The organism is Anatilimnocola floriformis, assembly GCF_024256385.1.
GTDB classification, from domain to species: Bacteria; Planctomycetota; Planctomycetia; order Pirellulales; family Pirellulaceae; genus Anatilimnocola; species Anatilimnocola floriformis.
Window position 1 is genome coordinate 2,075,329 of sequence record NZ_JAMLFW010000001.1, and the last position, 57,671, is coordinate 2,132,999.

Consider the following 57,671-nt stretch of genomic DNA (forward strand, 5'->3'; position numbering starts at 1 on the left):
CAGCGCCGCATAAAAACGGTAGTCCCCGGTCTCGACTTGTGATCTCGCGGTCCACAGAATCTGACGCGCTCTCGATGCGGCAGCGACGGCCGCCGCATAGTCGCTGGCGATGTATCGGGCCTGCAGTTTTCGCGTCCAGTAGAAGAACTCGGAGAGCACGAGCGCGGGATTGCTCGCGTAATGAGCTTCGGCCTCTGCTTCGGTGTAGTTGTCGTGGTCAAAGCAGCCGAAGGTCGGCGTCAATCCGCGAAGTGTCCGGATCAGACCCAGATGGGCTCCGCAGTTGGCAACCACCAGGCCAAAACCTTGTTTCGTGGCGAAAGCCAGCCCCATTTCCGCTTCGCCTTGCACAACCTTGAGGGCATCTCCTACGGTCAGATGATTGGTGATCAACACGTGCCAACTGTAGGCGGAGTAGGTCAGGTCTCCTGTCTGACAGGCCACGTCGTACGCGCGGCGAACCAGTTCACGGGCCTCGGCTGCGTGCTTGGCCCAGGGGAGCAACGTACTGAAGGTGATGAACGTTCTGGCTTGATAGAGCGGGAACGTTCCTCGTTCAACCAGGTCGTAGCCAAGTTGGCCGAAGCGAAATCCATCTTTGTAGTTGTTAAAACGTGGTCCCGCGAACATGGCAAACCACACATAGCCAAAGCACGATCCATCGCAGTTGCCATGCTCCAGGCTCAGGTTCACCATTCGGCAGACGGCCAGCGAGGCGAGATTTTCGTCGTAGAACATCGCGGGATGCACGATTTCGGTGAAGACATCCAGCATGTCGAAGATATCTGGATCAGTGAGGAGCGGTAGGTCTGCCAGTTCCTCGATCCGCCGGTTACCAATCAGCGACCAGATGCGATCGTATTCGCGCAGGACGTCGGCGCGGGTCGGATGGTGCGACCAATCCGTCCCGCTCCGCCGGAGGTAATCGAGGAACACTTCGATAGCCAGTTCGCTGCGATCCAAAGCCGTGTACAAGGTAAGTCGCAATCGCGTTACCACTGCGAAATCGTGGCGAGGCTGCGCGCGCAGTGCCAACATCGTCAGCCGTTCTTCGGCCTGGACCATTTCTGCGGTTAGCAACTCACACTCAGCTGTCAGGCATTCGATGGAGAAGATGAGATCGTAGTTTCTGTTCCAGTCTTCCTCCGTCAACAACGAGCGAGCTGCTTCCAGGTACTTCAAGGCCGAGGCGTAGGCTGTTGAGAGTTTCGCTCGTTTCGCCGCCACCAAATTCAAATTCGCGACCTGCTCGCGCTCTTGGGCAGAAGTAACCAGCTGCAGGCCGCGGTTCAGTTGATTGACAATCTCGAAGATGACTTCGTCCCGATGTGCTGGCGGCGTGTGTTGAGCCAGAAGTCTGCCGATTCGCAGATGCGCCTGCGCTCGCAGCTCCACCGGAATCATCGAGTAAGCGGCTTCTTGCACTCGATCGTGAAGGAAGCTGTAGAACGTCTCCGATGGAAAAACCAGGCCAGCCCGGACCGCTTCCCAGAGGTGCTCATGTAGTGCCCCGTTGCCACTCGGATGAACCATTTGCAATATCCGGAACTCAGAGCGATTGCCCAAGCACGCAAACTGCTGCAGTGCGTTTTGCGTCGCTACGGGCAAGCGGCTGAGCTTTCCGATCATGAGCTCCACGACATTGTCGGTATAACCTTTGTTGTGGATTTGCTTCAGATCCCAAGTCCAATGCGCCGCTGCGTAGTCGAATGTGAGCAAACCCTCCTCGGCGAGCGTCGTGATGAATTGAATGGCGAAGAAGGGATTGCCGGAGGTTTTGTCGTGAATCAGTCGGGCGAGTGGAGCTGCGTGTGCGGAGTCGCAGCGAAGCGAATCGGCCAGGAGTTGTCCTAATTCTTCGCGGCCGAGCGGAGCCAGGACGATATCGTGCATGATCGCGCCGGCCTCGCGCATGGCTGCGAGTTTTCGCATCAACGGATGCGTTGAATGGACTTCGTTGTCGCGATAGGCGGCGATCAAGAGCAGATGACGGAGATCGTTTTGCGACAGAAGCTCTTCCAGCAAATCGAGCGTGGCAGCGTCGAGCCATTGCAAATCATCGAGGAAGAGGGCCAGCGGATGTTCTGCGCGGGCGAAGACTTGGATGAACCGCCGCAGCACCAGATGAATGCGCGCCTGCGCATCGCGCGGAGGTAGTTCGGGAACGGCCGGTTGTTCGCCGATGATATGGACGAGTTCCGGGATCAGCTCTACGACCAAGGCGCCATTTGTCGCCACAGCGTCGCAAAGTGCCGCGCGAAACTTGCTCAGCTCCTGTTCGCTTTTGCTCAGCAGCGGACGGATCAAACTCTGGAACGCTTGCGCCAAAGTTGCGTAAGGGATGTCGCGCTTGTACTGATCGAACTTGCCGGACGCGAACAACCCGCGGGGCGGGGTTAGCGGTTTGTGCAGCTCGTTGACCACCGCCGATTTGCCGACACCGGAATATCCCGAGACGAGCACGAGTTCCAACCGACCGCCGGCCACGATGCGATCGAAAGCACTGAGCAGCGTGCCGACCTCGTGCTCTCGGCCGTAGAGTTTTTCCGGAATCAGGAGGCGGTCGAGGTTGTCACGTTCGCCAAGTGCGAAGTCGCTGATGTGTCCCTGCGTCTGCCATTCCGACAGGCAGCGGCGTAGATCGCTCTCGGCTCCGGCTGCCGATTGATAACGATTTTCGGCCGTCTTCGCGAGCAGCTTCATGATGATGGCGGAGACTGCAGCGGGGACGCTTTCCAGCCGTTCGCGCGGCGTGGGTGGATGTCTCGCCGTGTGACAATGGACCCATTCCATCGGATCACACGCAGTGAACGGCAGGCTGCCGGTGAGCATCTCGTAAAGTGTGACGCCCAAAGAGTAGAGATCGCTCCGGGAATCCACGGTGCGATTCATTCGCCCGGTTTGCTCCGGCGCCATGTATGCCAGCGTTCCAGCGATGATTTCCGGCGGATCGGGAGCCTGCCGATGGCGAGGAAACCGCGAAGCCAAACCAAAGCCGGTGAGCCAGGCTCCGCCCGATTCCGTGCTCACGATGAAGCTCGCGGGTTTCACATCCTTGTGTACGAGGCCGCGCGCGTGCAGGCTGCCTAGCGCATTGGCAAGACTAATCGCCAATCGCAGAAAATGCGGAACCGGCAACGGCGCGACCATCAACTCATCAAGGAATTGGCCTCCCGGATTATTCATCACCAGCGCAGTTCGGCCACCGAGTATCACCAAGTCCGCTGGCTGCGTGGCCCAAGCGACATCCAATTCGCCGCGCAATGCAAAAGCGTGCTCAAGCCGGGCGAGGCTGCTCGCCGCCGGTTGTTCACGCGCGGGTGTCACTACCAACCAAGATTGCAGGCTGCCTGGATCTTGGGCTCGCGCAATTACAAACTCACCATCCTCCCGAAGATGCGTAAGCTCGCAGAGTGCCAGATCTTGCATGACTCTTTATCCGGTCGGCAGCGGGGCGTGTGCGATCAACGCGGTTCGTAGTGGAAGAGATGCCCAGCGACGTTTGTTCAACCCGAGAGCGCTTGCTTGATCGCCCCTAACAGAGAATCTTCGCTGAATGGCTTCGAGAGGCAGGCGATCGCGGTGTCGGCCATCACGCGAGCAACGTCATCTGCCCCATGCGCCGTGATAAAGATGATCGGGATTGTCTGCCGGCGATTGATCAACTCTTGTTGCAATTCTAGTCCGCTCATCTGGGGCATGCACACGTCGAGGATCAGGCAGTCGGTTTTGGCGGGCGAATCCGAATCCAGAAAACTTTCGGCCGAAGAAAACACCGCCGCTTCATAACCGAGCGATTTCAGCAGACCAAACAACGATTCGCGCAGTGATTCGTCATCGTCCACCACGGAAATAAGGGAAGCGGGCATGGATTGTTGTCGGACCGAAGAGTGGTTTTCGCCAGAGAGGAAGGATGCGTGTCAAACCCGCAAGTTGCGAGTTGAGCTGCCAAGAGGTGTCGCTGTGCGCAGACGTTCGGCCATTCTCACCAGATCGGCGAGAGACTCGGCCTGCATTTTTTCCATCACTTTGCCGCGATGAGCTTTCACGGTGATTTCGCTGATTCCCAACTCGGCGCCAACTTGTTTGTTCAGCCGGCCGCTGACAACCAGCTCCATCACTTCGTGCTCGCGCGGAGTAAGCGAGGCAAAGCGCTCGCGAAGTTGCTGCATTTCGCTTTGCTGCGCGAGTATCGTTTGACTGCGGGCGATGGCCTGGCGGATCGCACTCAGCAAGTCGACGTCATTGAACGGTTTGGCTAGAAATTCGATAGCGCCGGCTTTCATGGCGCGCACGGTCTTCGGCACATCGCCATAGCCAGAAATGAAAATAATCGGCATGTCACCGCGATCGTCGGCAATGCGTTCTTGAAGTTCGAGGCCATTCAGACCGGGCAGCGTTAGGTCGAGCACCAGGCAACTGGGAGTCGAGGCGCGCGGATGCGCGAGAAACTCATTGGCAGATGGAAAGCCTTCCGGCCGCCAGCCTTCGCAGCGGATCAGAGATTCCAATGATTCGCGCACGGAGACATCGTCGTCGACGACAAATACGATGGGCGTTGCATTCGACATCAGACACCACGGTTTCGCGCTGGTGCGCAGTGATGAACACGAAGGGTATTTCTGTTCGCTAACCCCGTCTCCGCGGTCCAGATCGGTAAAATATACCCACCCGCATTGAAAATCTGCATCCTACTTTGGTATTGGGTTGGATTCCGCAACCGATCTTCGCTCGCCGATACTTTCATCCGATCATTCCCAGAGAAAAGAAAGGTTAAGATCGAGTAATGCAAAGGCCGCCGACCAGCGCTTGGAAACCGACGAAAGCCCAGATTCAAGCTGCGGCCAACAAGCGCGTGCCGGATCTGATTGCCGAAAATCTGATCGTGCTATTTGCAGGCATTAACCCCGGACTTTATACCGCCGCGGTCGGTCGACATTTCGGCCGACCGGGCAATCGCTTTTGGCCCGCTCTCTACGGCGGCGGTTTTACGCCGCGACTCTTTTCGCCGTTTGAGAGCTCTCTGTTGCTCGATCTCAAGTTCGGCATTACCAATGTTGTGTCTCGCGCCACGGCTCGCGCTGATGAACTGACGAACGAAGAACTTCGCGCCGGCGGCAAGCGACTGGCAGCGAAAGTCAAACGTTGGCGTCCCACGGTCATCGCTTTTGTCGGCATTGGTCCTTATCGGATTGTCTCTGGTAACACGCACGCCGGCGTCGGATTGCAAGCAGACACCTTCGGCGGCAGCCACGCTTGGGTTCTCCCGAACCCCAGTGGCCTGAATGCTCATTATCAGCCCGCTGCCTTGGCGAAACTCTTCGGCGAACTCCATACCTATGCGATGGCAGAGCATGGCAATTGATTTTGTTGACCCCAGAACGTTGCCGATGATATAAACAGCAGCTGATTGGAGTTCGGGCGGCGATCCACTCTTCACTGAGGGAGTTGGCGATGCTGACGGTGCGAGGAAAAACTCACCAATTCTGCGACGGTCTGTCGCGCCGCACGGTGCTCAAGATCGGCGGCCTGGCCATGGGTGGCTTGAGTCTGTCGCAACTGCTGCAAGCCGAAGGGGCGAGCAACAAGCCGCAGCGGCAAAAGGCGGTGATCATGATTTTCCTGGCGGGCGGGCCTCCGCATCAGGACATGGTCGATCTGAAGATGGATGCCCCCGCTGAGATTCGGGGCGAGTTCAAACCGATCGCCACGAAGGTTCCCGGCATTCAAATTTGCGAACACTTGCCCGGCCTCGCCGCGACGATGGATCGCTGGACGATCATTCGCTCGCTGGTTGGCTCCGAAGGTCGGCACGCGGCCTTTCAATGCAACACCGGTTGGCCGGTGCAGCAGCAACCGCCCGGCGGTTGGCCCTCGTTTGGTTCGATCGTGGCGAAGTTGAAAGGACCAAGCAATCCAGGCACTCCGCCGTTTGTGAATCTTTCGACCAAAACAAAAAACGGCGCTTGGGGCGATTCGGGGCAGGCCGGTTTCGTCGGCCAGGCGTATGGCCCGTTCACGCCCAATAAAGATGGCGGTGGTTTGTCGATCGGCACGGTTTCGACCGAGCAACTCGCCGACCGCCGCGCGCTGGGGCAACAGCTCGATCGCTTCAAACGAACCGCCGACGCTACCGGCGCGATTGCCGGCCTCGATGCTTATCAGCAGCAGGCCTTCAGCATTCTCACTTCCGGCCAACTCGCCGATGCGCTCGATCTGTCGAAGGAAGATCCGAAGGTGCTCGATCGCTACGGCCGCGGCTCGCCCGAGAACGCCGGCTATGGCGATGCGGGACCGCTGATGAACGAATATCTGCTGAGCGCGCGGCGGCTCGTCGAAGCGGGCGTGCGCGTGGTGACCCTCGCGTATGGCCGATGGGATTGGCACGGTCGACCGCACGGCACGACGTTCGACAATTCCCGCGATCACTTTCCGCAACTCGATCAAGGGCTGACCGCGCTCGTCGATGATTTGACCGAGCGCGGCATGATCGACGATGTGTCGATCGTCGTGTGGGGCGAATTCGGCCGCACACCGCGGATCAACAAGAACGGCGGCCGTGACCACTGGCCCAACGTCGGTTGCGCAATGCTCGCCGGCGGCGGCATGAAAACCGGCCAGGTCATCGGCGCGACCGATCGCCTCGGCGATCACGCGAGCGAACGGCCTGTTCATTTTCAGGACATCTTTGCCACGATGTATCACCGCCTGGGGATCGATATCAATCGCGCGACGGTCAACGATTTGAGCGGTAGGCCGCGGTATCTGGTCGATCACACGCAGTATCAACCGCTGCGCGAAGTGATTTGAACGTTGCTTTTCGTTTCGCGAAGTCGTCGATTCGCTCCGCGATCGATGAATGGCCCCAGCGTCGCTGTGATTCGTTGCCTCGCGCTCCCACCAAGCCAACGATTTGCGCCCGCCGCAAGTCACCACGGTTCATCGACCGCGGAGCGTTCGACGCCTAGGAAAGCCGACCATGAAACTCGAACTTCTCCACACGCTGAAGCATCCCAACTCCGTCTACGCGGTGGCGTATTCGCCCGATGGCAAGCAGTTGGCGACGGCGAGTCTCGATAACTCGCTCAAGCTGTGGGACGTCGCCACCGGCAAGGAACTCGCGCGACTCACCGGCAATGGCGACGGCGTGTGTGGCTGTGCATTCTCTGCCGATGGCAAGAAGTTGTATTCGGCGAGCCTCGATCGCAGCGTGAAAGTGTGGGACGTCGCTGCGGCCGCCGCGGAAGCTACCTACACCGGCCATGGTGGTTATATCGAGAGCTTCGGCATCTCGGCCGATCGCACCACGATCGCGACCGGCAGTCACGATAAATCGATTCGCGTGCTCACGGCGGAGAATGGCGCGCTCGTCGCGACGCTCAGCGGACACGCCGATGCGGTGTTCTCGGTCGCGCTGTCGAGCGATGGCAAGCAGTGCATTTCCGGCAGCAACGACGGCACGCTGCGGCTGTGGGATGTGGCCAAAGCTTCGAGCCGCACGTTGACCGGCAACGATGGCGTGCCGCAGGCGGTTTGTTTTTCGCCCGACAACAAAACGGTGATCTCTGGCGGCAACAGCGGACTCATCGAGTTCTGGAATTTTGCTTCCGGCGAACGTTTTCAAACTCTTGAGGGTCATGCGAGCCCCGTGAAGAGTCTGGCCATCGCGCGCGACGGCCAACTCCTCGTCAGCGGCGGTCACGACGCCACTGTGCGGCTGTGGGAACTGCCGAGCGGCAAACTTCTCGCAACGACCGAAGCCCACAAGAACAACGTCTACGGCGTGGCGATTTCACCCAACGGCAAACAAGTGGCTTCGGCGAGCTTCGATCGCACGATCAAGATTTGGGCGATCGTCTAACGTTGAAATCGTTCTTCAAACGTAGGCCGGACCATTGGTCCGGCCAAGCCGCGGGTACCAAGCCCGTTCGTCTGCAAGAGCAACCCCAGACGGACCAATGGTCCGTCCCACGGTCAACGATGTCGCAAATGCGATCGTTGCTTCTGCGAAATTTGCAGGATCAACAATACGGTGACTAACAAGAACAGCAAAGCCATGATCACGAGGGCCGCGCGCCGATCGGGTGTGCAACTGCGGCACCAAGCAATTCCATTTAATTTCGATGGCCCAGTGTGCTCATCGCAACAGAACCGGCCGCAGTGAGGACAAGCCCGCGTGGCGATCCGATTGCATTCAAAACAGCGGTTCCCTTCGGTTTGTCGTGCGGCCGAGCGAGATTTGCGCGCTGGCCGATTGGCGTTTGGCTTGGGCTCCTCGGGGCCAATGTAAATCGGCGCATCCGTCAATTCGGTTACTGCCGCATCGGTCGAATTGACCGGACAGCCACAATGGGGACAGGCCGTCGCCCTCGTCGAAACTTCACGCTGGCAATCGGGGCAGGAAATGAGTGGCAAGGGTTTACCTCAAGACAGTCGTCGAAAGCGGTCGAACGGCGCTCCGCAGAACCATAGTGTGCGCGGAAATTCCAACGATTTTCGAGCGACCTAATTTTGGATACACAACAACCGAGATGCGGCATCTCTTGCAGGAAGACATTGCACCGCTTTCTGGAAATCCTGATTTGAACAGACTACTCTTTGTTGGTGTCGCCAGTTTCAGATCCCCGCTCCAAATACTCGGTCTCAAGGGCCCATCGAATATTCGTCATTACCACATGATAGATATTAAATATGAATGACTTCAATTGAAGCAGCAAAAATAGAAAGAAGCCGACATACGATGACATGAGCAACGCGCCGAGTATCGTGCCAGGAAGAACCGGCAACGATACCCAGTTTGGCCATAACCAAGCGTCAAATAGCGGACCACACTGCTCGCGAAACGGAGTGCCTTTTTGCAGCAACACTAGAACCAGAAGTGAAACTACGGAAAACACTAAATACTCAACGAATACCCGCATGAACACGAGAAAGTTGTACTTTAAATAAGATAGGCCGCACTCGTGATGCAATTCTGCCATCCGACAAAAGAGCAGTCGATCAGATACCGACGCAAAGAAAGAGAACCCGGCCAATAGAAACCCAAGGAGTGAGATGCTGCTGGAAATGCCAATCACAGAGATCGCCGATAGACTGTCAAGCAAGTCGGTGCATTTCACTGTCCATAAGCTTGCCACAAATGCCGATAGACCGCCCACGCAAGAAATCCAGAAGTTAAAGCGAGAAAATGGGATTTTCAACGAGTTGCGGTAAAGTGCGAAAAGCGTTTTCTCTTTCAGCAAATCCTTCAATATGGCAGCCTGCTCTGTGCTGAACTGCCTACTCATCGTTCTGTCCTTTCATATGTTCGTTATGAATCTCCGCGAGTTGCTGTTTCTTGTTGTCCGCAGCTTTGCCGACGGTGATAACTTCAGAGCCGAGCAATTCGAAATATTTGTCGATGGCCTGTTCGATGTTCTTTGACATCGCTTTCGTTTCCTTGGGAAGAAGGGCTTTGACTGAGAACTCGCTGTTTGTTCCAACAAGCTCGTCACCCTGGGCGTCAACCCCTCGCATTTCAACGAATGCATTGCCCTGTTTTGCCGCCTCCACATGCTCAAGGCAACCCTGTTTGTTTAGTCCGGCATTGTTTCTGTGTACGACGACCGTAGTTGTACTGCCAACTTCTTCTTTGCGTTTCCGCAGATTCTTGAAGAAGTCTTCGTTGTCAAGCTCGTTGTTTGTTGGGGCGAGTTGCACTTTTAAATTTTTCAAAATCTCAAATCGATCAACGAACGTTTTCAGCGACTCTCGTGAAACCAAAGGTATGACGCTAACTTCAGGAATGGGTATCTGAGCTTTAATAGCTCGCATTGAGATTGGCTTAAGTCCAGCTTCTGCCTGCGAATAGAGTGAATTGTGATAGTTCATGACCGAGTTACGTAAGAGGAATTTGAACGTACTCGCAAATTGATTCATCGAAGGTGCATTCGGAACTTCTCTGACGTAAAGCAGGCGATGAGTGGATAGCAGCAAGATTGCGATCGAACTGGGCGCAGATTCCATGGAATCTTCGCTCTGTACAATCCCCTTGTTGGAATCAAAGATTTGATGCCTACGCAAGACGGTATTTTTTACGAAGCGGCAGGTAAGTGCCAACGTGTCAATATCACCAGGTTTTAGATAGCTAAACTTTTGACGGGTGAAGAAGTATGACGTATCCCGATAGCTTCGCGTTGTGTCCGCAAAGAACGCTGGGACTACAACTGGCGTAAGAAGGTCATTTAGGACCAACTTTTCTCCGAATTTGCAAAGCAGATTCCCGATTTCTAATTCCAACTGCCGCGGCATTTGTGGACTCTCGTTCGCAAATTGAATGCGAAAACAGCGTTCGCCGGATGCTCCGTAGTGGCCAAAACGACGAGTGGGCGAGGACACTCGGGCGCAGCCTTTGGGGGGAAGCTTACCACCCGACTAAGTTGATATCCAGCAGACCGCAATGTATTGAAGACGCCGCCAATCGAGCAGCGGGAAACTGCCCATGCGTCGATTTCATAAATGTGCGTTCGACATTTTCGCTGCGGCAAAACGCCAGTTGCGAACCTGCCACCGAGCCGCCACAATTGCAGTTCTTTCCCACCACCAACCTATTTGATTTGCTGACCAGGAGTTTGCTTTATGCCGCGTCCGGTTACCCTCTTCACCGGCCAGTGGGCCGATTTGCCGCTCGAAACGATGGCCCGTAAGACGAAGGATTTCGGCTACGACGGCATCGAGCTCGCCTGCTGGGGCGACCACTTCGAAGTCGACAAAGCCCTCAGCGACGACGGCTACTGCAAGCGGAAGCGCGAGCTGCTCGACAACGTCGGTCTGCAATGCCACGCCATCAGTGCCCACCTCGTCGGCCAGGCCGTATGCGACATTATCGACGAGCGCCACAAGCTGATCCTGCCGCCCTATGTGTGGGGCGACGGCAAGCCGGACGGCGTGAACAAGCGGGCCATCGAAGAATTGAAAAACACCGCCCGCGCCGCGAAGAAATTCGGCGTGGAAGTGGTCAACGGTTTCACCGGCAGCAGCATCTGGCACCTGCTGTATTCGTTCCCGCCGGTGTCGGCCAAGATGATCGATGACGGCTTCAAACTGTTCGCCGAACGGTTCAATCCGATTCTCGATGTCTTTGCCGAATGCGGCGTGAAGTTTGCGCTCGAAGTCCATCCGACCGAAATCGCGTTTGACATTTACACTGCCGAGCGGGCTCTCGAAGCGCTCGATCATCGTCCGGAGTTCGGCTTCAACTTTGACCCCAGCCACTTGCATTGGCAGGGCGTTGATTCGGTCGAGTTCATTCGGGCGTTCCCCGACCGCATCTATCACATGCACGTGAAGGATGCGATCGTCACGCTCAACGGCCGCAGCGGCATTCTCGCGAGCCACATCAACTTCGGCGATCATCGTCGCGGTTGGGACTTCCGCAGCCCGGGCCGCGGCACGGTGAACTTCGAAGAGATCATTCGCGAACTGAACCGCGTCGGTTACCAAGGCCCGCTGAGCGTGGAATGGGAAGACAGCGGCATGGAACGCGAATTCGGCGCTAAGGAAGCGGCTGCCTTTGTTCGCCAAAAGGACTTCGCCCCGAGCGGCCGTGCGTTCGATGCGGCGTTTGAAAAAGCCTAGTCAGCTCAGACTGAGATCACAAATTCAGAGAAGGACGGGCCATTTGGTCCGTCCTTTTTTCGTCAAAGAGCCACGCACGCAGTAAGTGGAACTCGACCTCCTAGAGCCCCGTCTTCTCGAGCGCCACCAACAGCCGATACCGCTCCACGATCTCTGGCGCAGCAACGAGCGGCAAGTTCTTTTCCAGCACGATTCCTTCCAGCACATTTAGCAAACGGCGGAACTTCACGCTGCGAATTTCCCGCTGGTCTCCTTCTTTGTCAGCCGTGGTCGCTTGCTGCCGTCGTTCGTCGAAGAGCTTCCAGCTGGGAAGTTGCTGCAGCTCGGCGAGCAGCGATTCTTGATTCTCTGCCTTGAGGAGCGACGACTCGGCCCACTTCTTCTCGTCGCCCAATTCTGGATACTTCTCGCTGACTTCCTTCAGCAGGTCGCGCCGTCCCGACGATTGGCGGCCGCGACCACGACTGGCCGCGCGACGGCGACTTTCGTCGTAGCCTCGCGTCACGGCAGAGACGTCGTCTTGTAACGATACGTCGAGCGTCTTCGCCAGTTGCGTGGCCATGTGCTTCGACATTTGTCCGCCGTGCATCAACAACGATTCGACCGAGCCAGTCATGGTGAATAGCTTCGGCGGCTCGGGGCCATCGCGCGTTTCATCGGTTGCTTCTTCGGGAGTCAATCGGCTGTAAGTCCGCAAGAGAACTTCGGAGCTGCGGAGCGGAATGTCGATCGTCTCGCCCGCAACTACCATGTGAGCATACGCCTCGGCAAACGAGATCGATCCATTGCCATCAATGTCGCAACCTTTGATGGCCACGCCGTTGCGAGTCTTGCCGGCCATCGCGCCCCAGAAGTAGCTGCTGAACTCTTCGTCGTGCTCGACGTCGGGCCGGCAACCAGCGGCGGGCAAGTTGTGTTGCTGGGCAAAGAAGCCGACGCGCAGCTGCGGCGACAGGCCCTTTTTTTCATCCAAGCCGTTGAAAATCGTGTGGGCAAAACCGCCGCAGTAGCACTGGGCCATCACCATCACCACTGGCACGTCGGTGGGTAACTGATCGAGCCAACCGGTAAATTCGCGAGCGGTGAACTTGCGGTTGTTCCAGCAATCGATGGTCGTATTGAAGCGGTCGTCCTTCGGTCCTTCGCTGCCGTGCGCGGTGACATAGACCAGCATGCGGTCGCCGGTGCGCATCGTTTTCGAGAGCACATCGAGTTGATTGCGCACGAGTTTGGGATCGAGCGCTCCGACCAGCGGTTGCACGCGGTGATTGCGATAGGTGACTTTCTCTTCGCTGTTGCGACGATGCAGCACGGCCAACAAGTCGGTGGCCGGCGCGATACTCTTCGTGGGCTTATCGGCGAGCACTTGCAGATCGGCGCCGGGATCGTTGCCATCGGCGAACAGAATGTCGTGCCGCCGCGGGCCGCGATGTTTGTCGGTGAGCAGCTGTTGATAGAAGACGACGTTCGCTTCGAGCGAGGCCTGATTCCCTGCTTTGCTGTAGCCGCCGCCGATGGTCAGGAAGTAATCGGTCGCCGACGCAGTTTGGAAAGTGCCGGCCAGGAAAATCGCGATCACAGCGGCGAGGGGACTACTGCGAATTGAGCAGGCCTGGATTGCCATGGTTTGCCGTTGGGAAGGTTATTGCGGGATGAACTCGGATTCTACGTCGCATTTAACCAACGAAGCAACACTTCGTTTCTCTCGGCAGGTGGGCTAATTCCCTTTCTTTTTGGCGTTTTTCTTGGCCGCGGCTTGAGCCACGGGCCAGGGCGCGACGTTCGAGCGCTCGGCCCACTTTGTATAGAGCTCGCTCATCTCGCGCACTTTTTCGGGATGCTTCGCGGCCAGGTTCTTGGCTTCGATGCGATCCTGCGCAATGTCATATAGCTCCCATTCCTGGTTGTGCTTGGCAACGAGCTTCCAATCGCCGACGCGCACCGCGCGGTTCCCTTCGTGTTCCCAATAAATGGCGTCGCGCTTGAGCGGTTCATTCTGAAACGCGGGCCGTAAGCTCAGGCCGACGAGCGGCGTGGCTTCGGCGGGATACTTCGCTTCGGCGAGGTCGACGCAGGTGGCCATTAAGTCGATCAAATGCCCCGGCTGTTTGCGGAGCTCGCCCTTGGCGGTGATTCCCTTCGGCCAGTGAGCGATGAGCGGCGTGCTGATGCCTCCCTCGTGAACCCAGTGCTTGTATTCGCGGAACGGCGTGTTCGAAACGTTCGCCCAGCCCTGACCATAAGCGACGTAGGTGTCGTACGGGCCGGGGATCACGTTCGGTCCCTGGCGAACAGGATAGCCATCGCGCGTTTGCGGCGGCGTATTGGTGTTCGGCAGCGCCGTGGGGGCAATCGGTGGCAGCGAAGGTTTGTCCTTGCGCGGGCCATCTTCGCGGTTCATCGTCACGTTGCGGCCGTTGGCTTCGGCGCAACCGCCGTTGTCTTGCAGGAAGAAAATCAGCGTGTTGTCGAAGCGGTTGGTTCGCTTCAGCTCGGCGATGATCTTGCCAATGCCTTGATCCATGCGGTCGACCATCGCGGCGTAGACTTCCATGCAAGCGATTTCGCGCTCGCGGTTTTTCACGGCATCCCAATCGCCGGCCTGCGGCGCCAGACCTTGAGCCTTGTCGATCAGACCGAGCTCGGCAGACTTTGCGAGGCGCGCTTTGCGAATCGCTTCGTAACCGGCGTCGTACTTGCCTTTGTATTTTGCAATGTCTTCTGGCAGCGCGTGCATCGGCCAGTGGGCAGCCGTGTAAGTGACGTACAAAAAGAACGGCTCTTGCTGGTGGTCGCGCTCGTGCTCGCCGATGAACTTCACCGCGTGATCGCTGATCGCATCGGTGAAGTAATACTGCTTCGGCTGATACTCCGCATCGGCATAGGGCGAGATGAGCGTGTTGTCGCGGCAGAGCGTGAACGGATCATAAAAGCTGCCGGCGCCCGAAATCATGCCGTAATACCGCTCGAAACCACGCTGCAGCGGCCAGTTGTGCTTGTCCCCTTCCGGTTGCGTGTTGCGCGTGACGTGCCACTTGCCCGAGGCATAGCTGCGATAGCCGGCGGGCTTCAGCACCTGCGCGATCGTGCGGCAATCGGCGTTGAGGTTTCCCGTGTAGCCCGGCTTGCCGTGGTCATCCATCATGTGGCCGACGCCGGCCTGATGCGGATACAGACCGGTGAGGAGCGAGGCTCGCGTCGGGCAGCACCGGGCCATGTTATAGAACTGCGTGAACCGCAAACCACCGGCTGCGAGTCCATCGAGATTCGGCGTTTGAATCTCGCCGCCGTAGCAGCCGATGTCGGAGAAGCCCATATCGTCGCTCATGATGATGACGACGTTGGGACGCTCGGCGGCGGTGAGATTTGAAGCCAGAAAAAACGCGGCGGCAAACAGGAGGCAAATGCGATGCATAAAAAACTCCGCGCGGGAAAGTCGCGTTGAGAGAGGTGTTGTCGGACAGAGCTACTGAGCCCCAATGCCGAGCTCGCGCAACTTGCCGCTCTCGAGCAGGCACTGAGCCCGTTCGACTTCGGCGTAGTAGTCGCGGCGAACCAGCAACCGGGCGGCCGCTTCGTCAAAGACGCCAATTACTTCGCGATGTAGCTGCAGCGCCGACGCCGTGACCTGCGCGGTGATCGGCCCTTCGACGGTATCGCGTACCGCGATCGCTTTGTGGGGACCAAAGGCCAGAAACAAACAGCGGCGGCTTTCCAAAATCGTGCCGACGCCCATCGTCACGGCGAGGCGAGGAACCTTTTCTTCGCCGCCGAAGAAGCGAGCGTTGTCGCGGATGGTTTCACTCGCCAACGTCTTGAGTCGCGTGCGGCTGCCGAGCGACGACCCAGGTTCGTTGAACGCAATATGGCCATCGGTGCCGACGCCGAGAATCTGCAGATCAATGCCGCCGGCTTCTTTGATCAGCTGTTCGTACTGCCGGCAATGCGCTTCGAAATCGAGCGCCCGGCCATCGGGCACGTGCGTGTTCGCCGGCGCGACGTTGATGTGGTCGAACAGATTCACCTGCATGAAGTGGCGATAGCTCTGCGGATGAGCCGGCCCGAGGCCGACGTACTCGTCGAGGTTGAACGTGCGGACCTGCGAGAAGTCGAGCCCTTCTTCCTGATGCAGGCGGATCAGCTCGCGATAGAGCATCTGCGGGGTGCTGCCGGTGGCCAAGCCGAGGGTGCAATCGGGCTTACGCTTAACGAGATCGGCGACGAAGTGGGCGGCCCGGCGGCTGGCTGCTTGAGAATTGGTTTCGATGATGACGCGCATGGCGGGGTCCTTATACTCGAAGTATGAACCATGCTATGCGGAGCAGCGCAAGCTGACGAGGGGAGTCGGCCGACCGAGCGCGCTCCATCGTTCACGGAGTGAACGACGACAATGTCGTCGATTTCTCCGAAATCGATGGGCTGAGGTGGATCATCACGGTTGCAGGAACGAGCTCCGCGAAGTTCCGGATTTGGCGAGCAGACTCGACGGCGGTTTTTGCTTCCGCGTCCCGCTCGCCGACCGAGCACTCTAACCTCCACTCGCCTAACTCGCCGAAAGTCGCGGAGCTCTTTCGGCGGCGCGCGGTTGGTTGACCTCGATACGTCGAGCACGGAGTGATCGACGACAATGGCTACGCATCAACTTCGTAGGCCTGCTTCAGCCAACGGCGAACTTGCAGGTCGATATCGCTCAGTTTCGTGATCGAAACGCGATGAGTGATGCGGTTCTTTTTCGCCGTGCCGCCGGTGTCGACGAGTCGCGCGGTGAAAGGTTCTTCTTGCAGCGCAAAGCCGAGATCGATGCGCGTGTTCGAGGCCGGCCTGATCTCGGCAAAGACATGGTGGCGGTACAAAGGCACGATGGTTTTGCACGGACAGATCCGCACACTGTCGCCGAGCGATTGAGCGAGCTCAATCAGGCGATCGTGCAACGGCTTCAAGCCTTGCCGCGGCCCGGCATACATCTCGGCGACATATTGCGGCGCGGTGGCGAGATATTCTTCGGGCGTTTCCGCGGCCACGCCTTCGCCTTTTCCAAACGCTCGTTCGGCCAACCAGCCTGAGGTGTTCGTGCCGAAGTTGAATTTCTTCTTCAGCCATTCCTGGCAGTCCTGCTTATCGTCTGGTCCGGCGGTGCGAATGTGCTTCAGCCACTCTTCGACATCGCGGCCCGTTTTTCCCTTGAGCTCCGAGATCCACTTTTGCACCATCGCGATGCCGGGATGCACGCTGTAGAGACTCGGCTTTGGAGCCGCCACGATCGCCGGGTTGGCAAGCAGCTTGGCTGGCTTTTTGGCGCGACGCCGCTTCACGGCAACAGCGACGGAGGACTTTTTTCGCGCAGCGGTAGTCACATTCGCAGACTTGGCAGAAGGCATGGCGAGCTCGAAGTGGGTAGGCAGCTGAGAGAGAGGCTGGGGTTAGTATTACATCTGCCGGGGGGCGGGTCGAATACTTTTCAGCCATTTTGCTGCGAAAAACCGGCTTACGATGCCTCGCCGAGTTTGTCGCGCAGTCGCAGCACGCCACGATGCACCAGGCCGGCGACGCTCGGCGGCGTGCGGTTGAGATGCGTCGCAATCTGGGCCAACGTCCAGCCGTGATAGTAGTGCAGCTCGACTGCCTCGCGCTGTTCGTCGGGGAGCGATTCGAGCGCATCGGCCATCCGCAACAGCAGGTCATTTCGCTGAGCCCGATCGCTGGGGCTCGATTGTTCTGCCGCGAGCCAGGCTTCGAGCCGGGCCGACGAATCGTCAAGAACCTGTGCGAGCGGCAACTCTCTTCCGGCGTCTCGTTTCTGCCGGCCGAAGTCGCGCACGACGTGGGCCAGATGATTCGCCAGAATTTGCCGCAGCCAACCTGCCATCTCGCGCGAGGTTGCTCCCCGAAAACCAGCAAGTCCTTGATAGGCCTGAATCAGCGTCTGCTGCACGACGTCCGAAGTATCGACCTTCGGCGCTAGTCGCGGCGGCAACTGCATTCGCGCGAGCAGCCGCAAGTACGAGCGGAACTGCTCGGGGTCGAGAGGGGCATTGGCAGATGACATGCTCGAATTGTATTCAATTCTGCTCGTCGCCGTTGCCGCTCGTCGGCCACGGCTTGGGTTCGGCAGGATCCATCACGGCGAGCAGATTGCCTTCGATGGTCTGGCAGAAGCGTTCCAGCGGGAGGTCGTTTTCGTCGAAGCCGAACGGGTCTTCGATTTCGACGCCGATTTCCTCGATGCCAAAAAAAACAAAGGCCACGAGCAGCGTGCCGCCGACGGTCCACCAATGCAGCGGCTCGACGAGCACGAACGGCAGCGTGAAGCAATAAAGAATGAGTGCTCGCCGCAAATGCACCATGTAGGCAAACGGAATCGGCGTCTTATGGATTCGCTCGCAGGCGCCGATGTAGTCGATTAGCAGATTTACGTTTTGATCGAAGAGCATCAGCATCTGATCGCTGATGACTTGCCGGTTGCGGGCGGTGACTGCGGCGCGCGAAATTCGCTGCGCGACGGCCAGCGGCATGTGCTGCGCGGCGAGCACGGCGCCAACGTCTGCTTGAGGCAGGTCCTTACTGCTCGGCGCGAGGGCTTTTGCTCCGCGCAGAGCCGACATGGCTGCATACGGGAACGACGCAGTCCAGAGGATTAATTCGCGTTGCAGTTCCGGAGCTGCCGTGAGCAGGGTGGTGGCCTGGCGGGCGAGGTTGCGACATTCATTGACCATGCCGCCCCACAGCTTGCGGCCTTCCCAGAATTTGTCGTACGACGAATTGGTGCGAAACACCAGGAGCAAACCGAGCGCGGTTCCGATGAGAGTGTGGACGGTCGAAGGGACGGACAACGAGAACCCATGGATCCACGGGGGCAACAACTCGTGAGCCGCCGTCACGAGCACCGACCAACCGACGCAAAGGGCGACCCGGCCCATAATTTCCGGCAGCATCGAGCCGCGAATATCGAGCAGGTGCGATCGCCAATCGTGCGGGTTGTAACTAATCATGCCGCCGAATTTACGGGCTGCGACGACGTTCGCCAATGGGAATTCGGGGGTGGAGTGACATGCCACCGTGTGCCACTGGCCAGAGCCAGTGCTGGATTGGCGAGGGAACGTCGGCAGCTCGGCTCACCGGTGCCACTGGCCGTTTTGGCAAGAGGTTATCTGGCGAACTAACGGTCGTTTCACGCCAGCGGCGCTGTCGCGGTGAGAGCGAAGGGAGGGCGAGGCTCTGTCACGCGACATAAAGTTATGCCGTTAATCGCGACACATAGTTTTGCCGTTAATCGCGACATAAAGTTTTGCCGGGTTGTGGGATTCGGTAGCATGAGTTCGTCTCGGGCGTCTGGTGAATTCGTTGCTGCGGAGATTCGATCATGCCTCGTGCTTTGGCTTTGGCGGTTCGGCGGGCGATTTGGCGACGATCTAAGAATGGGCAGTCGGTGGCGCTCATCGCCCAGGAGTTGGAGTTGTGCGAGCGGACGGTGAGGAGCTTTTTGCAGCGGTTGCGGGCGCGGGGCGAGGCTGCGTTGGCGGCCAATTATCAGGCGTGCGGCAGAGAGCGTTCGCAGGATGCGGAAGTGGTGCGGCGGCGAACATTGCGATTGCGTGAGCAGCATCGGCGCTGGGGCGCTGAGCGTTTGCGAATTGAATTAACGCGGTGGTTTGTTGCGGCTCAACTTCCCAGCACGCGCACATTGCAGCGCTGGTTGCGGACCACGCGGCCTGCGCCGAGTGGTCGTCGCCAGGGCACGCGCGTGACGCGAGCAGAGCAGCCGCACCACGTTTGGCAGATTGATGCTGCGGAGCAGAAGCGACTGGCCAGCGGCGCGCCGGTGTCGTGGTTGCGCGTGGCCGATGAGTGCAGCGGCGCGGTGCTAATGTCGTTTGTTTTTTCCCCTCGGTCACTTCACGCAGGTTCCCGTGGTTCGCGTGCAGGCCTGTTTGCGGCAGGTTTTTAGCGAATATGGAAGGCCGCACGTGATGCGTGTCGACAACGGCGCACCGTGGGGTTCGTGGAGCGATCTCCCCACCGCGCTCGCGCTATGGCTCATCGGCTTGGGTATTGAGATGCACTGGAACACGCCGCGCCGACCGCAGGAGAACGGCGTGATCGAACGAAGTCAGAGCCTGGTGAATACTTGGGCGGAACCGCGGCAGTGCCGAACTGTGCGTCAGTTTCAATCGCGACTGCGGCATGAAGATCGCTTGCAACGCGAAGTTTATCCCGCAATTCACAAGCAGCCGCGAGTCGTGGCGTTCCCCGAGCTGAAGCATTCGGGGCGCACCTACACGGCAGGTTGGGAACGACGTCACTGGAACTGGGACCGCGTGCTTGAGCATCTCAGCACCTATTGCGTGCCCCGTCGTGTCGATCAGTCGGGCAAGATCGGGCCGTATCACCGCAAGCTGTTTATCGGCGCCCGACACGCCGGCCGCGACGTGTACCTGAGCTTCGACCCCGATCGCTTGGAATGGCTGGTGACCGATGAACCAGGCAACCAACTGCGAGCGATATACGCCTCCGACTGGACTCCACACGCCGTGCGCACTCTCCAAGTGCCAGGGCCGGCGCAGCGTCGCAAATGAAAACACTGGCGTAGACAAGTGAACATGAAAGCTAGCTAGATCGGCAAAACTTTATGTCGCTATTAACGCGGCAAAACTTTGTGTCGCGTGACAGGCTCCTGCCGAGCCGCCGAGGTGGAATTGCGAAGGCCGCCAGCGACTGCTTTCGACCGGCGCGGCTCGGCGGGAGCCTCGCCCTCCCAAAGGCAGCGACAGCGTGAGCGGTTACCCGTTGGCTCGCTGACCCACCTCCCGTCGCCGATCGGCACTGGCCAACGAGCCAGTGGCACGCGAAAAATATCGTCAAGAAACTAGTGGACAACCAGCCACTACTCTCCTCTAGTGGGACGTCGCGTCGTGGATTTTCAGTTTCCCAAACGAGGAGCAGAGTCATGGCCGAGGATCAAAAAATCGAGGGGCAGAAACCTGACGGCAAGAAGCCAAAAAAGGAGAAGGACATCCTCAAGCCGATGCATGTCAGCGAGCGCGATAAGAGGATTTTTCACGAGGTGCGTGTCGACGGCCGATCGCAGACGGAGGTCGGCAGTAAGTACGGCCTCACGCAGCCGCGGGTGAGCAAAATTATCACGCGCGTCGAGCTTTGGTTGTCGCAGCCCGTCGCGAAGGATTTTGCCGAACTGCCGCGGGCCGATCGCCTGCGAGCCGCCGCGCGCCTTCACAAGATGCGACTCGAAAAAATGTACGACGAAGCTCTCTCGGCGTGGGAGGCGTCGCGCAAACCGCGGACCATTCGCAAGACGAAAATGGTCAAGGGCGAGTCGGTTCCCGACCCTGAAGTGCAATCGCAAAACGGCGACGCTCGGCTGTGGAAGTGCGTGATCATCGCGATGAAAGAGCTGTCGGCGTTCGAGGGTTTCAATGGCCGCGGCGAGGTCGATGCCTCGACGGCAGGCCGCGTGTGGGAACCGGTGCTGAAAGACGAAGCCGTGAATCGCGAAGTGAAACGCCGCACGATGCTCGGCATGTTCGACTCGCCCGGCGATGAAGGAATTCCGGGAGCGTGGGGGAATGAGATGGCAGCGCGCAATGCGCAGCTTGCCGCCGATGGAGCCAATCAATCGACGGCGAGCGATGATCGCGCGGAGGAATATCAATCGGCATTCGACCACGGCTCGGCGGGAGCCTCGCCCTCCCTGAGCGACGACTGTGTAGAAGTTTGCGACCCACCCGTTAGTGGCTGTTATAAAAGGTTATACGAAAACGGTAGTGAATCGACGAAAAGTGTTGAACAACAGTGTGTTACGACGAAAGAAAAAAGTGATAACCTGTTATATATAACAGGGTCAGTCGCCGGGAGGGCGACGCTCCCGCGGAGCCGCGCCGGTGAACCAGCCGCCGCCGGCGGAACCAATCCATCGAGCGGGAACGGCAAGCGAGCGGAAGGAAATCGAGCGGAAGGAAATCGAGCGGCCTCCGACCACGGCTCGGCAGGAGCCTCGCCCTCCCGCGGAACGCCCTCCCGAGAAACGCCCTCCCGAGAAACGCCCTCCCGAGAAACGCCCGCCCGAGAAACGCCCGCCCGAGGAACGCCCGCCCAGGGAACGCCATTCCGGCAATTCCCCTCGCCGGAATTCATGGCGAGAAATACCGGCATGCCGATCGTCACCGTTCGGCAAATGACCCCGCCCTCGAAACGAGAATTCGGCATGCCGTATCCATAGATCGAGTGGAGCCACCCAGGGGCTAGCATCTCGGTTATGCTGGTTTTCAGGCATCGTTTTGAGGTTGGAATTCGCCTTTTACGGAATGCCAGCAGCCTGATATAGTCCGCGCCGTCGTAGCTTTGCTGGTTTCGCTGCCCGTCTTGAGGGACGAAGCATGTCTGCTGCTTGGATGTTGATCTGTCTCACGTTCGCCGTCGATCCGGCGCCCGCTGCGCAAAACGCCGCGGCCGATGAGGCTCCCGATGCGGTCGTGGTTTGCCCGCGGACGTTTGTCGGGGCGCTCGAACCGTTGCTGGCCCATCGCCATGCGCAGGGGCATCGGTTCACCTACGTGCCGAATAACTGGAGCCCTGAAGAGATCAAGGCTGGCATCAAGAAGGCCGCCGCTCGCGGCAGCCTCAAGTATGTGTTGCTGGTCGGCGATGCCGAACCATCGGCGGCGACGAACGTGCTCACGCGGCAGCGCTGCATTCCGGCTCACTACGTCGATGCCAAGGTGAATGTGAAATTCGGCAGCGAGCCGCAGATTGCCACCGACAATTGGTATGCCGATTTGGATGACGACAATCTCCCCGATCTGGCTATCGGTCGCATTCCGGCCGACACGCCGAAGCAGGTGGCCGATGTTGTCGCGAAGATTATCGCTTACGAAAACTCGCTCGATTACGGCGAATGGCGACAGCGGATCAATTTCGTCGCCGGCGTCGGCGGTTTCGGCGGCGTGATCGATCCGATGATCGAAGGGACCACGCGCAAGTTTCTCACCGACGGCATTCCGGCGGGTTATACGACCAACATGACCTACGGCAGCTGGCGAAGTCCGTTCTGCCCCGACCCGCGCAAGTTCAGCGACGTCTCGCTGCAGCAGCACAACGACGGCTGCTTGTTCTGGGTTTATATCGGGCACGGCGCGCACAACTCGCTCGACAAAATCGTCGTGCCGGGCGCTCGCTTTCACATTCTCGATGTGAATGACGCTCACAAGCTGAAGTGCCAGAATCGGTCGCCAATTGCGGTGATGCTGGCCTGTTACACCGCGGCTTACGATGCCGAAGAAGACTGCCTTGCCGAGACCATGCTCGCCGCGCCGGGCGGTCCGGTGGCTGTGTATGGCGGTTCGCGCGTGACCATGCCGTACGCGATGGCGGTGATGGGATCGGCCCTGATGGAGCAATATTTCAAGCAACGCCCGGAGACACTAGGCGATGCGATCTTGAATGCGAAGCGCGAGATGGTCAAGCCGCTCGACGAAACCAATCCGCTAAAGAACACGAACCGCCTGTTGCTCGATGCCCTCGCCGGCATGATGAGCCCCACGCGGCAGCACCTGGCCGATGAACGTCTGGAGCACATGCACCTGTTCAATCTCATCGGCGATCCGATGACGAAGCTCGCCCATCCGGAAGTGGTGAAGCTAACCGCTCCTCGCGATGCGAATCCGGGACAAACGATCGAAGTCAGCGGCGAATCGACCCTCGGCGGCAAGGCCGTGCTCGAACTCTGCTGCCGCCGCGATTGCTTCAAGTCGGAGCTGCCGGCCCGCGATCATTTCGATCCTTCGAACGCTGGCCTGGCCGCGCTGCAACCTGTTTACGAAGCGGCCAATGACCGCAGCTGGGCCAAGTATCAGCTGCAACTGCCGGTCGGCGCCTTCACGACCAAGATCGTCGTGCCCCAAGAATGCCTCGGCGCTTGCCACGTGCGCATGTACGTGCAAGGCGAAAAAGCCCACGCACTCGGCAGTGCGAATCTGTACGTCAAACCGGTGAAGCTGGTCGAACACACGGAAGCGAACTAGTTGTAAGGAGCCTGCTGCGATGACCACGCCTCATCAACCGTCGTCGACGCCGTCCAAAAAGACGCTCGCGCCGAGTTCGGTCGCGCGCGAGTTGCCCCGCGATGAAAACGCGCGGCCGCTCGAGCACTTCATTCCGATTCGCAAAGCCGACCTCGTTCGCATCTTGAGCAACGATCCCGGCTTGGAGTTGCACGAGCGCGAGTCGTTTGCCCATTTCTGCAAACTGCTCGAAGCGACGCTGCATCACGACTTTCATTCGCACCTGGATGAACTGAAAGATGCCTACGCACCCTTCGATCCCGATGCCGAACCCAAGCCGCGGGAAAAACTGACGCTCGAGCAGCGCGAGAGTCATGCGCAGAAATTATTTCAGCGTTTTGACGAGCTGATGACGAAGGCAAACTTTCGCCGACTGTCGGATGAAGAGTTGCAGTACTCGCTGAACACCAGCAACGAATCGGGCGTGACGATCACGGCGAACCTCGACATCTTCGACCGCCTCGATATCTATGTGCGCGGCGATGTGATTGGCAAGAAGACCGTGCGTAATTGGTCACGCCTCGGCAAACCAAAAGAAGTCGAAATCTGCACGTATCAGCGGCTAGCCGTGATGTTTCGCCTGAAACCGGGCGCCGACAGCAAACAGCCGATCGATCCCTCGGCGGTTGTGCTCAAGCTCTTCAAGAACATTCCCAAGTCCGATATCGAAATGCTGCTTCCCGGCACCACGGTGCGCATGACGCTGTTCGACAAGGGCAAGATCATCATTCCGACTCTCTCGGGCGTGGTGATCACGCTGGTGAAGATTCTGCAGGGAGCGGTCGCGCTGGCCTTTGCCAGTTTGCATGGCGCGGTGGCGTTTCTGGCGCTGATCAGCGGCGTGTTTGGCTATGGCTTGCGGTCGTTCTATGGTTATTTGAATACGCGCGATCGTTATCACTTGAACCTGACGCGGAGCTTGTATTTTCAAAATCTCGATGGCAACGCCGGGGTGATTCATCGCCTGCTGGATGAAGCCGAAGAACAGGAATTTCGCGAAGTGGTGCTGGCCTGGTGGTTGCTGCGGCAGAGTGGTTTCGCGGCACTGACCAGCGAACAACTCGATCGCGCCACCGAAGCCTGGCTCGAAAAACAGCTGGGATTGAAGGTTGATTTTGAAGTCAGCGATGCCCTGGCTAAGCTGCAACGGATGAATCTTTGCCGAGAGTTGCCGGGCGGGAAGTTTCGCGCCGTGGATCTCGAAGCGGCGCTGGTCAGCTTGGATCGCGCTTGGGATTCGCAGTTTGAGTTCAATCAACAAGCACAGTCGACATTGCCGATTCGGCGGGCCGCGTAGTTGCCATGGCTGGAGTTGCTGCTGTCGTCCTGCGGGGCGAAAAGTTTCTCGTCATCCGGCGTTCGCAGACGGTGCGTTCGCCGGGCAAGTACTGCTTTCCTGGCGGCAGCATCGAGGCTGGAGAGACCGAAGCACAGGCCGTGGTGCGGGAGTTTTCGGAAGAGCTCGGCGCGCCGATCCGGCCCATCGTGCGGCTGTGGTCGAGCGTGACGATCACTCACGTTGCGCTCGGTTGGTGGCAGGTGGCGCTCGCGGAAGATCAGCCACTCACGGCGAATCCGCTGGAAGTCGAATCGATTCATTGGTTGACGCGCGAAGAAGCGCTCGCACTGCCGGAGCTGTTGCCGAGCAATCGCGACTTTTACGATGCCTGGCAGCGTGGCGTTTTCACGTTCCGAAGTGAATCAGGCGGTTGACGGGAGCAGATCGTCAATCGTCTTCACGAGCAGCGCGTGTTCGACTGGTTTGACGAGGTGGGCATCGAAACCGGCTTCACGCGTTTGGCGGCGGTCGGATTCCTGGCCCCAGCCGGTGAGGGCGACGATCTTGATGCGCTGGCCCCACGGCTGCGTGCGAATCGCGCGACAGGCCTGGTAGCCATCCATGATCGGCATGCCGATGTCGAGCAGGATGATCTCGGGTTGAAACTGCTCGGCCTTGGTGACGGCTTCCTGGCCATCGTGCGCGGTCTGCAGTTCGTTGCCCGTGATCTTCAGCAGCATGGCGAGCGTGATGGCTGAGTCGCGGTTGTCGTCGACAACCAGAATCTTTCGCCGACCTTTCTTCGTGGTTAGTTCAGTATCGACCGGCGGCCGCGGCTGTGGACCGGCGGCGAGCGCCGGAAGTCGCACGGTGAACTCGGTTCCCTGGTTTGTTCCTTCGCTGTGAGCGGTGACGGTTCCTTCGTGCATTTCGACGAGGCGTTTGACGAGCGTCAAGCCGATGCCGAGGCCTCCTTGCGCGCGATCCAAGGTGCGATCGAGTTGCGAGAACATTTCAAAAGCCCGCGGCATGAGTTCCGGCGGAATACCGATGCCATTGTCACGGACGCGGATTAGCACGTCGCCGTCGCCCCGTCGCACGCTGATGGCGATTCGGCCGCCGGGCTCGGTGTATTTGCAGGCGTTGGTCAGCAGATTGCCGAGCACCTGCACCAGCCGAGCGGAATCGGCATGCACGTGGATCGGCTGCGCGGGGAGATCGATCTTGAGTTCATGGCGCGCCGAGTCGATTTGCGGCTGGCAGGCTTCGACAGCGTTGTTCACAATGTCGGCGACGGAGACGCTCTCGCGGCGGAGCGCGAGACGATTGCGACTGATGCGGCTGACATCGAGCAAGTCATCGACAAGGCGAACCATTTGCGACATCTGCCGCTCCATGGTTCCCCGCGATTGGGCGATGACTTCCGGATTATTGTCGGCCCGCTTCATCACTTCCAGCGAGTTGCGAATCGGCGCGAGTGGGTTGCGTAGCTCATGCGCGAGCGTGGCCAGGAACTCGTCCTTTTTGCGATCTGTTTCTTTGAGCGCTTGTTCGCTCTGCTGAAGTGCGGCTACCGTCACACGCAGTTGCTCGTCTTGTTGCGCGAGATCCGTCGTGCGCTGCGCGACTCGCCGTTCGAGTTCCGCATTGGCTTGTTGCAAGGCTTGTTCGGCTTGCTGGCGAGCCTTGATCTCGCGCTCGAGCTCTTCGGGACTGCGCATCGCGAGAACATTGGGCACGACACCGAACAGCGAAAAGACCGTCGCCCATGACACTACGGCGGTGAAGAGTTTGATCATTCCGGCCAGACGATACGCGGGCCAGTAGAAGATGATGGCTTCCATCAGATGCGTCGTGCCGCAAGCGAGGATGAACGCGCCGAACAGCAGAAAGATGGTGCGAAACGGCAGGTCTTGGCGGCGGAAAAGAAAGTAAGCCAGCACGAGTGGGATCGCGACGTAAGCGCCCCATACACCGAGATCGGAAACAATGTGCAGCCAGCCCAGCCAGGGCGTTTCACTCCAACCGCTGCCACATTGCCAACGCGCGGGAAAGCCGGCAGGGCTGAACAACCGTGCGAGAAACTCCACGGGATCGCTCCGTCATCACGAACTCAGTTCCTCTTCGCACCAGCCAGGGCATTCCTTTGACTGGCAAAAACACTTGGTGCGAAGAAGGGGGCATTCTAGCGGATGAGCGAGGTGGTCAACAGCGGCATGCGGGTTATGCGTTGCCGCTCAAATCGGCCTTCAGGTTGATTGCTTTGCCGCGCAAACCGGGAATGAGCATCGGCGTTTCGTCGCGATAGCGGGCGTACGACTGGCCGTGATAAGCGAGCAGGTCGCGCTCTTCCCAGCGAATGGCAAGGAGGATGTAAACGAACATTCCGCCCGCAAACAACAGGTGCGAAACGGTCATCGTCGGCGCGGCCCAAAAAACCGTGAGCCAACCAACATATAGCGGATGGCGAATCCAGCGATATGGTCCCGGCGTGCGAAACGGCAGGCCCGTGTATTCACGTCCTTGGTAAAAGAGCCAGACTTGTCGCAGGCCGAAGAGATCGAAATGGTTGATCAACAGCGTCGAGCCCACCACGATCAGCCAACCGCTCAAGTAGAGAGCGTAAGTGGCCGTTCGCAGCCATGGCGATTGCACATGCCAGATCACGCCGCCGATGGGTTCCCACAGCGCGACGATCAGGCCGAGAGCAACGCACGACAGCACGAGGTAGGTGCTTCGTTCAACCGGTTCGGGAACGTATTTGGTCCACCAGCGTTTGAACCACGGCCTCGCCATCACGCTGTGTTGGACCGCAAATAGCGTCAGCAAACCACAGTCGATCAGAATCGCCAGCAGCATACCGGAGACCGACGTACTGCGCGATGCCGAGTCGATGGTCCGCTTCAGCCAGAAGTTGCCGAGAAAGCAAAGGGCAAAAACGGAGGTAAACAAAAATAAGGCGTAAGCGAACAAGCCATACGCCAGAGCAGCCAGGCGATTTAACACGGGACGACCTCGGTAGGCGGGTTGGAAGGAGCAGCAGAGTTACCAGGCGCGACTTCTTGCCAAAAGTGACAGGGAATTTCGCCGGGGACTAACAGCACTATCCGCAAGCCATGACCGCCGCGGCCAAAAATTACGAGATTCCTTCGGGCCCACGTACCGTGTCGCTAAGTCGAATCACTTCTTCCACCGGCAGCACAAAGACCTTGCCATCACCGATGTTGCCATCGGGGCCGGTGCGGGCGACCTGGGTGATGGTTTCCAGCGTCGGCTCGAGAAAATCCTCGTTCACGGCGATTTCGAGAGCGACCTTCCGCAGCAGATTCGTTTTGTATTCCGCGCCGCGATAGGTGGCCGCCTGCCCTTTTTGCCGGCCAAAGCCCTGAGCATCGCAAACGGTCATCCGCTCGACGCCAATTTTGGCGAGGGCTTCTTGCACGGCCCGCAATTTGGTCGGTTGAATCAAGGCGAGAATCAAACGCATGCCAGGTTCCTGCTTCGGCAAAGCTCCGAAGAATCTATGGAGAGGATTTCGTAAAGTATACTCATCGCCACCGTCTCTGCGGCGGTGGTTCATCCGCTTTTGCCTTACTCCTTTGATCGATTCAAAATGCTCCCTCGCATCATCGCCGATACGCCGCTCAATCCCGTCATCGAAGAACTGCTCGCCGGCAAGGTCGAGATTCTGCCGTGGGTCGTGGCCCTGGACGGCTCGCGCGAGCCGATCGACGGCCTTTACACCTACGGCCATCCGCAGGTCGACGGCGAAATGCTCGACCGGCTGCCGGGGTTAAAAGTCATCAGCAACTACGGCGTGGGTGTCGATCACATCCGCCTGGCCGATGCCGCCGCGCGGGGCATTCCGGTCGGCAACACGCCGGGCATTCTCGACGGCGCGACGGCCGATATGGGATTCACGCTACTGCTGGCTGCAGGTCGGCGACTCGTCGAGGGCGATCGCTACGCTCGCGGCGGAGAATTCACGCGTTACGATCCGGGTTACATGCTGGGTCGCGAAATCCATGGCAGTACCCTCGGCATCATCGGCATGGGACGCATCGGCCGACAAGTGGCGAAGCGAGCCCGCGCCTTCGATATGAATGTCGTCTATCACAACCGCCGGCGCGATGAACAAGCCGAAGCGCTCTACAGCGCACGATACTTGTCCTTCATCGACCTGCTGACAACGGCTGATTACGTGATGCTTTGCTGCCCGCTCAGCGAAGAAACTCGCGGTCTCATCGGCCGCGAACAACTAGCCCTGATGAAACGGACAGCGATTCTCATCAACATCGCCCGCGGCCCGGTCGTGAATACGGCGGCCCTGACCGAAGCACTCGCAAGCCAGCAGATTTACGCGGCGGGCCTCGACGTGACCGATCCTGAGCCACTGCCGCGAGACCATCCGCTTCTCAAGTTGAACAACGTTACCATCGCGCCGCACCTGGGGAGCGCCACCGAGCAAACTCGGCGTCAAATGGCGGAAATCTCCGTCGAAAACCTGCTGCTGGGATTGGCCGGGGAACCGCTGAAGCACCAGGTTCTTTCGTAACAGTTATGCCAGACCCCCGCTTTGACAGAATTCCTTTCGCCACCGATACTTCAGTGAACAGCAACTCGCCGCTTCGTGATCCAGTTCGGACATGGTCAACACCCTCTTCCTGCCCGAACTGCGCGAAATGCTCGCCGAGCGCAATGCGCACGACCTGCACGAGTTCTGCATCGCCCTCAACCCGGCCCGCCTGGCCGAATACATGGAGGGCCTCACGCCGGCCGAGGCCTGGCAGGTGGTGCAATATGCCGAGCTGAAGCTGCGGGAAGATATCTTTCTGTACTTTCAGCACGAACGGCAGATCGAGATCATCGAATCGCAGGACAGGGCCGAAGTGGCCGAGCTGCTCGCTGATCTGCCCGCTGACGATCGCGTCGACTTGCTGTACGACGTGAAGGAAGACGTCGTCGAAGAGATTCTGCCGCTGCTGCCGGCCGATGAACGCCGCGAGTTTCTCCGGCTGCGGGCTTATCCTGAAGCCTCCGCCGGCGCGATGATGACCACCGAAATGGCCATGATCGAGGAGGAGCTCTCGGTTCGCGATGCTCTCGTCGCGCTCAGCCGCGAAGCCGAGCACGTCGAGACGATTTACTACATCTACGTCGTCGACAAGGATCTGCACCTCCGCGGCGTGGTCTCTGCGCGGCAACTTGTTTCATCGCTGGGCAAGCCTGATCTGAAAGTCTCCGATCTCATGGAGACTGACATGATCATGGTCAATGCGACCGAAAACAGCGAAGAGGTGACGCGGCTCGTCGAACGCTACGACTTGCAAGCCATTCCCGTCGTCGACAATCAACGGCGGTTGGTCGGCATTATTACGCACGACGACGTGCTCGATGCCGTGCGTCAAGAAGCGACCGACGACGCGCAGCAGATGGCCGGTATCGCGCCTCTCGAAGATAGCTACCTGCAAACCGGGCTGTTCGAACTCGCTTGGAAGCGCGGCATTTGGCTGAGCATTCTCTTCATCGCTGCTGCAGTAACCGCCACGACGCTCGATACGTACGAAGACAAGCTCAAGCAGTGGGCCTGGCTGATGATGTTCGTGCCGATGATCATGTCGAGCGGCGGCAACAGCGGCAATCAATCGGCGACGCTGATCATCACGGCCATGACGGCCGGCGGACTCGGCGTGAAAGACTGGCGACGCGTTGCGCTACGGGAGTTGTGCGTCGGGCTGATCCTTGGCAGTGTGCTCGCGGTGTTTGGGGTGCTGCTGTCGACCGTTCTCACGCTGCGCGATCCCGATGCTCATAAGCAGACGTGGTGGCCGCTGGTGATTCCGCTCACGTTAGTATTAGTCGTGACGAGCGGTGCCGTTTCTGGTTCGATGCTGCCGCTGATCTTCAAGCGTCTCGGCCTCGATCCCGCGCTGATGAGCAATCCATTTGTCGCCGGCCTGAGCGACATTCTGGGAATCGTCATCTACATGACCGTCTCGATGCTGTTGCTGCGGTAAATCGATCCGCGTGAACGAAGTTGAATTACGACGACGATGACATCGACGAATATGCGGACGAAGAAGCCAATGAAGAGGATGATGTTCGCTGTGCTCGCTGCCGGAAGTGGATTCCAGCGTTCTCAACACGCTGCCCAGAGTGCGGCATGAACTTCCACGGCGAAGCGCAGGACTTCGACGAAGAAGAGCACGAATATCAGACCCGCGGTCTTCCGCTGTGGGTCATTCTCACCGCGATCGTGCTGCTGGCGCTATCCGTGATCAGCGCCTTTAATTTGCACTTTTGGTAAGCCTATTCTTCCACCGCCACGCGCGGTTTCAACAACACATCCACCGTGTGTTCTTGGTTATTCCGGCTGTACTTCACGCTGACCTTGTCGCCCGGCTTGTGGGGGTAGACCGAGATCGTCAGGTCGCTGAAGTCGCGCACCTTATGGCCGTCGACCTCGAGGATTTCATCGCCGTCACGCAGACCTGCGTCGTGCGCGCCCGACTTGAAGAACACCGATGTCAGAATGCATGCCCCTTCCATGCCGGCGTTAATCCCTAGCATCGCCGAGCTGCGGCAGATGACAGACAACTCAGGCCGTTGTTGCCGCAGCTTGCGGAGGGCCGCGCCGGAGAATGGCGTGTCGCGCAGGTTGAGCGTGGTCAGTCGCGGCAGCGCGCCGATGTGCGGCAAGGCTTCATCGGTCAGCTTCGCTCCGTGAATCGACAGGTTGTAGATTTCCGGGATGTCCTTGAGAACGGCCAGGTCTTTGTCGCCACCGCGGAAGCTCTTATCGAGAACCAATTCCGCGTAAGCTTCGCCTTCGACCTCTTCGCCGTCGAACGCGATCGGAAACGGCGCGAAGGCCGGTTCGATCAGCGCGATGTCGTCGGCAACTTCAAAAACCTCGGCGACCGCGGGAGCTTCTGCCAGTTCAACTTCTTCCAGCGCTGGGGGACCAGCGATTTCAATGCCCGGCAGCGGTCGCACTTCTTCGAGCGCTGGCAGGGGAACAGCATCAGGGGCGTCAGGAGCATCCGGCGGCGGCGGTATGAATTCCGGCAAAGGCAGTGGAGCCGCGGCGGGAGCAATCAACCGGCCGAGCAAACCGAGCAGCCCGCGCTTCGGCGCGGGCTCTTCTTCCGGAATCGCTTCCAGGGCAACGGCCGGCAGGATTTCGATTTCTTCTTCCACGGCGACAACCGGTCCCGCGATGAAGGCCTCGACCTCGTGAACCGGTTCGCCTTCCCAGTTGCCGGTCAGGCCACCACCGAGCGCGCGAACTTGAGCGACCGCGCGGGTGTGTTTGAATTTCTTTTGCTGAGTCTGAATGTCAGCGACCAATTTGCGGACCGCGGGCCGTTTGCTGCCGAGCTTCTGCAAAGCCGCAGCCACTTGCTGCAGCGTGGCTTCGTCGTTGGCATCGGCGATGCGTTGCAGAATCGAACCGGCCCGCGTCGAAACTTCGGTGCTCGGATCGGTCACCGCTACAGCCAGACGCTCGATGGCGATCGGCCCGGCTTCGCTCAGCAGCTTTGAAGCATGCTCGCGAACGGAGTAAGAATCGGAGTCGAGCTCTTGCACCCAGCGGGAGATATCCTCCGCTGGCGGGCTATTTACTGCCAGCTTTTGCTCAGCGCACACGAAGCTGCCGAGGAGGCAAGCCCCACCTGCAACCACCAGCCGCGTCGGCCACCGCAACATCGAATGATGCCGCATAAGATGTTCCCTACTTAAAAGCCCTGCCGCCCGCCCGGCCTCAATTCTATTACGTGTGTGGACAAAATGTCGAGCGCGATTCGAAAAACCTGACCGGACAAACGCCACAATCAGCAGTCACTGCCTGCACAACCGGACCGCAAATCCGGCTGCGGGTTCACCGCTATCGACCTCAAAACTCACCGCCACGCGCCCCCATCTGGCTAGCAGCCCGACTCCAAAATTTGTTCGCTGGCGAAAGTACAACAGTTGTTGCAGATTTTTGAAACCACCAAAGCGTAAGCCGCTCTAGCACTTACAAAGAAACAGCCCAAAAACTCCACAACAGTTTTACAACATCTGCGTTGTCATCTGTTGCGCAACTGTGAACTGACGAAACTCATGCCCGGGCAATCACTTGCCGCAAACCAGCCCAGCGCAACCCCGTAATCGAAGCTACTTCGCTCACAATGCCGCACAACAATCGGTCGCACCGCACCACAACGACTTCACCGTCTGCCAGCGATACGCCGCAAACCGACGGGCGCTTATCCGCTGCCGAAAATCAGCCCAAGCCACCATCTTGTCAAGGATCAAGATCGCCCCCGTCGCCAGTGGTAAGTGTACCCATGTCCACACTCTAGGTCGAGCACAATTCCACGCGGATTTTGCCCAGCCGTGCGGTAGGATGGCAGCCATGGAATCACAACAGCCGAACTCTGCTCGCGTTACCGTAGCCGCGCTGGTGATCGTGCTCTTCGTCATGCCACTACTGTATGTGCTTTCCTTTGGCCCTGTAGTGGGGCTCACGCTACGCGGATACCTTCCAGAACAACCGGTCCGCGCGATTTACTATCCCATCAGGATTCTGCACGACAAAGCAGGACCGCCGATCGCCGATCTGTTGGAGAAGTATGTGGAAATCTTCGAACCGTAAAATCGAACGCGCAGGACGGCGAGCCGCGCCGGTTACATGCAGACCTCGCCGGCCTTTGCAGGTCTACCTCAACGGCTTGGCTGGAGCCTCGCCCTCCCGAATGATTGAGGTAATCCAGGTAATTGGCGCTATTTGTTGCCGAGCAATTCTTGCCAAGCAACGCAGCAACGTTGCCCGGGAGTTAATCAACGTACGTAGCCGCGGCGATGCGAGGCGAAGTTCCCTTCGAGCCGCATTTTCGGCCTGAAACAAGCGTTTCCGGCGGTTAGTTCGCCCGTAGTGCGCGAGTGCTCGACAGCTTCTGGCATAGTGTTTGCGAAACTGAGATCGCAACGGACGCTGAGAACGTTGCTTCGGCTGGCTCTGATCGCCAGCATTTGTGCCAGGCGGCGAAGCAATCACCCAACGGATTTGGTCGCGGGGTTCCAGCGGAGAATCGATCGGCATACGTGGCCTACCTACAGCGCCGTCGATTCACTTGAGTGGACCTTCCTTCTCTAAGGTTCACTCCACTGCACAGTCGCAGTGAAAACTCGCTGTACTGAACTGCCAAGTGGCAGTATCAGGATCGCAGCAACATCTTGTTTGCCTCTCCCAACGAAAGGGATTCGCATGGGATCGTTTGGATTTTTGATCGACATGGATGGCGTGATCTACAAAGGGAAGCAGGTGGTCGAGGGAGCGAACCGCTTCATTCAAAGGCTGCTCGACGACCAGGTGCCGTTCGCCTTCCTCACGAACAACAGCCAGCGCACGCGCCGCGATGGCGTGATCAAACTAGCCCGCATGGGCATTCACGTCGATGAGAGTCACATCTTCACTTGCGCGATGGCGACCGCGCGGTTTCTCGCGGCGCAAAAGCCGGGTGGCACGGCGTTCGTGATTGGCGAAGGTGGTTTGCTGCAAGCGCTGCACAAGAATGGTTACGCGATTGTCGACGACGATCCCGATTATGTCGTGGTCGGCGAAGGTCGCACGTTCAACATGGAAATTGTCGAAGCCGCCGTGCGAATGATCCTCCGCGGCTCGAAGTTGATCGCGACCAATATCGATCCAAATTGCCCGACTGCGCACGGCTTGCGGCCGGGTTGCGGCGCGATTGTGGCGATGCTGGAAACGGCAACCGGCCTGAAGGCCTTCAGCGTCGGCAAGCCGAGCCCGGTGATGATGCGCGCAGCACGCAAAGAACTCGGGCTGTCGACGGCTGGCACGATCATGATCGGCGACACGATGGAAACTGATATTCTCGGCGGCGTGTCGATGGGCTATCGCACCGTGCTGGTGCTGAGCGGTTCGACGCGGCGTGAAGATCTCATTCGCTACGCCTATCGGCCTGACATTGTGCTGAACTCGATCGCCGATCTATCGGACGAGCAAAACTACCAGCGCGTGATCGAAGGTTTGTGCGAACCCGCGCCGGTGGCAGAAGCCGCAGCGTAATGCGGCATTAGCTGTAATACGTTCGGTCTGTCCCCATGAAGGGCAGACCGAGATCTCCTGCGGCGTCGTTAGCCGAGAGATAAAAGTCGTCATCGCCGGTGTAGCCTTGCAGCGAATCGACCGCGCCGTCGTTACCAACGACCACGGACGTCGCTACGCCGGCAGGATGGGCCGGTGTCCACGCGGCGAGCAAGGCCATCAGCGCGAGATCGCTGGCATCACCGACCAGCGTGCTGCCGCTGATCGTGACATCGCCGGCAATCAGCAGATCACTCCCCTCGTCGCCGTTGAGCGCGTCGCTGCCGACGCCGCCGATGAGCAGATCATCGCCCGTGCGGCCCACCAGCGTATCGCTGCCGCTGCCGCCGACGAGGACGTCGTCCCCTTCATCGCCGTAGAGTTGATCATTGCCGCCGCTACCGAAAACGCGGTCGTTGCCGGCGCCGGCTGAAACAACATCGTCACCCTGGCCGGCGTGCACGTAGTCGTTGCCCGCGCCGGGAAAGAGTTGATCGTTGCCGCCGCCACCATACATCACGTCATTGCCGCCGAGGCTGCTCAGCACGTCGTTGCCGCCGGTGTTCAAATCCTGTTCGCCGAGCGTATCGCCCCACACCACATTGTCGCCGCCACTGGCGTTGATCTGATCGCTCCCCGCGCCGCCGATGATCAGATCGTTCTGCAATCCACCCGACGCGTAGTCATCCCCTTCACCCAGGTCGAGCGTCACAGGAACCTGCAGGTTCGTCGCAATCACATAGTCGTTCCCTTCGCCGGCATTCACGATCAGTTGAACGCTGATGGGATAAAACGCGGATCCGCGATCGGTTCGCACTTGCACGATGCCTGCCGAAACGGGCGAGATGATGATGATGTCTGGATCGGGCGTACCGATCACCAACAGATCGCCATTGCTGGGCGTGACGACCGGTTGCGTCCCTTGAATAGTGATGCGCACCAGACCATCGTCGCTGTTCAAGCCGTCGGAAACCGTAAAGCTGAAAAGATCGAGCCCCGTCGCACCGGGGAGCGGCGTGTAAGTAAATGCGCCGGTCATTGGATCGAAGGCCGTGATCGTTCCCAGATTTGGATTGCTACCGATCGAAAACGTCAACGCTGGTCCATCGGGATCGGTCGCCGAGAGAGTGCGACTGACCGGCGTGTTGATCAGCGTGGGAATGGTGCTGTCGTTTGCCACTGGCGGCTGATTGGGAAGAATCGTGATCGTGAAGGTCCGCGGCGAGCTCGTATCGCTGCCGCCATTGGCCGTGCCGCCGTTGTCCTGCGCGACGAGCGTGATCGTGGCGATGCCTTGCGCGCCGGTTGTTGGCGTGAAGGTCAACGTTCCGGCGCTGCTGACGGCTGGCGCGACGGAGAACAAGCCCGGGTTCGTGTTCGCCGTCACATTGAAGGCCACGGTCTGGCCCACTTCGTTCGCGGGGCCTGCGCTGATGGCGGTTGCCCAGTTCGGAATGGTTTGCGCCGGCGAACCATTCGGCCGAGAGATATTCGGGCCGGCAACGAACGACGGCGCATCATTGACCGGATTGACGGTAATCGTGAACGTCTGCGGATTGCTCGTATCAAGGCCGCCGTTGTCGGTCCCGCCATTATCGCGAACGCGGAGCTCGAAAGTTGACGAACCGTTGGCGTTGGGGGCGAGCGTGTAGGTCAAAGTCCCCGTCGGCGAAACGGCGGGCGCGACGGCAAACAAGGCCGCGTTCGAAACATTGGCCACCAGGTAGGCGCTGACCGCTTGCGTGTTTTCGTTGTTCGGCCCGGCAGAAAAACTGGTAATGAAACCGGTCACCGATTGCGCCGGCGCATCTTCATTAACGACTGGTGGAGCAGCCGCGGTGAACGTTGGCTGATCGTTGACCGCAGTGACCGTGACGGTAAACGTCCGCGTCGTGATGCCGTCGTCGGCGTTGTTGGGAATCAAATCGAGGCCGGAATCGCGCACGGTTACCGTGATCGTCGACACGCCGTTGCCATTCACCGGCGAGGTGAAAGTGAGTGTGCCCGTATTGTTCGGCGAGGTGTAATTGACCGCGATCGGTACCAGCGAGGTATTCGAACTGCTCGCGCTCACGCTGATGGCTTGGGCTGCCGCGTCGCCGCCGTCGGTGATGCCGGTCAAGTTGATGGTTTGCAGCGGCGCACCTTCGAGGATCGTCAGATTACTGACGGCATTGATCGTCGGCAGCGCGTTGAGCACCGGAGTTACGGTGATCGTGAAGGTCAGCGGCGCACTTGTATCGACACCCGAGTTTGCCGTGCCGCCACTATCGCGACCGACGACGGTGATGGTCGCCGTGCCCGGCGTGCCCGAGACGGTGTAAGTCAGCGTGCCGTCGGCAGCAATGGCCGGGGCAACCGAGAACAGCCCGGCGTTGTCGTTGCCAGTGATTTGATACGTAACGGTTTGTCCCACTTCATTGGCAGGGCCGACCGAAACGACGCTGGCGAAATTAGGAATGGATTGCGCCGGCGCGGTGATCGCTATTGTCTGATTGCCGGCCAGGGCGATGGTGGGCGCGTCGTTCACGCTGTTGACCGTGATGGTGAACGACTGCGGCGCGGTGGTATCGACGCCGCCATTGGCAGTGCCGCCGTTATCGGACAACGTCACGGTGATCGTCGCGTTGCCGAAGGCGTTCGCGGCCGGCGTGTAAGTGAGCGTGCCGTTGGCGGAGATCGCCGGACCAGCCGAGAACAGCCCGGGATTATCATTGCTGACATTAAACGTCAACGCTTGGCTGGTTTCGTTGTTCGCGCCCGTCGTGATCCCCGTCGCGAACGCAGCGATCGACTGCGCTGCAGCATCTTCGTTTACCGTTTGATTTGGCCCGATGACGAACGTGGGTACATCGTTCACGGCGGTCACGTTTACCGTGAACGTAATCGTGCGAATGCCATCGTCGGCGTTGTTCGCGATCAAGTCGAGACCGGTATCGCGCACATTGACCGTAATCGTCGACGAGCCGTTGCCATTCACGGGAGAAGTAAACGTCAGCGTGCCAGTCGAGTTCGGCGACGTGTAATTCACTGCGATCGGCACGAGTGAGTTGTTCGAACTGCTCGCGGTGACAGTGAGCGCTTGCGACGGCACATCGCCGCCGTCGGTGATGCCGCTGAGGTTGATTGTCTGCAGCGGCGCGCCTTCGAGAATCGTCAGATTACTGACCGCATTGATTGTCGGCTGCAGATTGACCGGCGCTGCCGTCACGGTGATGACGAACGACTGCGGCGCGCTCGTGTCGACGCCGCCGTTCGCCGTGCCGCCGTTGTCCTTGGCGACCAGCGTGATCGTGGCAGTCCCGTTGACGCCCGGTGCGGGCGTGTACGTCAGCGTGCCATTGCTCGAGACGGCAGGCTGTCCACCGGCGGTGAAGAGGGCTGAATTGGTGTTCGTCGTCACTTGAAACGTAACCGTCTGCGCAGTTTCGTTCGGACCAGCCGAAATGGCTGTTGCCCAGCCCGTGACAGTCTGCGCTGGTGCGTTCTCCGAAACGAGTTGATTGGCGCCTATGACAAAGCTCGGCGCATCATTGATGTCGCCGATCGTGAACGAGGCCGTACCGGTGCCCGACTGTGGCGAGGGCATGCCGGCGTTCTGGCCATCGTCTTGAATCGTGTAGCTGAACGACGCATTGCCACTGAAGTTGGCGGTCGGAGTGAAGACCACATTCGAGCCGACGATAGCGACCGTGCCGCCGACAGGGTTCGACGCACCGGTGAGCGTGAGCGTTTGCGAACTCTCGTTCGCGGCCCCCTTCGAGTCATTGGCCAGCAGCGTGGCGATGGGAATGGTGATCGGGCCGCCACCCTGCACGCCGAGTTCACCGAGCAAGTCGGCGACCGCGACTGGTGGGTCGTTGATTTCGTTGAGATTGATATTGAACGTATCAATATCCTGGGCCGAGCCATCGCTTGTCGTGACAGTTGCCAGGATCGGCCCTTCGGCAGACAGGTTGCGATCAGCGCCAGGAGTAAACACCAACGTTTGCAGGGCTTTGTTGATTTCCAGTTGCGGACCGGTGATCGTCAGCGTCGCGCCGCCGTTGGAAGTGCCGACAACCGCTGTCCCGCCGTTGCTGCTGGCACTGAACAGGCCGAGCGCAGCCGCAGTGACCGAGATGGTGAACGTGAGATTGTTCGTCCCTGCATCGGCGTCGCTCACGCTGATGGCATTCAAGCCGGTGAACGGCAGCGGCGTATCTTCGGTGCCGAGCGCCGCGACCGGTACGGTGTTCACGGGCGGCTGATTCGGAGGGAGCGTCGGCGCAAGGGCCACGCCGCGAAAGGCGGTATGCGTGGCTGCCGTGGCCAGAATGGTGGGAGCTCCGCTGATCGTGGTGTTGTAGCCGCTGGCATCGACGATTGAGACCAGTTCACCGCCACCTGTCGCGGTGTTGCCTCCTTTGCGTGTGGCAAAGAGCGTGACCGTGCTGCCGTTCACCGTGCCGATCAAGCCGCGATAGTCATCCGCGTCGACGCCCAGCGAGCCATTGGCGACCCAGGTGCCCCCCACCTTGCTGAATTTGCGCAGGCCGTTGGCATCGTCGTTGGCGACATACAGCACATCCGCGCCGGGCTCGGTTGCCGAAATGTCGGCAAAGAAAAAGGCGTTCGGCGTCAGCATGGCATCGGGCGCGCCTTGCCCTGGCAGGCCCGACAACAGAGTCGGCAATCCAGCGATCGGTGTGGTGGGGAGGCCAGTGCCCACGGCAGAAACTCCATACCTGCCGTTGCCCCCTTCGGTTGTCATGTACAGCTGGTTGTCGTAGATCACCGTGGCGCGACGGATCGTCGGACTCGAACTGATCGCCACGGTGCTGGTCGATCCCAGCGTCGTGTATTGATTCCCCATGCCGAAGCCGCCGTACCAAATATCCACGCCGTTGGTGCTGGCGACTGAGCGGATGACACTGGTTGCCGCGAGCGAGCTGATAGCCGTGGTGGTGTTGACATTGCCCGCACCATCGACTCGGCCAATCACGCGCGGCGTGGCACTGTTGGTCAGCACCGCGCTGCCATTCAAATCGGCGCCATAACCACCCAACATCAAGTAGCGACCGTCTTGCGAGCGCGTGAGTTGTCCTTCGTCAGGAATCAAACCGCTGGCGACGAGTTGATTGTTGCCGCCGCTCGCGGTTGTCGGCAGGGCCACCGATTGCACCAACGTGCCGGTGGGGCTGTATTCATCGAGAAATACCGGCGAGCCGTTGTTGGTCAAATTCGCCCCAGTCGAGCCGACGCGATAGATGACCAGATTTCCTTCCGTAAACGCGGCCATCAGGCTGCGATCTTCCAACTGTTCAAGGCTCGCGCAAAACGAGCGACGCCGCGACTCACGCTGCCTCTGTGAACTTTTCAACCGAGACGTGCGCGTACGAGTAGCGGCGGCGAACATGGTGTAAACTCCGAAGCGGTCGGGCGAGGTGCAGGGAGGCGGCGGGGAGAGCGATAGGATCGTAACCTTATACTCCAGGATCATATCAACCGCCAGTCTCTCACTGGACATTTGCGGGGCAATGCCGATGAGCAGTTCAATTCCACGCCGTCGCCAGCGAGCCTTCACACTCGTCGAACTGCTGGTGGTCATCACCATCGTTGGTGTTCTCGCTTCGCTGTTGCTGCCGGCCGTACAAGCCGCGCGCGAAGCCGCACGCCGACTGCAATGCCAGAATCACATCAAGCAGCTGATGTTGGGCGTCCAGAACTACGAAGACTCGCTGAAGATGTTTCCGGCCTCGGGCATCGTCGATACGACTTACACGAATTCGTTCGAGCAGTTCAACGGCAAGATGTTCAGCTGGATCACGCTGACCCTGCCGTACTTCGAACAGTCGGCGCTGCACAACCAGTTCAACTTCAGCGATTACATGGTGAACCAGGAAAAGGATCCGCAGCGGGCTCAGCCAGCCGTGCTGCTTTGCCCCAGCGATATGGCCAAGGGGCGGCTGTATACCGATCAGCAACAAGTGCGCGGCAAAGTGTTCGGCAAGGGAAACTATGCAGCCTATGCATCTCCTTTTCACCTCGAACTTTCGCACCGTTACCGCGCGGCGTTAACTTCGCATCGTCCTCATACGCACAGCCACCTGGCCCCGGAAGGCGCTTCGAACACGCTCGTCTTATCCGAGGTTCGCACGCGGGCGCAGACCGACGATCAGCGCGGCGTGTGGGCGCTGCCCTGGTCGGGCGCGAGCTTACTGGCCTTTGACATGCATGACGAAATCGTGGACGTCGAACTCAGCAACTCCGGCTTCAATCCTTGGTCGGCGAGCCTCGGCAATACGCAGCCGCCGAATAGTCAGCACACGACCAATGTCGATATTCTGCTGAATTGCAACGACGTCGCCGATTCGCAACTGCGGCGGATGCCCTGCGCGACATATAACGATTCACCTTTTCACTACTGGTCGGCGGCGCCTCGCAGCAATCATCCAGGCTGTGTCAACGTCGCCTACGCTGATGGCCACGTTGGGATTCTCCTCGACAATGTCGACGAGTACTTGATGGCCCGGCTGATTAGTATCGAAGATGGCGAAGCGGTCTCGCCCCCTTAACGTCGCCACTCTAGGGCCGGCGCATCTTCACCGGAAAGAACAGCGGTTGATCGTCGTATTTGCCGCGGCCGAACTCCAGCAACCAAGCCTGCGTCTCGGGCGAGCGGAGAAAGCTCGCTAACTGCCGAGCCGCTACGTGACGCGGATCCTTGGCATCGGCGACGTTGGCGACCACCACCACATACGGCCGGCGCAACCGCGGATCGCCTTGCACCATGATTTGCATTTCGTGCTTCTCGATTTTCGCGTTGAGATATGGAATACGACCGACGAGCGTGTAGGCGCTCGCGTCTTGCGCCTTCTTCAACATTTCACGATGCTTGTCGGACGGCAGCGAGATGACATTCGCCGGATCGATTTCGATTTCGCCAGCCGCGAGCACATCGGCCATAACTTCGTTGGCGCCGAGGCTGGCGTGCATCAGCAGCTTGCTTTTGCTGGCGACGATTTTCTTAAGCGCCGCGACCGCATCTTTCTCGCCGCGCACGCCGGCCGGATCGGCCGGTGGACCAACCAGCAGCAAGTCGTTCTTGGCCCAGGGTTGCGGATCGACTCCATAGCCATCGGCGACGAGATTGATGATCGTATCGCTGGCATGCATCGTGATCAGATCGGCTTCGCCGGCGATGAACGAACCGACGATCTCGCGTTTCGGACCGCGGGCCACCATTTCCACTTTATGGCCGGTCGCTTTTTCGAAACGCTCTCCAACGGCTTGCCACAGCCCCGTGTCGTTCATGCCGCCGATCACCGCGCAGCGCACGACTTGCGGTTTCTCTTGGGAAAGGAGCGACGAACCACCGATCAGTAACAAAGCGATCGACAAGCCGCGCACGATGTTCATGAACCACTCCGAATGACTTCCACTTCGCCGGCATCGGCTGCGCGATAGCCCGGCAAACTGTTGACCAGGCTACGATATTCCGCGCTCCGAATCGTTTTCACGAGAGCCACAATCCGCGGATCCGCCGCCTGCCGATGCGAGTAGCAAAGATCGTATTGATCTTCACAGATCGAGAAAAATCGCAGCTGTGCCTCTTCGCTCGCCAGCCGCAAACAGATGCCTGCCTCGGCCCACTCGTTGACGATGGCTTCGGCCACTGCGCGATGATCGCGGGCCGTGCGCTGCGGCAGGCGGGAATCGCCGCGGAGCTCATCCTGACATCGGCGAGCACCGGCGCCGGGCAATCGGCCGATCCAGCGGAGCGAACTCTTGGTTGCTTCGCGCAACGTACGCACCGCGGAATCGCTCGCCACGGCCAGCCCTTCTTCCCACTGCGCGGCCCGCAACAACTGCCACGATTCGGCGGGCAAGCGGTCACGCACCAGCGCGGCATTGCCGGGCGATTCATTCACGCGACTCAGATGCACTCCCGCCGCATGCACGAGCCCCTGCGCAAGGAGCGCGAGCGATTCGCCACTGGAACGCGACAGAATAAGGAGTCGAAAGGGCGACTGCCGTTCGTACAAGTTGACTAAAAACTGCGCCGCCGGATCGCAAGTCGCGATAACCAGCGTGCGCTGAGCGATCTCTTGTTTGTCGTCCAAGGGAGCCGGCTGTTGTGCGACACCGTCCGGCAAACGCTGTCCTGCGGTCGGCATTTCAACGGGATAGGCCAGCGTTCGACCGCCGACCTCTCCCAGCCAATAGCGGGTCGGAAAATGATTCGCCGGCCAGGCCCACTCCGGCGGCGTCGCCTCGGCAAAGTGTCCGAACAGCTCTTCAACGGCGCACTCAAAGACCCGCGCCAGTTGCAGGGCGGCATCGACCGAGGGAGTGAGCCGGTTGCTTTCGATCGCACTAATGCCGGAGCGAGAAATGCCCGCCCGCTCGGCCAACTCGGCCTGCGACCAGTTGCGAGCTTCACGAAACGACTTGATACGATTGGTGAGTGGCACGTCTGTCATGATCGTGGCGTTATAGTTCACGATCGTACCTGTTGCCAGCAGAAGCGCGAGATTCTCCTCGATTCGGCCCGCACTTGCGCGGGGCTAGCGCTTTGCTTGCCTCGCCTCCGACCGGCACTTAGAGTAGACGCGTCTCCCCCCGTTGCCCGCCTCCATTGCAGAAGGTTCTCGCATGCCTGGTCACGTGTTGCCTGGTTATCGGGAGATGCTCGCGCTCTTCGTTTGCCTCTTCGCCTCTTTTGTATTCGCCGAAGATAACAAGCCGACCGAAAAACCGTTCACGCGGCCGCCGACCGAGTTCAACTGCAAATTCACGCAGTTGCCAATCGAAATCGATGGGCTCGCCAAAGACCCCGCTTGGGAAACGGCCGAGGTGATCGATGGTTTTCATCTCCCTTGGCTCGGCGCGAAGGCTCGCGCGGGTCGGACCGCGACGAAGGCCAAGCTGTTGTGGGACAAAGACAATCTTTACTTCTTCGCCGAAATGGAAGACGCCGATCTGTATGCCGATGTGAAGGAGCAGGACGGTATGCTCTGGTCGAATGATGTGTTCGAACTTTTTTTCAAGCCCGCGGACGACAAGGAAGGGTATTACGAGTTTCAAGTGAACGCAGCCGGTGCGAAGCTCGATATGTTCATTCCACGTCGCGGCGGCAGTGCGTATCAGCGATTCAAGGACGATGCGAAATTCGACTTCAAAGCGGCGGTGAAGCTCAAGGGCTCGCTGAATAAATGGTCCGACAAGGACGAAGGCTGGACCGTCGAAGGGAAGTTTCCCTGGACCGATTTTCTGAAGACCGGCGGCCGGCCCGATTACAACGAGAAATGGAAATTCACGCTCTGCCGCTACGATTACTCGGTCGATTTCGAAGGGCCGGAGCTCTCGACGATCGCGCCGCTCAAGCAGGCCAATTTTCATGCTTGGGAAGACTACGCCACTTTAAAATTCCTGCCGCCGCAGGAAGAGCCGCAGGGGAAGAAGTTCGGCATTTATCCCCAGGGATACAAGCCGCTGACCACGTCGAAAGTGGTTGGCTCGCCCGATCCGCCGCTGCCGTTTCGCACGACGGCCGCTTATCCGAAATTGCCGATGACGTTTCCGATCGGCGCAAAACTGATTCCCGGCAGCGATGTGATGCTACTCATCGCGCAGAACAAGTCGTACGGTCCTTCGATGCTTAATCGCTTTCGCGATGACGCCGAGACGACCACGCTTGAGGAATATCTGCCGATCGCCAACGGCGGCACCGCTTACGGCTTGGCCTTTCATCCCAAGTTTGCCGAGAACGGTTTTATGTATCTCGGCTGGAATGGCGCCTTCGATACCGACAAACTCGACGACAAAGGGAAGCCGATCAAAGGACCGAAGATGACCCGCGTCACCCGGTACAAAATCGATACGAAGTCGCCGCACAATATCGACCCAGCGTCAGCCGTCGAGATCATCGCCTGGGTCAGCGATGGCCACAACGGCGGCGATGTAACCTTTGGCAACGACGGTTTTCTTTACATCACGAGCGGCGACGGCACGAGCGACAGCGATACGAATCTCGCTGGCCAAACGACCGATACGTTGCTTTCGAAAGTGCTGCGGATCGATGTCGATCATCCCAGCGAAGGCAAGCAATATTCAATTCCCAAGGACAACCCTTACGTCGGGGGTGATGTCTTTCGCCCCGAGACATTTGCTTATGGCCTGCGCAATCCCTGGCGGATCACGACCGATCCGGTGACCGGCCACATTTGGGTCGGCAACAACGGTCAGGATTTGTGGGAGCAGGTTTATCTGGTTCGCCCGCGCGACAACTACGGCTGGAGCGTGTACGAAGGGAGCCACATTTTTTATGCCGAACGAAAGCTCGGTCCCGATCCGCACACCAAGCCGACGGCGGAGCATCATCACACCGAAGCCCGCTCGCTGACCGGCGGCGTGGTTTATCACGGCAATAAGTTCCCCGAGATCAAAGGAGCCTACATCTACGGCGATCACTCGACGGGCCGCATTTGGGGCATCAAGCACGACGGGCAGAAGGTGACGTGGCACAAGTTGCTCGCCGACACGGCGTTCAACATCACTGGATTCGCGCTCGACAAGAACGGTGAGCTACTAGTTCTCGATCACCGCAACAACGGCGAAGGAGGCATGTATCACCTGGAAGCAATTCCGCCGACCAACGAACAGCCGAAGTTCCCGCGCAAGCTGAGCGAGAGTGGACTCTTCACCGATGTCGCCAAGCACGCGATGGTCGATGGTGTGGTGCCTTACTCGGTCAATTCACCGCTGTGGTCCGATGGAGCGTACAAAGAGCGCTTCATCGCGATTCCGGCGAACAGTGACAAAGACATGCGGATCGAATTCAACACCGGCAAGAGTTGGAACTTCCCCAACGATGCCGTGCTGGTGAAGTCGTTCGCCCTCGGCGAGGGAACGTCGCGGCGGTGGATCGAAACGCGTTTCATGGTCAAACAGCAAGGGGAATGGCTGGGCTATTCGTATCGCTGGAACGATCAGCAAACCGACGCCGACCTCGTCCCCGCCGAAGGAGCCGAACAAAAAGTCGGCGATCAGTTGTGGCGGTTTCCGAGTCGCACCGAATGTATGGTGTGCCACAGCCGTGCCGCAAATTTCGTCCTCGGCTTATCCGAACGACAGATGAATAAGGAGCATGATTACAACGGCGTCGTCGAACATCAGTTCGATGCGCTGTCGCGACTCGGTTTGCTCAAGATCAGCGGCGGCAACTCGGATTATCCCGCTCAAATCAAAGCGGCCTGGAAGACTGCTGGGCTCGATGAAAAGCAAATCAACGAAAAGTATCGCGAGCGAACAACCACGCGCGATCAACGGCCGATTCCTGCGACGCAATCGACGTTCGTAAAGAAGGCCGACGAGTACAAGAAGCTGCCGAATCCCTACGACGACAAGGAACCGCTCGAAGCCCGCGCGCGGTCCTATCTGCACGCGAACTGTGCGCACTGCCACATCGAAGCCGGCGGCGGCAACTCGCAGATGAACCTCGCCATCGAAGCCGAGTTTGCCAAGATGAAACTCGTCGGCGAAAAACCGCTGCATCACAAGTTCGGCATCGAGAATCCATTGCTCGTCGCGCCGGGAGAACCCGATCGCAGCGTGCTCCTGCATCGCCTGTCGCATCGCGGCGAAAAATCAGGTCAGATGCCGCAGATCGGCACGAATGTCGTCGATGCGGCCGCGGTGAAGTTGTTTCGGGATTGGATTACAGAAGTGAAAATGCCGGTCGTGGAGCCGAAGCCTGAGAAGAAATAGTCGTCGACCGCTCCGCGGTCGATGAAACATGTTCACTGGCGATATCACACCTGGGGTGAATGGAGAGGCGAACTCCATTCATCGACCGCGGAGCGGATCGACGACTTTAGCCCCGGACCGCGGCGAGGGAACCTATCAGCGAGATCCCCGTTAGATTGCCTTTCACTTTCGCCAATTCCTCCGGCGTACCTGCAAACATCACCTGGCCACCAGCATCTCCACCATCCGGCCCGAGGTCGACAATCCAATCGGCCGATTTGATGACGTCGAGGTTGTGCTCGATCACGAGCACGGTGTTTCCGCGATCGACGAGTCGCTGCAGGACCGCGAGCAGCAGACGAATGTCGACGAAGTGCAAACCGGTCGTCGGTTCGTCGAGTAAGTAGAACGTTTTGCCAGTATCGACCCGCGCGAGTTCGGTGGCGAGTTTGATCCGCTGGGCTTCACCGCCGGAGAGCGTGCTGCTCGGCTGACCGAGTTTCAAGTAACCGAGTCCGACGTCGCAGAGACTGGCGAGCGAGCGTTCGATCTGCGCGAAGTTGGCGAAGAAGGCATGCGCGTCGCTGCACGACATCTCCAGGATCTCGGCGATGTTCTTTCCCTTGTAGAGGACCTGCAGCGTCTGCGCGTTGAAACGCTGGCCGTTGCAGACTCCGCAGGGGACAAAGATGTCCGGCAGAAAGTTCATTTCGATCCGTTGCAGCCCTTGCCCGAGGCAGGCTTCGCAACGGCCTCCGGCGACGTTGAAGCTGAAACGGTTGGCAGCGAAGCCGAGTTGCTTCGACTCTTTCGTAGCGGCAAAGACCTTGCGAATTTCATCCCACAGCCCGGTGTAGGTCGCGGGGTTGCTGCGGGCCGAACGGCCGAGTCCGCGCTGATCGATTTCGATCACTTTGTCGATCTGTTCGACGCCGGTGAGTGACTCGAACGCGAGCGGCTTCGGCGCCACGCCGCCGAGCTTGCGAATGAGCGCCGGGCCGAGCGTTTCGTTGATCAGCGTGCTCTTGCCGCTGCCGCTGACCCCCGTCACCGCGATGAACGTGCCGAGGGGGAAACTCGCGCTGACGTTTTGCAAGTTGTTCGCCGAGCAACCTGTGATGGTGATCGCCTTCTGCAAGTCGGCTGACCGGCGTTTCGCAGGCACAGCAATCACTTCGCGGCCACTCAGAAACGCGCCGGTGAGCGACAGGGGATTGGCAATCACTTCGGCAGGAGTTCCCTCGGCCACGACCTGGCCGCCGCCGCTTCCCGCGCCGGGGCCCATGTCGATCAGCCAATCGGCTTCTCGCATCATGGCTTCGTCGTGCTCGACGACCAGGACGGTGCTGCCGTTGGTTTGCAAGTCGCGGAGCGAAGCGATCAGCCGATCGTTGTCGCGCGGATGCAAGCCGATCGAAGGTTCGTCGAGGATGTAGAGAATGCCCGCGAGTCCCGCTCCGATGCCGGTAGCCAGTCGCACGCGTTGAAATTCGCCGCCGCTGAGCGTATCGCTGCCGCGGCCGAGCGTGAGATAGCCGAGGCCGACGCGTTGTAGAAAGCTGAGCCGGGTTCTGATCTCGCCAAGGATCGGCTTGGCGATTTCGGCGTCCTGGCCGCCGAAGCGAAGTTCGGTGAAAAACTTTGTCGCGGCGCTTACCGACATCGTTACGATCTGCTGAATGTTTTTCTCGCCGACGCGCACGCCCAGCGCCTCGCGCCGCAGGCGTGAGCCGCCACACTCCCGGCAGTCAACTGCTCCGCGCAGCGAAGCGAGCTGCGCTTTGCGAGTTTCATCGGTCGCCGTGGCCAAGTCTTGCTCTAGCAAGGTGAACACGCCCGGAAATCGATCCGGCGTCTCGGCAGATTCTCCATCGAGCAACTGCTCGTAAACCTTCTCCGGCAATTCATTCCACTTCGTCTCTTCGGATAGACCATTCTTCTGCAGAAAGGCCTCGACTTTCGCGCGCAGCTTTTTTACCGGCGCGCTCTTCACGCCCTTCCACGGTGCGATCACGCCTTTCGCCAGCGACAAACGGCGATCGGGAATGACGAGATCAGGATCGAACTGCTCCAGCACGCCGAGGCCTTCGCACTTTGGGCAGGCGCCATACGGGCTATTGAAGCTGAAGGTGCGCGGCTCGATTTCGGCGAGGTTCACCTGGCAATTGGGACAGGAAAACTTGGTGCTGAAGAGGCGATCGGTCCACAGCCCTTCGGTGGTGGTGCCGGCTGTTTTGGCTTGCAGTTCTTTTTCCGGTTCGAGATAGCAGGCGATGAGCGCGCCTTCGCCGTGTCGCGCGGCGAGTTGCAGCGACTCGGAGAGTCGTGAGTCGACGCCGGCGCGAACGACAATGCGATCGACGACGGCTTCGATGGTGTGATTCTTCTTCGCATCGAGCGCAGGAACCGCATCGAGCTCGTACAACTGCCCGTCAACTCGCACGCGCACGAGTTGCGCTTTCCGCACGGCGGCGAGGGCTTCGGCATGTTGTCCCTTACGGCCGCGCACCAGCGGCGCCAGGATCAACAGCTTGGTTCCTTCCGGCAGAGTGAGGAGCGTTTCCTGCACCTGTTCGAGCGACTGCGTACGCACCGGCTGACCGCAGACATGGCAGGAGACATCGCCCAGGCGGCTAAGGAGCAGGCGGAGATAGTCATAGATCTCCGTCGTCGTTGCCACGGTGCTGCGGGGGTTTTGGTTGCCGGGGCGTTGGTCGATGCAAATGGTCGGCTGCAGACCTTCGATGGAGTCGACATCGGGCCGCTCGAGTTGCTGCAGGAACTGGCGGGAATAAACGCTCAGGCTCTCGATGTATTGCCGCTGCCCTTCGGCGTAGAGCGTGTCAAAGGCCAGGCTACTTTTGCCGGAGCCGCTGGGACCGGTGATGACCACCAGTTGGCCGCGGGGGAGGTCCAGATCGACGTTTTGCAGGTTGTGCGTGCGGGCGCCGCGGATGGCGATAGCAGCTTGCGAGGGAGCTTGAGTTGGCATCGGTGCATGATAGGGAGGAAGGGATGAAGAGAGGAAGGGATGAAGAGAACCCTTCCTCTCTTCCCCGTTTTCCTCAATTGATCTTCGCGGCGACGGCACTTAAACTACGCACAGGGGTTCACTTCCGAGTTTTTTCATGGCAAGTTGCCACCCTTCTTCTCCAATCGCTCACCTTTCCTGGGACTTGCGTATGGCAGTGCTTCGTCAATGGTTGGCAATCGCCGGGCTGCTTGGCCTGGTGGTCTGCGGTGTTATTCCTGCCGCGGCGCAGAATGCGGCTCCCAATGCCGCAAAGAATGAACCGCCCAAGCTGCCGGAGCCCGAAGACATCAGCCGCGAGACCAAGGACGGCGTGGCATTGAGGATGACCTATTTCCCGGGCACCCTCGGCAAAAAGTCGGTGCCGGTCATTCTGCTGCATGGTTGGGGCGGCCAGCGCGGAGATCTGGAAGGGCTGGCTCGGCTACTGCAGTCGTATGGTTACACGTGCCTGACGATCGACATGCGCGGGCATGGCCAGAGCCTGAAGATCAAAGGGGTCGACAAGGAAATTGACCGCGAGAAGTTTGTGCGGAACGACTTGCGGAGCATGTCATATGACATCGAAGCGGGGAAGAAATTCCTGCTCGAAAAAAATAACGCCGGCGAGTGCAATATAGAAGCCCTGGGAATTGTCGCCTGCGACGTAATGTGCACGGCGGCCATGCAGTGGTCGATCGCCGATTGGGCCGCGCCGGTTTTGCCGGCCTTCAAGCAAGGTCAAGATGTGAAAGCCCTCGTGCTGCTGTCTCCCTCGCCGACGTTCAAGGGTTTTGAGGCGAACGATTTCTTCACCAATCAAGTTACCCGCAAGCAACTGTCGGTCATGCTGGTGTCTGGAAGCAGTGACGCCAAGTCCTACGCAGAAACCAAACGCCTGCACACCAAGTTGCAAGGTTTTCACCCCAAGCCGACCAATGATCCCGAAACCGACAAGAAGAATCAGGACCTGTTCATGGTAACTCCTGATACGGAACTGCAAGGCTCGAAGCTCATTAACAAGGCCCTGCCGATTGCCAATAACATTGCCAACTTCCTGAAGCTGCGGCTGGTGGAAAAGCAGGATACCTACAGCTGGACCGAACGGAAGAGCCCGTTTTAGGCCTTGGCACGAGCATTTCGCGGCAATTTCGCGAACATTGCAAATCCGTCGCTAATTGAAACTCCCGCACATCAGCGGTATGCTGCGGGTAGCAGATCCTTTCCCCAACGGGGCAAATCGCGCCGTTGTCAGTCACTTTGCGGAGTTTCCTCGTGAGTCATTCTCCTTCCAAGTCCGACTCTCCCTCGCGTCGCGACTTCATTCGCCAATCAGGCTTGCTCGCCGCTGGCGCTGCCATCGCCGGGCCGTTGGCTGTTTCGCGCTCGGCACATGCTGCTGGCAGCGACACGATCAAGATCGGTTTGATTGGTTGCGGTGGCCGTGGCACGGGCGCCGCCATTCAAGCGCTCAACACCTCGGGTGGTGAAGTGAAGATCGTGGCCTTGGCCGACGTCAAGGAATCGAGCGTCGCTCAAGCTCACCGCGGCATTTCGGGTCAGCACAAAGACAAGATCGACGTGCCGAACGAACGGAAGTTCGTGGGCCTCGACGGCTATCAAAAGGTGCTCGAAACCGATTGCGACATGGTGATCCTCGCCACGCCGCCTGGTTTCCGGCCGACCCACTTCGAAGCCGCGGTGAACGCCGGCAAGAATGTCTTCATGGAAAAGCCCGTCGCCGCTGACGTGGCTGGCGTGAATCAGGTGCTGAAGGCCACCGCCGAAGCCAAGAAGAAGAACCTGGCCGTTGCCGTCGGTCTGCAGCGCCGCCACGAGCGCAAGTACATGGAGACGGTCGCCAAGATTCAAGAAGGCGCCATCGGCGACATCATTCTCGCCCGCGCTTATTGGAACGGTTCGCGTCCTTGGCTCCGTCAGCGTCAGCCCGGCATGACGGAAACTCAGTTCCAGATCAACAACTGGTACTACTTCAACTGGCTGAGCGGCGATCACATCAACGAGCAGCACATCCACAACCTGGACGTGATCAACTGGATCAAGAACGGCTATCCGGTTGAAGCGCAGGGCATGGGTGGTCTCGTCAATCAGAACGAAACTAAGTACGGCGAAATTTTCGATCACCATTTCATCGAATATAAGTACGCCGACGGCACGATCATGTACAGCCAATGCCGCCATCAACCTGGCTGCTGGAACTCGGTCGCTGAATACGTGCACGGCACGAAGGGTCGCGCCGACGTGAGCGGCTCGAAGATCTACGACGAAGCCGGCAAGGTACTGCACGACTTCGGCAAGCTCGGTGGCGACGGCCATCAGCAAGAACATCATGATCTTTTTGCCGACCTGCGAGCGGGGCGCGTTCCGAACGAAGGCGAATGGGGCGCCAAGAGCACCATGACCGCCATCCTCGGCCGCATGGCGACCTACACGGGCCAAGTGGTGAAGTGGGATAACGCGTTGCGGGAAAACAGCTCGCTGGCGGACTACCAAAAGCTGCTGTCGTTCGACCAGGAAGCCCCGGTCAAGCCGCTGGCCGATGGCTCGTACCTGCAGCCGATCCCCGGCAAGGGCATGGGCAGCTTCAGCGTGCCAGGCAAGTCGTAAGGACTCTTCTCGCTCCGCGAGTTGAATTGAATTCATGAGCCTCGGCGAATTGCCGGGGCTCTTTTATTGACTGTTTGAAAATCCAGAAATCATGTCTCGCATCGTTTTAGCCATGTCGGGCGGCGTCGATAGCAGCGTCGCCGCGCACCTGCTATGCGAGGCCGGGCACGATGTCATCGGCGTCTTCATGCGACATGGTGAGGAGGCTCTTGAGGCCTGCAAGGTAGATAGCGCGCCGAAGTTCACCCTGCCAATCTTCAATCCCCGCGCCGATCACAAGCAAGGCTGCTGCAGTTCGAGCGATGCCGAAGACGCGCGGCGGGTGGCCGATCGGCTGAACATTCCCTTCTATGCGCTAAACCTAAAAGCCGAGTTCAAGCAGATCATCGACTATTTTGTCGACGAGTACTCTCGCGGCCGGACGCCCAATCCGTGCGTGCAGTGCAACAACTGGCTGAAGTTCGGCAAGCTGTTCGACTATGCAGACAGCGTCGGCGCCGAGTTCGTCGCTACCGGGCATTACGCGCGGATGATTCAAACCGACGCGGGCCCCGCTATCAGCCGCGGCGTGGACGACGGCAAGGATCAGTCATACGTTCTCTTCGGCATCGAGCGGAAGTGGCTCCCGCGGATGCTGCTGCCGATCGGCGACTTCATGAAGCCGAAGATCCGCGAACTGGCGGCACATGTGGGCTTGCGTGTGGCCGACAAGCGTGACAGCCAGGAGATCTGTTTCGTTACCAGCGGTCATCACGGCGATTTCGTCCGTCAAAGACGCGCTGAGCAAGACACCAGCGGCGAAATCGTCACGACTGCCGGCAAAGTCGTCGGCAAGCATCCAGGCATTGAGGGTTTCACGATCGGCCAACGTAAAGGTTTGGGCGTGGCGATGGGCGAACCTTATTTCGTCGTTCGTATCGAACCAGAAACTCGCCGCGTTGTGATCGGCGAACATCACGAACTCGCTCGCCGCGAGCTGACTGCCGATCAGTGCAACTGGCAGGTCGAACCGCCGACCGGTGAATTCCGCTGCACGGCGAAGATTCGCTACAACAGCCCACCGGCGACGGCGGTTGCTGAATTGCTGCCGGAGGGGCGGTTGCGCGTTGTCTTTGACGAACCCCGCCACGGAGTTTCGCCTGGGCAGGCCGTTGTGATCTACGACGGCGATACGGTTATCGGCGGCGGGTGGATTGAGTAAAGCGGCTGCAAGAAGGTAGCCCGTAGCGTTAGCGAGGGTGCCCGCCGGAGGCAATCTGCGCGAACGTTTCATTACCGCTAGTCTTTCATGAAACGTCGCGGGTTATCCTGCTCATCCCGCACGTAGAACGTGGCAGCTTCGACTCCTTCATCATTAAAAATCCAGCGAATGCTCCCACGATCCGCCCACCATTCTGCAACTGCCTGCTTAATTGGATTCGCGTCTGCTTTCAAAAGTTTGTTCAACTTTTGAGAGCACCAGGCTTTCATTTGGGCTCGCATGATTTTCGGCGTGCTCGCTGATACGACGGCATGCACATGGTTGGATCGACAGTTCGCTGCAAACAGTTGCCATTTCTTGTGCTGGCATGTTTCCGCGATTTGTCGATTTACATGATCTCGCTGCACCTCGTCTAGCCAGACGGCGTCGTAGGTCATCATCGCCTGAGCTTCCAATTCACGCAGCGGGTCAGGCAATTGCAGCCCCTTCTTATATTCCACCCAACCTCGTGAATCTCCGGGAAGCCATGTTCCATAGGTCGACCATGTAAACAAAAACGCGATCGGTGGTTCGTTGGACATGGCTGGCGATTTCCAAAGGCGGCAGGAGTACTCCCTCGCTCACGCTACGGGCTACCTGCCACTTCTTCGGCACGCTTCATCACGCGGATGATGTTGCCGCTCATCAAAGCGTGGATTTCGTCGGCCTTCCAACCGCGGTTGAGCAGTTCCTGCGTGATCAGCGGATAGGTCGAGACGTCTTCGAGTTGCGCCGGGCATTTGCTGATACCGTCGTAGTCGCTCCCAAGGCCAACGCATTCCTTGCCGGCGACGCGGGCGATGTGCTCGATGTGGTCGACGACGTCGTGAATGTCGCCGGCAGGATAGGGATTGCGGGCCTCCCACTTTTTCCTCTCGCGGCTGTAGTCTTCTTCGTTGGGGAACTTGGCCCGCAGCTCGCGCGAGACGGCGAACATCTCACTAAGGATCTTGGCCGATTCCGGCACCACGAAGCCGGAGAAAAAATTGACCATCACCACACCGCCGTTTTCCTTGACGAGCTTGAGGACATCATCGGGGACGTTCCGCGGATGGCCAGCGATGGCCCGCGCCGATGAATGCGAATAGATGACCGGGGCCTTGGTGACCTTGAGCGCAGCCCGCATCGTGGCATCGCTGACGTGCGACAGGTCGACGAGCATGCCGAGGCGGTTCATTTCGCGAACCACTTCCTCGCCGAAGGGACTGAGGCCGTTGTGCTTCGCGGTGTCGGTCGCCGCGTCGGCCCAGCCGAGCGTGTCGCTGTGCGTGAGCGTCATGTACCCAGCGCCTAGCTTCTTCAGCCGGCGAAGGTTCTCGATCGAATCTTCGATGCAATGGCCGCCTTCGACGCCGATGAGCGAGGCGATCTTCCCCTCTTTGCGAGCCGCTTCGATATCGGCCACCGTCACTGCGGCGGTAAAGGTCTGCGGATAGCGCTTGATCATCTCGCGAACGAGCTCGATCTGCTCGATCGTTTTCAAAAGCGCCGTGCCGTCCTTCGAAGTTTCGGCGGGTACATAAACGCTCCAGAACTGCGCGCCGACGTTGCCCGCCTTCAGCCGCGGAATGTCGGTGTGCATCTTCGGCTGGTCGACTGCGATGTCTCGCTTATCGAACGAACTGCTCGCTTCCTTTCGCATCTCCCACGGCAAGTCGTTGTGGCCGTCGAAGACAAAACCGGCTGCATGCACGCGGCGACCTTCGTCGGTGAGAACGACTTTGGGCCGTTCCTTCTTCGCTTCTTGAGCGAAGCAACTCGTCGCTGCGAGTGCGACCGTGGTAGCAGCGGTAGTGCGGAGAAATTCGCGGCGGGATGGTTGGTTCATGGGTTGTGAGTAGATGTATGCCGGAACAAGCGTACTCGCGCAGTTCCGACAGGATTGGCAATCGAAGATGAAGCGCGCTTCACGCCGGAACTGTGCGGAGTACCGCTTGTTCCGGCCTACTGGGCTAGACTGCTAAGTTCCCGCAAACGACGGACGTTTTCAATCACCAATCGGGCGGCAAAGTCGATTTCTTCCGCCGTGTTAAATCGGCCGATGCCGAAGCGGAGGCTGGCGAGGGTGAGATCTTCGGTCTGGCCGATCGCGCGTAGGACGTGGCTCGGCTCGGGATTGGCCGAGGTGCAAGCGCTGCCGCTGGAGACCGCGACGTCGCGCATGCTCATCATTAACGCTTCGCCTTGAACGAGTGGAAAGGCGAGGTTGAGATTGCCGGGCAACCGTGTGGAGAATAAATCCTCGGCGGAGGGAAGCTCGGGGCCGTTCAGCAAGCAATCGGGAATGGCAGTCTTCAATTGCTGAAATAGCCGTTCACGCAACTGATGCTGACGCAGTGCCGCGGCTGGCAACTCCTGTAGACACAAGTCGAGAGCTGCGGCAAAACCGACAACCAGCGGTACCGGCAGCGTGCCGCTGCGCAAATTGTATTCCTGACCGCCGCCATCGATCTGCCCTTCGAGTCGTGTGCCGCGGCGGACGTAGAGTGCGCCGATTCCCTTCGGCCCATACATCTTGTGCGCCGAGAACGACATCAAGTCGACGTTGAGTTGTGAGACATCGACTGGGATCTTACCGACCGCTTGGGTGGCGTCGCATTGAAAAGGAATGCCGCGTTCACGGCAGATCGCGCCGATTTCGGAGATGGGTGCTATCGAGCCGATTTCGTTATTGGCGAGCATCACGCTCACCAGACAAGTTTCCTCGCGCAGCGCGGCGGCAACTTGTTCAGGCTTGAGGATGCCGGTTAGCGGATCGCCGATTTGAGTAACCGGTAGCAAAGTAACTTCAAAGCCCTTCCGCGCGAGCTTCTTCAGCGGATCGAGCACGGCTTTGTGTTCGGTCGTGACGCTGACAATGTGATTGCCGCGGCGACGATTCCGTTCGCACGTGCCGCGAATGGCCAGGTTGTTGCTTTCGGTAGCGCCGCTGGTGAAGATAATCTCGCGTTCATTGGCACCGATCGCGGCGGCGATGCGAGCGCGCGAATCATCAGCAGCGGCTTTCGCTTCCCAGCCGAAGGAATGACTGGTGCTGCCGGCATTGCCATAGATCTGCGTGAAAAACGGCAGCATGGCGTCGACCACGCGGGGGTCGACGCGGGTCGTGGCATGGTTATCGAGATAAATCGGCAGTTGCATTCCACTCATATTAACTCACATACTTAGCTGCACACACTCCATCTCTCTCCAGGAGTTTTCGATGAGTCGCTTCCTGCCCGTTGTGCTCGCTCTGTTGTCCACCGTCCCTGCGAGTGCTGCCGACGGCACGCTGAAGCTCGCATTCAAGTACGACGGCGTTCCACCCAAGGCAGCCGTGCCGGCGGGTGTTGCGGCGGTGCCGTTTTGTGCTCCGCTTGGGGTCGTCGAGGAAGGGCTTGTGGTCGGAAAAAACGGCGGTGTGCAGAACGTCGTGATGTGGATGCAAACGAGCAGCAAGTTTAAAGCGCCGGTAAACCCGGACATCAAAGACTTGCCGAAGGAAGTGAAGGTCGACAACAAAGGCTGTCGCTACGAGCCGCGGATCACGCTGCTGCAAAACACGCAAACGCTCGTCGTCGGCAACCCCGATGCGATCGCACACAACACCAAAGGTGATTTCTTTGCGAACAATTCCTTCAACGAACTGATCCCGGCCGGCGGTTCGCAGTCGTTCAAACTTCCCAAAGCCGAGAAGGTGCCGATGCCGCTGAGCTGCTCGATTCACACTTGGATGGGTGACTGGGTACTCATCCAGGACCATCCTTACTTCGGCGCGAGCGACTCGGCCGGCGTGCTGACCATTCCGCACGTGCCGGACGGCAAGTACACGTTTATCGTGTGGCGCGAAAAGGGCTTCGTGCAGAAGGTGAAGCAGAAGGACAAAGAGATCGAATGGAAGAGCGGTCGAGTCGATATCACGATCGCGGGCGATACCGATCTCGGCACGTTCTTAATTAAGTAAGTCGCCTAGCCGATGAGCGTCATCGGGTGACCGAGCACAATCGAGCCGCCGT

Annotated in this window: 44 protein-coding genes (2 of these 44 only partly in view); 21 read left to right on the forward strand and 23 right to left on the reverse strand. The window is 59.1% G+C overall.

Features of this window, described 5'->3' with window-relative positions:
* The 3 genes from M9Q49_RS08210 to M9Q49_RS08220 all read right to left on the reverse strand — a co-directional run.
* Nucleotides 1-3,429 carry the 5' portion of a trifunctional serine/threonine-protein kinase/ATP-binding protein/sensor histidine kinase gene (locus M9Q49_RS08210; protein WP_254508235.1) on the reverse strand. The gene continues 2,106 nt to the left of window position 1, outside the view, so only the first 3,429 of its 5,535 coding nucleotides appear in the window; the start codon lies at nucleotides 3,427-3,429; its stop codon lies beyond the left edge, outside the window.
* Between the two features lie 77 nt (nucleotides 3,430-3,506).
* Nucleotides 3,507-3,869 (reverse strand): response regulator transcription factor, encoded by a 363-nt coding sequence (locus M9Q49_RS08215; protein ID WP_254508236.1) that lies wholly within the window; start codon nucleotides 3,867-3,869, stop codon nucleotides 3,507-3,509.
* A gap of 51 nt (nucleotides 3,870-3,920) precedes the next feature.
* The gene (locus tag M9Q49_RS08220; protein WP_254508237.1) at nucleotides 3,921-4,571 is read right to left on the reverse strand and encodes a response regulator transcription factor; all 651 of its coding nucleotides are present in this window, start codon (nucleotides 4,569-4,571) and stop codon (nucleotides 3,921-3,923) included.
* Nucleotides 4,572-4,786: 215 nt separating this feature from the next.
* Here M9Q49_RS08220 and M9Q49_RS08225 point away from each other — a divergent pair, with 215 nt between their 5' ends.
* The 3 genes from M9Q49_RS08225 (at nucleotide 4,787) to M9Q49_RS08235 (ending at nucleotide 7,861) form a co-directional block, all read left to right on the forward strand.
* A complete protein-coding gene (locus tag M9Q49_RS08225; protein WP_254508238.1) occupies nucleotides 4,787-5,365 on the forward strand; it encodes a mismatch-specific DNA-glycosylase in 579 nt (192 codons plus the stop codon).
* An 89-nt stretch (nucleotides 5,366-5,454) separates the two neighbouring features.
* Nucleotides 5,455-6,810, forward strand: a complete 1,356-nt coding sequence (locus M9Q49_RS08230) for a DUF1501 domain-containing protein (protein ID WP_254508239.1) — start codon at nucleotides 5,455-5,457, stop codon at nucleotides 6,808-6,810.
* Nucleotides 6,811-6,979: 169 nt separating this feature from the next.
* Nucleotides 6,980-7,861, forward strand: coding sequence for a WD40 repeat domain-containing protein (locus M9Q49_RS08235; protein ID WP_254508240.1), 882 nt, complete (start codon nucleotides 6,980-6,982; stop codon nucleotides 7,859-7,861).
* 730 nt (nucleotides 7,862-8,591) lie between these two features.
* Here M9Q49_RS08235 and M9Q49_RS08240 read toward each other — a convergent pair.
* The gene (locus M9Q49_RS08240; RefSeq protein WP_254508241.1) at nucleotides 8,592-9,287 is read right to left on the reverse strand and encodes a hypothetical protein; all 696 of its coding nucleotides are present in this window, start codon (nucleotides 9,285-9,287) and stop codon (nucleotides 8,592-8,594) included.
* Nucleotides 9,280-10,377 (reverse strand): hypothetical protein, encoded by a 1,098-nt coding sequence (locus tag M9Q49_RS08245; RefSeq protein WP_254508242.1) that lies wholly within the window; start codon nucleotides 10,375-10,377, stop codon nucleotides 9,280-9,282. The genes M9Q49_RS08240 and M9Q49_RS08245 overlap by 8 nt, the downstream gene beginning before the upstream one ends.
* Before the next feature lie 240 nt (nucleotides 10,378-10,617).
* Here M9Q49_RS08245 and M9Q49_RS08250 point away from each other — a divergent pair, with 240 nt between their 5' ends.
* Nucleotides 10,618-11,616 carry a sugar phosphate isomerase/epimerase family protein gene (locus tag M9Q49_RS08250; protein ID WP_254508243.1) on the forward strand — a complete coding sequence of 333 codons (999 nt, stop codon included), beginning with the start codon at nucleotides 10,618-10,620 and terminating at the stop codon, nucleotides 11,614-11,616.
* A 100-nt stretch (nucleotides 11,617-11,716) separates the two neighbouring features.
* On the opposite strand, the gene M9Q49_RS08255 is transcribed toward M9Q49_RS08250, so the two are convergent.
* The 6 genes from M9Q49_RS08255 to M9Q49_RS08280 form a co-directional block, all read right to left on the reverse strand.
* Complete coding sequence (locus M9Q49_RS08255) at nucleotides 11,717-13,240, reverse strand: hypothetical protein (protein WP_254508244.1); 1,524 nt, start codon at nucleotides 13,238-13,240, stop codon at nucleotides 11,717-11,719.
* Nucleotides 13,241-13,333: 93 nt separating this feature from the next.
* Nucleotides 13,334-15,031, reverse strand: a complete 1,698-nt coding sequence (locus M9Q49_RS08260; RefSeq protein ID WP_254508245.1) for an arylsulfatase — start codon at nucleotides 15,029-15,031, stop codon at nucleotides 13,334-13,336.
* Between the two features lie 51 nt (nucleotides 15,032-15,082).
* Nucleotides 15,083-15,895, reverse strand: a complete 813-nt coding sequence (nagB, locus tag M9Q49_RS08265; RefSeq protein ID WP_254508246.1) for a glucosamine-6-phosphate deaminase — start codon at nucleotides 15,893-15,895, stop codon at nucleotides 15,083-15,085.
* A gap of 352 nt (nucleotides 15,896-16,247) precedes the next feature.
* Nucleotides 16,248-16,994 (reverse strand): DUF5655 domain-containing protein, encoded by a 747-nt coding sequence (locus M9Q49_RS08270; RefSeq protein WP_254508247.1) that lies wholly within the window; start codon nucleotides 16,992-16,994, stop codon nucleotides 16,248-16,250.
* 107 nt (nucleotides 16,995-17,101) lie between these two features.
* Nucleotides 17,102-17,662 carry a sigma-70 family RNA polymerase sigma factor gene (locus tag M9Q49_RS08275; RefSeq protein ID WP_254508248.1) on the reverse strand — a complete coding sequence of 187 codons (561 nt, stop codon included), beginning with the start codon at nucleotides 17,660-17,662 and terminating at the stop codon, nucleotides 17,102-17,104.
* A gap of 13 nt (nucleotides 17,663-17,675) precedes the next feature.
* Entirely contained in the window at nucleotides 17,676-18,641 is a 966-nt protein-coding gene (locus M9Q49_RS08280; protein ID WP_254508249.1) for a bestrophin family protein, read from the reverse strand.
* Nucleotides 18,642-18,976: 335 nt separating this feature from the next.
* On the opposite strand from M9Q49_RS08280, the gene M9Q49_RS08285 reads away from it, so the two are divergent.
* The 6 genes from M9Q49_RS08285 (at nucleotide 18,977) to M9Q49_RS08310 (ending at nucleotide 25,403) form a co-directional block, all read left to right on the forward strand.
* On the forward strand, nucleotides 18,977-19,561 hold the full coding sequence (locus M9Q49_RS08285; protein WP_254507121.1) for a helix-turn-helix domain-containing protein: 585 nt from the start codon (nucleotides 18,977-18,979) through the stop codon (nucleotides 19,559-19,561).
* A 19-nt stretch (nucleotides 19,562-19,580) separates the two neighbouring features.
* Nucleotides 19,581-20,189 carry a hypothetical protein gene (locus M9Q49_RS08290; protein WP_254507120.1) on the forward strand — a complete coding sequence of 203 codons (609 nt, stop codon included), beginning with the start codon at nucleotides 19,581-19,583 and terminating at the stop codon, nucleotides 20,187-20,189.
* A gap of 371 nt (nucleotides 20,190-20,560) precedes the next feature.
* Nucleotides 20,561-21,850, forward strand: coding sequence for a hypothetical protein (locus M9Q49_RS08295; RefSeq protein WP_254508250.1), 1,290 nt, complete (start codon nucleotides 20,561-20,563; stop codon nucleotides 21,848-21,850).
* A gap of 157 nt (nucleotides 21,851-22,007) precedes the next feature.
* Complete coding sequence (locus tag M9Q49_RS08300; protein ID WP_254508251.1) at nucleotides 22,008-23,651, forward strand: C25 family cysteine peptidase; 1,644 nt, start codon at nucleotides 22,008-22,010, stop codon at nucleotides 23,649-23,651.
* 19 nt (nucleotides 23,652-23,670) lie between these two features.
* Nucleotides 23,671-24,987 carry a TMEM143 family protein gene (locus M9Q49_RS08305; protein ID WP_254508252.1) on the forward strand — a complete coding sequence of 439 codons (1,317 nt, stop codon included), beginning with the start codon at nucleotides 23,671-23,673 and terminating at the stop codon, nucleotides 24,985-24,987.
* Nucleotides 24,988-24,992: 5 nt separating this feature from the next.
* Nucleotides 24,993-25,403 carry an NUDIX domain-containing protein gene (locus M9Q49_RS08310; protein WP_254508253.1) on the forward strand — a complete coding sequence of 137 codons (411 nt, stop codon included), beginning with the start codon at nucleotides 24,993-24,995 and terminating at the stop codon, nucleotides 25,401-25,403.
* Here M9Q49_RS08310 and M9Q49_RS08315 read toward each other — a convergent pair.
* The 3 genes from M9Q49_RS08315 to M9Q49_RS08325 all read right to left on the reverse strand — a co-directional run bounded on the left by M9Q49_RS08315 (nucleotide 25,392) and on the right by M9Q49_RS08325 (nucleotide 28,456).
* Complete coding sequence (locus M9Q49_RS08315; protein WP_254508254.1) at nucleotides 25,392-27,059, reverse strand: hybrid sensor histidine kinase/response regulator; 1,668 nt, start codon at nucleotides 27,057-27,059, stop codon at nucleotides 25,392-25,394. The genes M9Q49_RS08310 and M9Q49_RS08315 overlap by 12 nt on opposite strands.
* Nucleotides 27,060-27,192: 133 nt before the next feature.
* On the reverse strand, nucleotides 27,193-27,975 hold the full coding sequence (gene mddA / locus M9Q49_RS08320; protein ID WP_254508255.1) for a methanethiol S-methyltransferase: 783 nt from the start codon (nucleotides 27,973-27,975) through the stop codon (nucleotides 27,193-27,195).
* Between the two features lie 130 nt (nucleotides 27,976-28,105).
* Nucleotides 28,106-28,456, reverse strand: a complete 351-nt coding sequence (locus M9Q49_RS08325; RefSeq protein WP_254508256.1) for a P-II family nitrogen regulator — start codon at nucleotides 28,454-28,456, stop codon at nucleotides 28,106-28,108.
* Nucleotides 28,457-28,582: 126 nt separating this feature from the next.
* Between M9Q49_RS08325 and M9Q49_RS08330 the strand changes: the two genes are divergently transcribed.
* The 3 genes from M9Q49_RS08330 (at nucleotide 28,583) to M9Q49_RS08340 (ending at nucleotide 31,276) form a co-directional block, all read left to right on the forward strand.
* The gene (locus tag M9Q49_RS08330; protein WP_254508257.1) at nucleotides 28,583-29,524 is read left to right on the forward strand and encodes a 2-hydroxyacid dehydrogenase; all 942 of its coding nucleotides are present in this window, start codon (nucleotides 28,583-28,585) and stop codon (nucleotides 29,522-29,524) included.
* A 91-nt stretch (nucleotides 29,525-29,615) separates the two neighbouring features.
* Nucleotides 29,616-30,986 (forward strand): magnesium transporter, encoded by a 1,371-nt coding sequence (gene mgtE / locus M9Q49_RS08335; protein ID WP_254508258.1) that lies wholly within the window; start codon nucleotides 29,616-29,618, stop codon nucleotides 30,984-30,986.
* A gap of 20 nt (nucleotides 30,987-31,006) precedes the next feature.
* Nucleotides 31,007-31,276, forward strand: a complete 270-nt coding sequence (locus M9Q49_RS08340; RefSeq protein WP_254508259.1) for a hypothetical protein — start codon at nucleotides 31,007-31,009, stop codon at nucleotides 31,274-31,276.
* A 2-nt stretch (nucleotides 31,277-31,278) separates the two neighbouring features.
* Here M9Q49_RS08340 and M9Q49_RS08345 read toward each other — a convergent pair whose 3' ends face one another.
* A complete protein-coding gene (locus tag M9Q49_RS08345; protein ID WP_254508260.1) occupies nucleotides 31,279-32,694 on the reverse strand; it encodes a PDZ domain-containing protein in 1,416 nt (471 codons plus the stop codon).
* A gap of 676 nt (nucleotides 32,695-33,370) precedes the next feature.
* On the opposite strand from M9Q49_RS08345, the gene M9Q49_RS08350 reads away from it, so the two are divergent.
* Both M9Q49_RS08350 and M9Q49_RS08355 read left to right on the forward strand, forming a co-directional pair.
* Nucleotides 33,371-33,610: a hypothetical protein gene (locus M9Q49_RS08350; RefSeq protein ID WP_254508261.1), complete on the forward strand. Its 240-nt coding sequence runs from the start codon at nucleotides 33,371-33,373 to the stop codon at nucleotides 33,608-33,610.
* A 612-nt stretch (nucleotides 33,611-34,222) separates the two neighbouring features.
* Complete coding sequence (locus M9Q49_RS08355; RefSeq protein WP_254508262.1) at nucleotides 34,223-35,050, forward strand: HAD-IIA family hydrolase; 828 nt, start codon at nucleotides 34,223-34,225, stop codon at nucleotides 35,048-35,050.
* A gap of 7 nt (nucleotides 35,051-35,057) precedes the next feature.
* Here the strand turns inward: M9Q49_RS08355 and M9Q49_RS08360 are convergent, their stop codons facing one another.
* Nucleotides 35,058-40,349, reverse strand: a complete 5,292-nt coding sequence (locus M9Q49_RS08360; RefSeq protein ID WP_254508263.1) for a beta strand repeat-containing protein — start codon at nucleotides 40,347-40,349, stop codon at nucleotides 35,058-35,060.
* A 244-nt stretch (nucleotides 40,350-40,593) separates the two neighbouring features.
* On the opposite strand from M9Q49_RS08360, the gene M9Q49_RS08365 reads away from it, so the two are divergent.
* Nucleotides 40,594-41,625: a DUF1559 domain-containing protein gene (locus tag M9Q49_RS08365; protein ID WP_254508264.1), complete on the forward strand. Its 1,032-nt coding sequence runs from the start codon at nucleotides 40,594-40,596 to the stop codon at nucleotides 41,623-41,625.
* 10 nt (nucleotides 41,626-41,635) lie between these two features.
* Here M9Q49_RS08365 and M9Q49_RS08370 read toward each other — a convergent pair whose 3' ends face one another.
* Together M9Q49_RS08370 and M9Q49_RS08375 are read right to left on the reverse strand one after the other, a co-directional pair.
* Nucleotides 41,636-42,469 carry a substrate-binding domain-containing protein gene (locus M9Q49_RS08370; protein ID WP_254508265.1) on the reverse strand — a complete coding sequence of 278 codons (834 nt, stop codon included), beginning with the start codon at nucleotides 42,467-42,469 and terminating at the stop codon, nucleotides 41,636-41,638.
* Nucleotides 42,466-43,533: a substrate-binding domain-containing protein gene (locus tag M9Q49_RS08375; protein ID WP_254508266.1), complete on the reverse strand. Its 1,068-nt coding sequence runs from the start codon at nucleotides 43,531-43,533 to the stop codon at nucleotides 42,466-42,468. Before M9Q49_RS08375 ends, M9Q49_RS08370 begins: the two co-directional genes overlap by 4 nt.
* Before the next feature lie 172 nt (nucleotides 43,534-43,705).
* Here M9Q49_RS08375 and M9Q49_RS08380 point away from each other — a divergent pair, with 172 nt between their 5' ends.
* Nucleotides 43,706-46,819, forward strand: a complete 3,114-nt coding sequence (locus M9Q49_RS08380) for a PQQ-dependent sugar dehydrogenase (protein WP_254508267.1) — start codon at nucleotides 43,706-43,708, stop codon at nucleotides 46,817-46,819.
* Nucleotides 46,820-46,925: 106 nt separating this feature from the next.
* Here the strand turns inward: M9Q49_RS08380 and uvrA are convergent, their stop codons facing one another.
* On the reverse strand, nucleotides 46,926-49,790 hold the full coding sequence (uvrA, locus tag M9Q49_RS08385; protein ID WP_254508268.1) for an excinuclease ABC subunit UvrA: 2,865 nt from the start codon (nucleotides 49,788-49,790) through the stop codon (nucleotides 46,926-46,928).
* A 190-nt stretch (nucleotides 49,791-49,980) separates the two neighbouring features.
* Between uvrA and M9Q49_RS08390 the strand changes: the two genes are divergently transcribed.
* The 3 genes from M9Q49_RS08390 to mnmA all read left to right on the forward strand — a co-directional run bounded on the left by M9Q49_RS08390 (nucleotide 49,981) and on the right by mnmA (nucleotide 53,637).
* Nucleotides 49,981-50,931 carry an alpha/beta hydrolase gene (locus M9Q49_RS08390; protein ID WP_254508269.1) on the forward strand — a complete coding sequence of 317 codons (951 nt, stop codon included), beginning with the start codon at nucleotides 49,981-49,983 and terminating at the stop codon, nucleotides 50,929-50,931.
* A gap of 152 nt (nucleotides 50,932-51,083) precedes the next feature.
* The gene (locus M9Q49_RS08395) at nucleotides 51,084-52,436 is read left to right on the forward strand and encodes a Gfo/Idh/MocA family protein (protein WP_254508270.1); all 1,353 of its coding nucleotides are present in this window, start codon (nucleotides 51,084-51,086) and stop codon (nucleotides 52,434-52,436) included.
* Between the two features lie 91 nt (nucleotides 52,437-52,527).
* A complete protein-coding gene (gene mnmA, locus M9Q49_RS08400; RefSeq protein ID WP_254508271.1) occupies nucleotides 52,528-53,637 on the forward strand; it encodes a tRNA 2-thiouridine(34) synthase MnmA in 1,110 nt (369 codons plus the stop codon).
* A 77-nt stretch (nucleotides 53,638-53,714) separates the two neighbouring features.
* Here the strand turns inward: mnmA and M9Q49_RS08405 are convergent, their stop codons facing one another.
* The 3 genes from M9Q49_RS08405 to M9Q49_RS08415 form a co-directional block, all read right to left on the reverse strand.
* The gene (locus tag M9Q49_RS08405) at nucleotides 53,715-54,218 is read right to left on the reverse strand and encodes a transposase (RefSeq protein ID WP_254508272.1); all 504 of its coding nucleotides are present in this window, start codon (nucleotides 54,216-54,218) and stop codon (nucleotides 53,715-53,717) included.
* Nucleotides 54,219-54,262: 44 nt separating this feature from the next.
* The gene (locus tag M9Q49_RS08410) at nucleotides 54,263-55,504 is read right to left on the reverse strand and encodes a dipeptidase (RefSeq protein WP_254508273.1); all 1,242 of its coding nucleotides are present in this window, start codon (nucleotides 55,502-55,504) and stop codon (nucleotides 54,263-54,265) included.
* 116 nt (nucleotides 55,505-55,620) lie between these two features.
* The gene (locus M9Q49_RS08415) at nucleotides 55,621-56,826 is read right to left on the reverse strand and encodes a cysteine desulfurase family protein (protein WP_254508274.1); all 1,206 of its coding nucleotides are present in this window, start codon (nucleotides 56,824-56,826) and stop codon (nucleotides 55,621-55,623) included.
* Nucleotides 56,827-56,878: 52 nt separating this feature from the next.
* Here M9Q49_RS08415 and M9Q49_RS08420 point away from each other — a divergent pair, with 52 nt between their 5' ends.
* The gene (locus M9Q49_RS08420; protein WP_254508275.1) at nucleotides 56,879-57,619 is read left to right on the forward strand and encodes a hypothetical protein; all 741 of its coding nucleotides are present in this window, start codon (nucleotides 56,879-56,881) and stop codon (nucleotides 57,617-57,619) included.
* Nucleotides 57,620-57,624: 5 nt separating this feature from the next.
* Here the strand turns inward: M9Q49_RS08420 and M9Q49_RS08425 are convergent, their stop codons facing one another.
* Nucleotides 57,625-57,671, reverse strand: the 3' portion of a protein-coding gene (locus M9Q49_RS08425; RefSeq protein WP_254508276.1) for a PAAR domain-containing protein. 244 nt of this gene lie beyond the right edge of the window; only the last 47 of its 291 coding nucleotides appear in the window; its start codon lies beyond the right edge, outside the window; its stop codon occupies nucleotides 57,625-57,627.

What these genes read in the sequence shown, in the direction of transcription:
- M9Q49_RS08215 (WP_254508236.1), bottom strand. Translation starts at nt 3,869, where the DNA reads ATGCCCGCTTCCCTTATTTCCGTGGTGGACGATGACGAATCACTGCGC.
- M9Q49_RS08220 (WP_254508237.1), bottom strand. Translation starts at nt 4,571, where the DNA reads ATGTCGAATGCAACGCCCATCGTATTTGTCGTCGACGACGATGTCTCC.
- M9Q49_RS08225 (WP_254508238.1), top strand. Translation starts at nt 4,787, where the DNA reads ATGCAAAGGCCGCCGACCAGCGCTTGGAAACCGACGAAAGCCCAGATT.
- M9Q49_RS08230 (WP_254508239.1), top strand. Translation starts at nt 5,455, where the DNA reads ATGCTGACGGTGCGAGGAAAAACTCACCAATTCTGCGACGGTCTGTCG.
- M9Q49_RS08235 (WP_254508240.1), top strand. Translation starts at nt 6,980, where the DNA reads ATGAAACTCGAACTTCTCCACACGCTGAAGCATCCCAACTCCGTCTAC.
- M9Q49_RS08240 (WP_254508241.1), bottom strand. Translation starts at nt 9,287, where the DNA reads ATGAGTAGGCAGTTCAGCACAGAGCAGGCTGCCATATTGAAGGATTTG.
- M9Q49_RS08250 (WP_254508243.1), top strand. Translation starts at nt 10,618, where the DNA reads ATGCCGCGTCCGGTTACCCTCTTCACCGGCCAGTGGGCCGATTTGCCG.
- M9Q49_RS08255 (WP_254508244.1), bottom strand. Translation starts at nt 13,240, where the DNA reads ATGGCAATCCAGGCCTGCTCAATTCGCAGTAGTCCCCTCGCCGCTGTG.
- M9Q49_RS08260 (WP_254508245.1), bottom strand. Translation starts at nt 15,031, where the DNA reads ATGCATCGCATTTGCCTCCTGTTTGCCGCCGCGTTTTTTCTGGCTTCA.
- nagB (WP_254508246.1), bottom strand. Translation starts at nt 15,895, where the DNA reads ATGCGCGTCATCATCGAAACCAATTCTCAAGCAGCCAGCCGCCGGGCC.
- M9Q49_RS08270 (WP_254508247.1), bottom strand. Translation starts at nt 16,994, where the DNA reads ATGCCTTCTGCCAAGTCTGCGAATGTGACTACCGCTGCGCGAAAAAAG.
- M9Q49_RS08275 (WP_254508248.1), bottom strand. Translation starts at nt 17,662, where the DNA reads ATGTCATCTGCCAATGCCCCTCTCGACCCCGAGCAGTTCCGCTCGTAC.
- M9Q49_RS08285 (WP_254507121.1), top strand. Translation starts at nt 18,977, where the DNA reads ATGCCTCGTGCTTTGGCTTTGGCGGTTCGGCGGGCGATTTGGCGACGA.
- M9Q49_RS08295 (WP_254508250.1), top strand. Translation starts at nt 20,561, where the DNA reads ATGGCCGAGGATCAAAAAATCGAGGGGCAGAAACCTGACGGCAAGAAG.
- M9Q49_RS08300 (WP_254508251.1), top strand. Translation starts at nt 22,008, where the DNA reads ATGTCTGCTGCTTGGATGTTGATCTGTCTCACGTTCGCCGTCGATCCG.
- M9Q49_RS08305 (WP_254508252.1), top strand. Translation starts at nt 23,671, where the DNA reads ATGACCACGCCTCATCAACCGTCGTCGACGCCGTCCAAAAAGACGCTC.
- M9Q49_RS08310 (WP_254508253.1), top strand. Translation starts at nt 24,993, where the DNA reads ATGGCTGGAGTTGCTGCTGTCGTCCTGCGGGGCGAAAAGTTTCTCGTC.
- M9Q49_RS08325 (WP_254508256.1), bottom strand. Translation starts at nt 28,456, where the DNA reads ATGCGTTTGATTCTCGCCTTGATTCAACCGACCAAATTGCGGGCCGTG.
- M9Q49_RS08330 (WP_254508257.1), top strand. Translation starts at nt 28,583, where the DNA reads ATGCTCCCTCGCATCATCGCCGATACGCCGCTCAATCCCGTCATCGAA.
- mgtE (WP_254508258.1), top strand. Translation starts at nt 29,616, where the DNA reads ATGGTCAACACCCTCTTCCTGCCCGAACTGCGCGAAATGCTCGCCGAG.
- M9Q49_RS08345 (WP_254508260.1), bottom strand. Translation starts at nt 32,694, where the DNA reads ATGCGGCATCATTCGATGTTGCGGTGGCCGACGCGGCTGGTGGTTGCA.
- M9Q49_RS08350 (WP_254508261.1), top strand. Translation starts at nt 33,371, where the DNA reads ATGGAATCACAACAGCCGAACTCTGCTCGCGTTACCGTAGCCGCGCTG.
- M9Q49_RS08355 (WP_254508262.1), top strand. Translation starts at nt 34,223, where the DNA reads ATGGGATCGTTTGGATTTTTGATCGACATGGATGGCGTGATCTACAAA.
- M9Q49_RS08360 (WP_254508263.1), bottom strand. Translation starts at nt 40,349, where the DNA reads ATGGCCGCGTTTACGGAAGGAAATCTGGTCATCTATCGCGTCGGCTCG.
- M9Q49_RS08365 (WP_254508264.1), top strand. Translation starts at nt 40,594, where the DNA reads ATGAGCAGTTCAATTCCACGCCGTCGCCAGCGAGCCTTCACACTCGTC.
- M9Q49_RS08370 (WP_254508265.1), bottom strand. Translation starts at nt 42,469, where the DNA reads ATGAACATCGTGCGCGGCTTGTCGATCGCTTTGTTACTGATCGGTGGT.
- M9Q49_RS08375 (WP_254508266.1), bottom strand. Translation starts at nt 43,533, where the DNA reads ATGACAGACGTGCCACTCACCAATCGTATCAAGTCGTTTCGTGAAGCT.
- M9Q49_RS08380 (WP_254508267.1), top strand. Translation starts at nt 43,706, where the DNA reads ATGCCTGGTCACGTGTTGCCTGGTTATCGGGAGATGCTCGCGCTCTTC.
- uvrA (WP_254508268.1), bottom strand. Translation starts at nt 49,790, where the DNA reads ATGCCAACTCAAGCTCCCTCGCAAGCTGCTATCGCCATCCGCGGCGCC.
- M9Q49_RS08390 (WP_254508269.1), top strand. Translation starts at nt 49,981, where the DNA reads ATGGCAGTGCTTCGTCAATGGTTGGCAATCGCCGGGCTGCTTGGCCTG.
- mnmA (WP_254508271.1), top strand. Translation starts at nt 52,528, where the DNA reads ATGTCTCGCATCGTTTTAGCCATGTCGGGCGGCGTCGATAGCAGCGTC.
- M9Q49_RS08405 (WP_254508272.1), bottom strand. Translation starts at nt 54,218, where the DNA reads ATGTCCAACGAACCACCGATCGCGTTTTTGTTTACATGGTCGACCTAT.
- M9Q49_RS08410 (WP_254508273.1), bottom strand. Translation starts at nt 55,504, where the DNA reads ATGAACCAACCATCCCGCCGCGAATTTCTCCGCACTACCGCTGCTACC.
- M9Q49_RS08415 (WP_254508274.1), bottom strand. Translation starts at nt 56,826, where the DNA reads ATGAGTGGAATGCAACTGCCGATTTATCTCGATAACCATGCCACGACC.
- M9Q49_RS08420 (WP_254508275.1), top strand. Translation starts at nt 56,879, where the DNA reads ATGAGTCGCTTCCTGCCCGTTGTGCTCGCTCTGTTGTCCACCGTCCCT.